Source organism: Paenibacillus sp. DP01 (genome assembly GCF_044784315.1).
Taxonomy (GTDB): Bacteria; Bacillota; Bacilli; order Paenibacillales; family Paenibacillaceae; genus Paenibacillus; species Paenibacillus polymyxa.
In genome coordinates this window covers 447,501-505,171 of sequence record NZ_CP173059.1, presented here as the reverse complement: position 1 = coordinate 505,171, position 57,671 = coordinate 447,501, and the positions used below count along the sequence as shown (strand labels likewise).

The window sequence follows — 57,671 nt, the reverse complement described above, 5'->3', positions numbered from 1 at the left end:
TAAAAAACGATCCTGACCTAGTCAAAGCGTTCATGGACGCTACTGCACAAGGCTATGAATACACTATCGCCCATCCAGAAGAAGCGGCGAATATCTTAACTAAAGCTGTGCCAGAGCTGGACAAAAAACTGGTACTTGCTAGCCAAAAATGGCTAAGCCCGCGTTATCAGGACGATGCCACGCAATGGGGTTTACAAAAAGCAGAGGTATGGCAAAACTACTCGGATTGGATGTATGAACGCAAGCTGCTCAGCAAACCTTTGGAAGTCGATAAGGCCTTCACAAACGACTTCTTGCCCAAGCGTTGATCATTTTGTTAAAACGCTAAATTACCAACTATATAAGACTGAACTAGAGAAGTGAACGAAGCGCAAATACGCGCTTTGTGTGTAAAAATGCCACACAACCTATCAAAAAACTAAAGTGCTTTTAAGGCGATTGGCAGCGTAGCGATTCATTTGAATCTGGAGAAGCGAAGCGTTCGCCTTTGCGGTGGGATTCTTACCTTTTAAATTTAATTCAAAGAATCCCGCGGCAACAGCGATCGTAAGATCAAATGAAACGCGAAGCGGTCTCCCCGCCTTAAACCAATTTATTTTCCTAATAACTTAAACAATAAAGGACAGGTGAAATTCACATGGCTAATACACTGCTCAGCATTCAAGTAATCCCTAAAACACCTAATAACGAAGACTCTTACCCCTATGTAGACAAGGCGATTGAGGTCATCCAGCGTTCCGGTGTCAAACATCAGGTGAATCCATTGGATACGACCATGGAGGGCGAGCTCGACGAGTTGCTGAAAGTGGTTAAAGAAATGCACGAGGCTTTGACGGAAGCTGGAAGTCCCAGCGTCATTTCACAGATCAAAATTGCACATAACCCACAGGGTATCAGCATGAACAAGCTGACCGAGAAGTATCGCCCATGAATCCGAAAGGCAAGAACGCATCCTGGTGGAAAAGCGTATGGCCGCCCCTTGTGGCGGTCCTCTTCTTTTTAGCGGCTTGGCAGGGAGCGGTTTCCTATTTACATATTGAATCCTGGCTGCTGCCAGCTCCATCCCTAATCGTACAAGAGGGTATGGCGCAGTCGGCGTTGCTTGGTGCCCATACATGGGCTACGATTCGCCTGACGCTTGCGGGGTTTGCTATAGGGACAGCAACGGGACTGCTGATCGCCATCGTTCTTCATACGATTCCTTTTCTCAAATCTGCTTTGTACCCGCTCCTGATCCTTAGCCAAAACATTCCGATTATCGCCCTCGGTCCGTTGCTCATGGTATGGTTCGGTTTTGGCGTGCTGCCCAAGCTTATGGTCATTACATTAGTATGCTTTTTTCCCGTGGCTGTAGCAGCCATGGACGGGCTGACACGGACAGACCGTATGATGATGAACTACATGCGGATGTCGGGTGCAAGCCGCAGGGCTATTTTTATGAAGCTGGAGCTGCCACACTCCCTGCCACAAGTCTTCTCTGGCATTAAAATCGCTGCTACCTACAGTGTGATGGGCGCGATTATTGCCGAATGGATTGGGGCCAGTGAAGGAATTGGATATTATATGTTGCTGCAAAAATCTGCCTATCGTACGGATCTCATTTTTGCCGCTATCGGGATTATTGTTACACTCAGCTTACTGATGTTTGTCGTTATTCTACTACTGGAGAAATGGTTGGTGCGCTGGAAGCCTGATCAAGAATAGCCTCCACATATTGCATTAAAGCATTAATGAAAGGACGTGGCACATATGAGTCTGCATCCGACGGACTTGACATCACCACCTGTGGCTGATGAACAGCAACAAGCCGGAGAACCGCAGGTAATGACACCTGCTCCTCCTGCTTTGGAATTGGACGGGATCAGCCTCGCCTTCCGGGAAAAGCGAAGCTCACTGCCTGTACTACAGGATGTATCCCTTACCGTTAAGCCAGGCGAATTTGTCTCCCTCATTGGTCCGTCAGGCAGTGGCAAAAGTACGCTGTTTCACATCATCGGCGGGCTGCTCAAGCCGCAGCAGGGACGTATTCGTATGCATGGACAGGACGTGACTGGTGAACGCGGTCATATTAGCTATATGCCGCAGCAGCCCGCCCTTTTCCCCTGGCGCACCACGCTGGACAACATACTACTCGGGCAGGAAAACGCACCGCGAAAGGATGATGCAGTAGCAGAGTCCCGATACGTCAGCGAACGTGAACGGCGCAAAGAAGCCTTGCAATGGCTTGAGCAGGTTGGGCTGGGCAAGTTCGCGAAGGCGTATCCGCATACGCTATCTGGTGGCATGCAGCAACGTGCGGCCTTTCTCCGCGCCCTGCTTAGCCCGCAGGAATTAATGCTGCTGGATGAGCCGTTCAGCGCACTCGATGCGCTGACACGTGCAGACATGCAGCAATGGTTATTGCGGATGTGGGAGAAGAACCGCCGCTCTGTGCTGTTCATTACCCACAGCATTGAAGAAGCGCTGTTGCTCTCCGACCGCATTTATGTGCTGTCGGCGCGACCTGCTTCAGTGATGCATGTCGTAGACGTTCCTTTTCCTCGCCCGCGTAGGGAAGAAATCACCCTCGATCCACGCTTTATGGAATGGAAGCGGACAATGACTGGCTGGATGCGTGAGGAAAAGCACAAACTGGACGGCGATATGGACACCGCTGAAAGTGTCCGTAAAAACACCTCTGCCGGCGGGGTAAACCATTATGAATGATTGGAATGTGCACCCTGCATTGAGATTGAACGTCGCAGCAACTGTTCCCTTAATCGACGCACACATTCATGTAGACAGTTACCCACCTGAACAACAGGAGCTATTGCTCGCTTCGCTTGTCGACAACCATGTAGAAGCCATCGTAGCTGTGTCCATGCATCTCGCCTCCAGTCAAGCCAACTTGCGCCTGGCTGAGCGTTGGCCCAGGCTAGTACGTCCAGCCTTCGGCTTTCATCCAGAACAGGCTCTGCCATCACAAGCCGAGCTTGACCTGTTGTTCCACTGGATGGACGAACATGTACAGCAGATGGTCGCGGTGGGTGAAGTCGGCTTGCCCTATTACAATCGGCTGGAAGCCTCACGCAACGGAGATGCTTTTTACCTCGCTCCCTACATAGTGCTACTGGAGCGTTTTATCCAGTTTGCAAGCAAGCATAGCAAGCCCATCGTGCTGCACGCCGTTTATGAAGATGCAGACATGGCCTGCGACCTGTTGGAACGTCACGGCGTTACGCAGGCGCATTTCCACTGGTTCAAGGGCTCTGCCGCCACGACCGAACGTATGGCCCGTAATGGCTATTATGTGTCCTTCACACCGGATCTCCTGTACGAAGAAGAAATCCGCAGTTTGGCAAGGCAGTATCCGTCTAATCAGGTCATGGCAGAGACAGACGGCCCATGGCCATTCGAGGGCCCTTTTACCGGACAGCAGACACATCCACGGATGACTGCCGAGGTCATTCGCGAGTATAGCAAGCTGACCGGTCAAGATGAAGCTACTGTCCGTCAATTGTTTTATGATAATACGAGCCGCTTCTACTCCCTGTCTAATTCATAAAGGCATATCAGCTATTTACTAAAAGGCTCACAACCATAACTTGTAGTCAAAGCAAAGAACCTCCTTATATACGCGAAACTTTATCATGCGTAATTAAGGAGGTTCTTGTAATTTTACATACACGTGTTGCTCAAATGCGGCTCATCCATTGCAACGTTTTTTGACGTTGCTCCACTTTATTGCTTCAAGAAACCCTTCTGTTCCAAAAATGGCTTCAACTGCAAACGCGCTGGCTCGGTCAATCTCGTCGCCATTTGCTCAGACCAAGGTGTAGAGCGTTGACCGCCCGTACGTTCCTTCAGATATTCAGCTGATGTATGGTCGTATACCTCTACAGCTTTCATCGTCTGATTTTTATCGTAACCATTCATATGCAAAACACCGGACAGTGGAAGTCGTGGACGCAAGCCCGTTTCCTGATCCGGTACACCAATGCACATACCGAACACTGGATATACCAGCTCTGGTAACCCTAACAACTCGGATACCTCTGCTATTTTAGTACGAATGCCCCCGATGTAAACGATGCCCAAGCCGAGTGATTCAGCGGCCACCGCTGCATTTTGTGCAGCTAACGCGGCATCAATGGTTGCAACCGTATAATTTTCGACGGACCCTTCGTAGGAAGGCTGGCCTGGCTGATGATGAATCGTCACCTGCTTCAAACGATACAGGTCTGCGCACCACACCAGAAATGTAGGGCATTGCTCAACATAAGCCTGCCCTCCTGCCAACTCGGCCAGTTTTGTTTTTAAGGAAGGCTCGGTAACGGCAATAACGGTATATGCCTGCACATTGCTGGACGAGGATGCCATTTGGCCAGCTGCCACAATAGCTGCGAGCTGCTCGTCGGTAATGGGGTCTGACTTGAATTTTCGCACAGACCGGTGGTTCATCAACAAGGAAATCGTATCATTCATGACGGCTTCACTCCTAATCCATAATATAAGCTCTTTATCTGCTTCAAGCTGTGAGTACACGAAAAGGTTCTTGCATACTTGCATGGCACTCCTACAAATATTATGAAACTTTCGCCAATGATAAGCAACCTGACGCGATGAAGAGGGATTGCATGAATTAAATAAATGAAATACACAACAAAAAAGCAAGTACGCACAAAGCTAAAATTGTGCGTACTTGCTCTAATTACAAAATGATCTCGCTACAAATATCCAGCAGTATGCGTCTGCCTAATACATCAAAACATTTACAGCTTCACGCGCTGGAGACGCAGCGCATTCAGCACGACCGAAACAGAGCTGAATGCCATGGCCGCTCCCGCCAACCATGGAGCAAGAAAGCCCAAAGCAGCAATCGGAATGCCGATCACGTTATAACCGAGCGCCCAGAACAGATTTTGCCGTATGTTTGTCATGGTCCGCCGGCTCATTTCGATCGCGTCCGGAATGCTATTTAGGTTACCACGCATGAGCGTAATATCGGCAGCCTCCATGGCCACATCCGTACCCGTACCCATTGCCATCCCTATATGAGCTGTAGCCAGCGCCGGCGCATCGTTAATACCGTCCCCGACCATGGCTACGATCTTGCCCTGTTCCTGAAGTCGTTTTACCTCTTCGGCCTTTCCTTCAGGCAACACTTCCGCCAGCACCCGTTCAATTCCCGCCTGGGCGGCAACGGCCCGCGCCGTCCTTTCATTGTCACCCGTAATCATGATGACTTCAATGTTCATCGCCCGCAGACGGGCAACAGCTTCTCGTGACGTTTCTTTAATTGTATCCGCGACGGCCACTAATCCGGCATAGGAACCATCCACAGCGACAAGCATCGCCGTTTTCCCTGCGCCTTCCAGTTCATTCATTTGCTGCTCGGTTGAGTCATCAATCGCGATGCCTTCCCTGCTCATTAACCGGCGTGTGCCCACCAATACCTGCTTGCCTTCCACAGAGGCCTTTACACCATAACCCGGAATGTTTTCAAAATCCGTCGGGCTCACTAGCTCAATACCTCGATCAGCAATCCCTTTTACAATAGCTTCTGCCAGCGGATGCTCCGAGCTTTTTTCTGCCGCACCGAGCAGTCGCAGCAAATCCGTTTCAGCCAGGCTGCTTGCGCCAACCATAACATCCGTTAGCTCTGGCTTGCCGTTCGTAACCGTACCTGTCTTATCCAAAATCACTGCGTTGACGGAACGGGTCATTTCCAAATGCTCGCCGCCCTTGAACAAAATACCGTACTCAGCGGCACGTCCCGATCCTGCCATAATGGACGTTGGGGTAGCCAATCCGAGCGCACAAGGACAAGCAATGACGAGAACTGCAATCATTTTCTCCAATGATCCTGCAAAATCAGACGGTGTCACAAGGAAAAACCAGACGAGAAACGTCATCACGGCAATAGCAACTACGATGGGAACAAAGATACCCGAGATTTGATCCGCAATCCGCTGAATCGGGGCCTTGGAGTTTTGCGCATCTTCCACGACCTTAATAATACGGGCCAACGCCGTATCACCACCCACACGCTCAGCCTGGATACGAAGTACTCCGTTTTTATTGAGCGTGGCTCCTGTGACTGGGGAACCCTCTCCTTTTTCAACCGGAAGACTCTCGCCACTTAACATGGATTCATCCACTGCCGAACGCCCATCCACGACTACACCATCGACGGGAATTTTCTCCCCTGGACGCACAATAAAGATATCCTTCACACGCACTTGTTCAATCGGTATATCTAGCTCTTGTCCATCACGTACCACACGTGCCGTTGTCGCCTGTAGGTTCATCAAGCTCTTGATCGCCTCAGACGAACGTCCTTTGGCTACCGCTTCGAACCATTTACCGACTAGAATAAGCGTAATGAGTACCGCGCTTGTCTCGTAATACAGCTCTGGCATGGTCATGACAGGCATTCCCGCCATTCCCTCCATGACATCAGACGGACGCAGGGTAAGGTACAAGCTGTAAAAATAAGCCGCAGACGTACCCAGTGCAACTAACACATCCATATTCGAACTGCCGTTGCGAAGCGCTTTATACGCGCCCACATAAAACTGCCATCCAATGATGAACTGAATGGGTGTTGTCAGTACAAGTTGAAACCATGGATTCAAGAACAGTTCCGGTACATAAATCCATGAGGTAAAGGAAAAATGAGCCACCATCGCCCACAATAACGGAAGCGACAGCACTGCCGATATTATCCACTTCCATTTTTTACGTTGGATATCCTTACTGCGAACATCCGCAATATTGTCCTCAGCACTCTGTGGGATCGCTCCGTAGCCCAGCTGTTCAATCTTTCTTACCAGATCACTAACCGTAGTACTCCCAGCAGAATATTCCACATGAGCTGTTTCCATCGCCAAATTAACCGTAGCACCTGTTACGCCTGGTATTCGGTTTAATCCTTTTTCAATTCGAGCTGCACAGGCTGCGCAAGTCATGCCCGTCACATTCAAATTGGCTTCTTCACTCACAGTTCCAAAACCAAGAGAAGCAATTTTATCGCGGAATTCAGGGATTTCCACCTGCTTGGGGTCATAGGATATAGACGCCTGCTCCAATGCCAAATTCACATTAGCCTGCGCCACTCCGTCTATTCGGTTTAAACCTTTTTCAATACGGCTTGCGCAGGCTGCGCAGGACATCCCCGTAATATGAAGCGTTGTATGCTTATCACCGTCGGTCGCACGGTTTTCCATGGTAGTCCTCCTTCTACATACCCCAGTGGGGTATATTGTGTTCAAAAAGAAAAAGCTCCTTACAAGGAAGCTTCTTCTTCGAACAAATCTGTTCACGCATCATACAGCATCTTAATCTTAAACAACATCATAGCCTTGGTCTTCAATGGCTGTTTTCAGCGCTTCAACACTCAGCTTGGATTCGTCATATTCTACACTTACTTGTTTCGTTTCGAGGCTGACCTTGCCGGTAGCGCCTACTTTTTCCAAAGCTCCTTCTACGGCTTTCACGCAATGATTGCAGCTCATGCCTTCTACGTTCAATGTAACTTGTGCCATTTTCGTTTCCTCCTCAAGGGTACGTCCATACCCATAATGTGTATATCTGCTACTTTTAACGGATTAGCTTCTTAACCGTAATTAGTAGCTCATCAATCACTTCTTGCTCTCCTGCCTGCATGCGCTCAATGACACAGCTTTTCATATGCCCTTCCAGCAGTAGCTTGCCGACACCATTCAGGGCCGACTGAACAGCCGCAATCTGGTTCAACACATCGTCACAGTAAGTGTCCTTCTCAATCAAGCCCTTAATCCCGCGTACCTGCCCTTCAATACGGTTTAACCGGGATACAAGGCTGTTCTTGAATTCCGCCGAATGATGACTTTTTCTAACTGTCTTCTCCCCATCTGTTCCACAATGAGTCCCGTGGACTTCAGTGTGGGAAACAGGTTGCTCCTCAGCCATACATCAGCCTCCTGTGTGGTGTAATGCACTCATGCATTTAATATAATCCCATCATAATATACCCCCGAGGGGTATGTCAACATTCCTGAAAAATGTCACCATTTTGCCTTGTTTCACACTTTTGAGCGTGCTTCCTTGGCAAGTACAACAAAGCTTAACAGCGCACCCAGCTCAGCTATAGCAATAACAACCGCCATCGGTACGGGGGTTGTTCCACTACCCAAGCCTACCAACGGTGAAGCGATGGAGCCCAGCAATAGAGGCAGCAAGCCAAGCATGGCGGACGCACTGCCTGCGGAACGCTGCTGACTCTGCATGGCCAGTGAAGTCGTCGTTGTACTCACAATACCTACGCAGGATACGACAAAAAACATCGGAATTAATACAGCTAACAATTGGCCACCGGTTAAAGCTACGGTAAGCAAGCTGATCCCGGCTACAGCCGCAATTATCAGACCTGACAAGAGCAATTGTCGTTCGCTAAATCGACCCACGAGTCTACCCGTCAACTGGGAAAACAGTACAATCCCCAAACCATTCACCGCAAAAATGATGCTATACGTCTGGGGAGAAACCCCGAAAATATCCTGAAGCACGAAAGGCGAGCCAGCGATGTACGCGAACATAGCCCCTGTAATCAGTGCCTGCGAGAGGGCATAACCCATAAAGCGCCGATCTGCAAATAGATGACCGAGTGTTCCCAGCGTCTGCTTCAAGCCACCGGATGAACGACGGTTCGTTGGCAACGTTTCTGGAAGACCCAATACAACGGCAATTAGCATGGCCACACCAACTACACACAGCACCATGAAAACACCGCGCCAGGAAACAAAATTCAAAATGACACCGCCCAGCACAGGTGCAGCAATGGGAGCCACACCATTCACCAGCATGAGCAGTGAGAAAAAGCGTGTCAATTCTTTGCCCGAGTACAGATCACGGGCCACTGCTCTGGAAATCACGATCCCCGCCGATCCCGTAAGCCCTTGAATAAAGCGAAGCGCAATGAGCACAGCGATATTTGGAGCAAACACACATAACAGCGATGCCGCGGCGTACAGAATAAGCGAAATCACCAGCGGTCCTCTGCGACCCCTCACATCGCTAAGCGGACCAGCAACGATCTGACCAACGGCCAGTCCCAACAGACAGGCTGTCAAACTAAGCTGCGCTAGCGAAGTAGTCGTATGCAAATTGTCGGCTAATGTAGGCAGTGACGGCAAATACATATCTATGGACAATGGTCCGAAGGCACTTAATGCACCCAGAACAAAGGCAATCCATAATATTCGTGATTTGGTCATATCTGCGGCAACCATTACCGTATTGGATAACCGATTCATGATAATAATCATCCTTTTCACTAAAATATAAATAATGACTTCAATATATTATGATATCATTCATTTCGTCTGGCTTCGAATAATTACACGCTAATCCGCGATTTTTTTTCAAAATTGCTATAAATCAGGCAGGAATTTACCAATTTCAGGTCGAATTACACGGTAACCAAAACAAAAAAATTGTAGAATCTGGAGAATGATAATGGTCTATGATGGAGTGCTGCTGGGTCTCATTGTAGGCCTGTTTAGAGGAGGCTGGCGGCAAGGTCTGATCCGTTTCAGTCATATTCGCCTTATAGCCGGTTGGATGTTCCCCCTGCTGCTGGTGGTTCAATTCATTATTTTTTATGCTCAGGAAAAGTGGGCTTGGCTGGCAGCCATTAATGGGTATCTATTTATGGGAGTCTACGTGGTCGGATTGGTATTTCTCTGGTTGAACAGACATCATAAGGGATTCAAGCTTATTTTAATCGGCGTGTTGATGAATTTTATCGTTATGGCAGTGAATGGCGGCAGGATGCCGGTCTCGCTGAGCGCTTCTGAAGTACTGGGTCCCTATTATACTGATATGCTTAAATCCGGCAGTGTCATCTCGAAACATTACATGATGGAAGCGAGCACACGTTTATCATTGCTTGGTGACATCATTCCCCTTTCCAAGCCCTATCCCCGCACGCAGGTGATTAGTATTGGAGATGTCGTCATGAACTTCGGGATGTTCCTGTTTATCCAAAATGTGATGGTCGTAAAAAGAAATAAGGATAATCAACAAGAAACCAACCCCCACCATGCCTAGTTCAGAGCTTATTCCAAGGAAGGGAGGGAACCGTATGAAAAACTTGAAATACTCCCGTGTGATTATCAATGCTATTATCGTTGCTTCTGTCGTAATCGCTTTGACTTCCGGTTACAAAATTGGAGGCTAGTCACCGATAAAGAAAAAAAGGAAGCACAGGCTCAACAAAACAGGCTGGATTCCGGCCTGTTTTTTCATGTGAAATTTTCGATTACAAAATTGTAAATTATCCCATTCACCCCTGGTAGCTTTGACATCAAGATACGACAAGGCAGGAGAAAAAATGATGAGTATATTAAAAAAGCTGCAAGAACGGGTTACCACGACGGGAATATACGTATTTTTCATGTGTATGGTAGGCCTGATCGTTCTCTTGTATACGAACCATTGGTCCTTTTTGCACTATTCGACGACAGAGTGGGTCACGATCTATTCCCTGTTGGGAGCAGTTCTGATTCTGGAGCATTTTACATTCCAGTTGCCACCAGCCAGTAACAAGCAGTCCATGGATTCCTCCGTGTACCTCGCTTGTATTTTTGTGCATGGCACTGAAATTGCCATTTTGATTTTGCTGTTCAATGTGATCATTGCTGCGTTTCGGCATACAGAACTGTCCTGGTGGAAACATGCCGTCAATTTTTCCATTTACGCACTTTCCATTTTCCTGTCGTCAACCGTGTTCGAACTAAGCGGCGGAACGCAGGGAGCCTTGAACGAGGACCATTTTGCTTCCTACCTGCTCGCATTGATCTGCTACTTTACGGTAAACACAATCACCTTGGGCATCTACTTCTATATCGCATATAAAGGGTCGTTCAATGAGCTCAAACAGGCTTTTTTGGCAGAATCCCTGCTTGTATACTTATGTACACTCATCCTGTCTTTGGTCTTGACCACGCTGATTTATTACAACGGCATTTTAGGACTTTTGCTGTTCTTGGGGCTAAGCATGCTCTTATCCCACGCGTTCAAGCAAATGTTCACGATGTATCGTGAGATTGAAGAAAAAGCCAACACGGATCGCAGAACAGGGCTGTACAATCACAGCTACTTTGAAAATACACTTGAAGCTGAACTAAATACATCCAGATCGCAGAATACTCCCCTAAGTCTGGCGCTGATTGATATTGATGATTTCAAAAAATACAATGATCACTTCGGTCATCTCAAGGGCGATCAGCTACTGGGGTTTCTCGGTGAGTTTCTCAAAAAGGAAACGTTCGGTACTCATATTACCGTATCCCGCTATGGTGGAGAAGAATTCACTTTGCTTATGCCCGATCATACTGCTGAACAAGCTTATGAAAAGGTCAATGCTATCCGAAAAAAACTGAATGATTCCCGTTACGAGGGAGTTGAAATTTTCCCACACGGGTGTCTGTCCTTCTCCGCAGGCATTGCACAAAGCCGCATTGACATCTACGACAAATCACAGCTGGTCGATCTAGCGGATAAAGCACTGTACTATGCCAAGAAACAGGGCAAAAATATCGTTCATACACACGGCAGTCTAAATGAAGTGGAACGCGAGGTCGATCTCGGACAGGATATTCGTGATCTGGAGCAGCAGCTTAATCTATTCTTGTACAAGGATATTAACACCTTCAAGCATTCCAAACGGGTATTCAGATATGCAGCGGACATGAGCGATGTGCTTCAGCTCGGTCCGAAGGATAAGCGACGTTTTTTACTGGGAGCCCTCATTCACGACATTGGCAAACTGGAAATACCCTGGAATATTCTTAATAAAAAAGAGAAGCTGTCTAGCGAGGAATGGCGGATGGTACAAGCTCATGTCATGTGGGGCAAACGTATTGTCGAAGCCAATGAACGATTCATAGATTTAGTTCCTTTTGTGGAGCTGCATCATGAACGTTATGACGGGGGAGGCTATCCGTTTGGCTTTAAGGGCGAGCAAATCCCAAGGCTGTGTCGGATGCTGACGATCATCGACTCTTTTGACGCGATGACAACAGAACGTCCCTATCAACCGACCAAAACATTCGAGGAGGCCATCGAAGAATTGCGTACTTGTTCGGGGAGCCAATTCGATCCCGATCTAACGGCTATTTTTATTCAATATATTCAACATAAGCAACCTGCTTTCACGCAGTCTATAGAAGCAGGCATCTAATGTCTCATACACTATTCCACTTTATCCCTACTGTGAAAGAAATCCAGGCGATTTCTTTCACAGTAGGGACTTTTCATAAGAGCGGCATTTTGCATCATACTCATTATTTCAAATTTCATATAAATGTCATAATTCGCTCCATCTATTCACGCTATATGCACTATGATTAAGATAGGAATTGGTTTGTCCGTATAAAATGCTACAAATGAGGATATCCTCGCTTCAAGTAATCGAGAGAAGGTGACTTCACAGGCATGTTGTACCTGTCCAGACCAGCCCGTGTGGCTTGTCTTTTATTGCTGTGTCTCCCTCTTCTGTTCCTGTTTCCTCACTCATCGTGGGCTCATGCATTTGTCGTTGAATCCAGCCCGACCGAAAATCAGGTTTTGGACAAGTCCCCTTCTCAGGTGACTATCACTTTCAACGAAGATTTGCAGTCTGCCTTCATGTCCATCAAAGTGACTGATGAAACAGGCAAGCGGGTCGACACAGGAAAAGCACAGCTCAATCCAGAGCACCAATCCACCATGGAGATCCAATTGATTCCAGGGGTGAAGAATGGAATTTACACCATCACTTGGAGAGCTTTGTCCGCAGATGGACACCCAGTCAATGGAGTGATTCCATTTCAAGTAGGTAGCGGTTCCAATGCGTATACCGATCAAGCTACCCCTTCTGAAAGCTCTGGGACATCACGAATCGACTTAATTGCTGTCCGTTGGCTCCTTTACATAGGGTTATCGCTGCTGTTTGGAGCGATTTGTTTCCGACTGTTCCTCTTACCGAGCATAAACCGAGCCAAGAATCGCAGTGAACAGCAGACGCTTAGTCATCGACCCTCTGACACATTACCCCGTTGGACTAAGCTGCTCTGGAGCGGCTACGGCATAACGTCTGCTGTCATTTTAATTAGCCTACCGCTTCAGGCGTCTTGGGATGCCGGAGTTTCCATCGGGGAGGGCTTCTCACTCCCTATTCTGGGAGAAGCTCTTCAATTTACGGGAGCAGGGCAAATCTGGTTTATCCAGATGATTCTCGTGCTGCTTCTAAGCGTAACGCTAATTTATGCGATCGATCCCAGCATTTCTGATCGCCAGCGCCGTGTTTGGGGCTACAGCTCCGTTTTACTCACGCTGAGCCTCATACTGTCCAAGGCCTTTGTCGGGCATCCGGCAGCAGCCACCCACCCGGCTCCAGCCATTGTGGCAGATTTCGTCCATCTTGCAGCGTCAGCTTTTTGGATCGGATCACTTGCCGTCATGGTGGTGTGCCTGCCTGTTGCCGGATTGGAGCTCCCTGTATCCGTGCAGGCAACTCTGCGACAAACGGTCCTGCGCCGCTTCGCTGGCTGGGGCATGGCTATGGTGGCGGCGCTACTCGCCACTGGTATCTATGGAGCGGTGCTGTACATTCCAGCTCCCTCCATGCTGCTGAACACATCCTATGGACTCGTTCTGCTTGGTAAAGCAGCGCTACTGCTAGTGATGCTGGTCTTCGCAGCCAGCCAGTTTCGCAGCGCTCGGCAAGCGGCGGCGAGCAAGCGAGCCGCCGGAGGATTGCGTACCGAGCTGTCCGTCGGTCTGCTCGTGATGCTACTGGCAGCGGTGCTCACTCACCTGTCACCTGACCAGGAACCTGCTGTACCGTTTGAGGAGACTCGCACTACTGGCGAATACAGCGTTACACTGGCAGTCAGCCCTAATGCTGTGGGCAGCAATGAATTTAAGGTATCCGTTCAGGATAGCAAGGGGGCTGCCGTTTCAGGAATCCAGCAGGTCACATTAACGCTTATCCCAGCTAATCCTGACCAAGATCAACAGGAATTTGTCTTGCCCGTGAAGCAGCAACAGCCTTTCCGCAGTCAGGAATTGATAACCTCCGAAGGAACATGGGCGGTAAAAGTACATGCTCTGACAGCATCACTCGATGCGGTTGATGCTGAATTCACTCTGCAAGTAGACGGTAAAAAATAATTATTTTATTCTTAAAAGGAGCGAAATAAATATGAATACAACGATTCAAACAGCAAAATTCAGGTTTTCCAGGTTAGCAACTTCCATGGGTTTAATTGCGGCTGGTGCCTTGCTTTTTGCAGGTATGGCCAGTGCGCATGTGACGGTCAAGCCTTCCGTTTCACAACCTAATGCGTGGGAAACGTACACGTTGAAAGTGCCTGTGGAAAAAAACATTCCAACCACTAAAGTCGCCTTAAAAATTCCTAAAGAGGTCGTTTTCAAACAATACGAGCCTGTACCGGAATGGAAGGTAGCCACCGAAAAAGACAGCTCCGGCAAAATAACTACCGTCACCTGGACGTCCGAAAAAGACGGAATCCAAGCGGGTCAGTACCAACGGTTCAGCTTTGTAGCACAAAATGCAGATCAGAATACTGCAGCAGCCTGGGACGCCTTCCAATATTACAGTGACGGAAGTATTGTGGAATGGACAGGCGATGAAGGAAGTAACAATCCTCATTCCATTACTACAATCACGGCGGATGCCACACCGGAAACTCCTGCTCCTGCCGCAGACAGCGGACATGATTCGGCAGGCACCGCAGAGGGTCATGCAAGCACAGATACGGCTAAAGATAGCAGCAGCACCGCACCTACCTCGGACAATGCTGCTGAGGCTGCCCCTGCTGCTTCTGCTCCAGCAAGCTCTGCTACACAAACCACAGCACTTGTCCTCTCGATCATTGCAGTCGTTCTTGGTGCCGTAGCTGTCGGCATTGCACTCAAACGCCGCAAATAATCTGGGTTACAATAAAATATAAAACTGTTTTAAAAAGAAAAAGCTGACACCGTTTTAAAAGGTGTCAGCTTTTTTTATATGAAAAATAACGATGTTCTTCTTATACTATTCAGCTTAAATACATACTCAGATTTATCTCATCCTATCATTTCACATTCACCTATCTATCATTTTTTTGGTAAAATGGTAGAAACCTCACGATTCTAACATGATAGCATTGCAATCTATTGAGCATAGGAGATCATAGGATGAAAATCGTAAATAAGGCTCTATTATCTAGCGTTATCCTTCTGAGTACCGCAGCGGGCATCTATAGCCCCATGGCACAAGCGGAGGCGAGTAAGATCAGCATCATGCTGGACGGATATCCATTGCCGTTCCCTGTACAGCCTGCCATGATGAACGGCACGACGATGGTTCCCTTTCGCGCTATTTCTGAGGCTCTGGGCATTACAGTGAAATGGGATCAAGCCAGCCAAAGCATCACCGCTACCAAAACGCAAGGCAGTGCAACCAAGCAGGTAGTTCTCAAAATGGGGAGCCGCAATGCCACAGTAGATGGACAAACGGTTCAACTAACAGCAGCACCGCAAACCGTACGCGGCAGCACGATGATTCCGCTGGGCTTTTTCGGGCAACAGTTTGGAGCCACAGTGAACTGGAATCAGGGAACACGGACGGTCTCTATTACATCGCCACGTGAAGCTATGTATACTGTAGGCTTCTATGCGCTGTCTTCCTTTGACCAAAAATCCAAAATACCGAATTTTAATGCCGTTGCCTTCGGCTGGAGCCGAATTGATACAAACGGACAGTTCACGACGACCGGCAAAGAATATAAATGGCCTCAAGCTGCTGGAGCTGTAACGCCTGAGTCTATTCTACAGGAGGCAGATAGCCAGGGGACTTCCCCTTACCTGATGGTTTATTCTGTCGACGGTAATCATGAGCTAACCAAAGTTTTGGAAAATGCGCAGCTTCAAGAACAGACCATTTCCCAAATCGTCAGCACTGCCACCGATAAGCAGTTCAAGGGCATTACGTTAGATCTTGAAGGGTTAGGCTGGAGCGGTGATAAGGCCAAAGCTCGTTCTGATTACAACGCTTTTATTAAAAAGTTATCGGCCAAAGCGCATCAAGCGGGACTCAAGCTCACCGTCGTTCTGCATCCGCTGAATAGCTCTTACACTGGTTATGATTACAAGACGCTGGGTAATCTGGCGGACGATCTGATCATCATGGCCTATGATTACGGACAAAAATCTACGCCTGAGCCATTGGATAAAGTGGACGAAGCCATAAAACTGGCGTTGAAGGAAACCTCGCGGGATAAGCTCATTTTGGGAATTTCAATGGGTAGCGAAAAAGACAGCACCGTTAACGCCAAGATCGGTTTAGCCAAACGTTATGACCTCAAAGGAATCGCTATCTGGCGTCTGGGCATCATCGGAGAAACAGCCTGGGCACAGATGAACGAAGCCATCGAGTTTAAATAATATTATATTTTATAAAGATATCCCGTCCTTATTCCGCCCGCTAATGATTCTCATGCGTCTGCTATGAAATCATCGGTGGGCTTTTTTCATGTCTATTTTAGCAAAATGCTTGCCTGACTTGGAAGTTGTCGCCACAGGCTCGCAACCCTGTTCTCCGTAGAAGACACCCCAGTCTCTCATAAAATCCAGCAACGGTCTTAACGTATCTCCCAACGGGGTAAGCGAGTACTCCACACGCGGTGGGTTCTCGTTATAAATTTCACGGTGCACAATGCCATCACGCTCCAATTCGCGCAACTGCAAGGTTAGCATCCGCTGTGTAATATTAGGGAGGGTCCGTCGAATTTCATTATAGCGCCGTGGTCCTGTGGTCAAATGATACAAGATGACCCCCTTCCATTTGCCGCCTATAATCCCAACAGTTGTCGCGACAGGACACCCAAAATTAACGCTAACTGTATGTTCCATCTCCTGTGCCATGTATTCCCCTTCTTTCTACAGGTTGTAGACTAATAGCCCCAGACCTACAAGGTACAAATATGTGCGTACTTGTTCCCGCAATAAACTTTCTATATGATGACTATATATTCGATATCAACTCTCATTATAGTAGCAGAAAACCAATGGAGCACCAACTAAACCCAAATCTAAAGGAGTACATTTCATGTCCAATACATCAGCTAAAAAACAGGAAATTCTGGATGCCTTTCTATTCAGACATGCCACGAAAGAATTCGACCCTAATCGCATCATACCGGAGGAGGATTTTCAATTCATTCTCGAAACTGGACGACTTTCCCCAAGCTCCGTAGGATTTGAACCTTGGCAGTTTGTAGTCGTACAAAACCAGGCATTGAGAGAAAAACTGGCTGCGGTTTCCAGTGGTGGTCAAAAGCAGATCCCAGCGGCCAGCCATGTCGTTTTGATTTTGGCACGTAAGGATGTCCGTTATGATTCACCTTACGTGGAGTACATGTATAAAGAGGTGAAGGGTATGTCTGACGAAGACTTTGCCTCCCTACCAGGCCGCTATAAGATTTTCCAAGGTGAAAACCAACGCCTGCTGGAAAACGAACGCACGTTATTCGACTGGGCCTCCAAGCAAACTTATATTGCCTTAGGTAATATGATGACAGCGGCAGCTCAGATCGGCATTGATTCCTGCCCGATTGAAGGCTTTAACTATGATCAGGTGCATGCCATTTTGGAGGAAGAAGGCCTGCTGGAGGACGGGCTGCTGGATATTTCAGTCATCGCTGCCTTCGGTTATCGTGCTCATGAACCCAAGCGGGAAAAATCCAGACAACCACTGGAGAAAGTTACACGTTGGGTCCTGTAACCTGCGACTCATACCCTTCCAAACCTAGGACATTAAAGCATCTAAAAAGCGGGCTTGCGGCGCTTCATCTGAATGATGAACACACCGTAGCCCGCTTTTTTAGATCACTTCAATCTCTATTAAAATTCCTTTGGAAGCCAGGTTATCCAGGCACTCCTTCATATATTCGTCATCATGCTCCACATATGCGTCCGCGCCTGCCAGTTCCTCGCCTAGCTCCGCTTCCCAAGGTTCACACTGCTTACCACGATACAATGGCTGTTCCCATAGTGGATCAACATTGTATCCTCTGCTTTTCATTTCGTCCATAATGAGCTTATGATAGCGTACCAGCAGCATGGGGTGATAGTCGAACACATAATTCACTGTGGCGTGTGGCTTTCCCCACCCGTTCCCCCGCAGGGCACAACACTCACGATGTTGTCCCAACAGTTGGGGACGAGGCAGCTTGCCAATCAATTGTTCATGCCAAAGCCTCATGCTTCCACAACCTTATCTGTAGCTTTTTCTGTATTATTGGATTAGCATACGGATACCTGTCAGTACAATACCGATCAGGAAGCCTGTTACTGCGCCGTTAATACGTATCCACTGCAAATCCTGTCCCAGTTTGTCCTCCATCAGTGCAATCAGGGATTTGTTATCCATTTTGTCTACATTTTCGCGCACCAGGTTACCAATCCGGCTATGATTGGCTTCCACGAGACTAGTAATTCCTTCCACGATTCGTGCATTAATTTTGTCCAGCAATTCGGTATTCCCTCTTAAATCAGCCAGCATCCGATCCAGTAACGGTAAAATGTAGGTCGGCACATAGTCTTCGTCTTCCATATAGTTCAATAAGCGGGTACGAAGCTCTTCCATTTTACCGAGCACGGACGCTTCGCCTTCCCAAGCTTCAATCAGGCTATCCTTCCAGCCGTTCAGCCCTTCCTGAACCGTCTCCTTCGTTGCCAATCGGGTCACCTGTGTTCTCAGACCGTCGATCACTGCCAGACGGCGCGGATGCTCTTCCCTTTGCAGCTCTGCTACCTGATCCAGCAGGAAATGACGAATCATTTCACCCATGCGCTCTTCGTTCAGATAGCCGAGGAAGGCGTTCAAGGCAAATTGCATCAGCCCGCTCACCTGCAAACCACTGACAGCCTGCATCCCTAAGGTGCCAAGTGTATAGCCTGTTTCCGGTCGCAAAAGCCAGGATTCCGCCTGCTCCAGCGTGTAATCCAGTGCGCGAATATCATAGCCCTTCTCACTGGATTGGCGGGCAAGCGCCTCCAGTAGTGGTCCGGCATCGATGTCCGTCACCTGTCGCTTGATCTCAGCCACGATAATCGGAGCCAATTCCGCGAGCGGGAGTGACTGGACGAGTCGCTTGGCGAGCACATCTATCGACGCTGCCGCTTCTGGTGTACGCAATCCTTTTTCCACACCGCCCAGCATCAGCTCCGCCAAACGAATGTCCGCGATTTTAGAAGCAATGCTGTCTTTGTTCAGCAAGTTATTTTCCACCGTATTCACCAATGCATTCGTGAGCTTGTCCCTATTTTTAGGGAGAAGCGCCGTATGTGGTATCGGGATGCCTAGCGGATGACGGAACAATGCTGTGACAGCGAACCAGTCCGCCAGTCCCCCTACAAGTCCTGCCTCAAAGGCTCCGGCTAACAAACGAGCCCAGCCATATTGCTGGAAGGGCACGGTGGCTGCAAAGCCTGCCCCTAGAATAACGAGCGACCAAGCCGCTGCGGTTTTCGTATTTTTGGGTTTTTCCATCCTGTAATCCTCCAAACTGACTATCGATAAGTTAAGCAACTATACATATATTACCCATCATATCATTGCCTGTGTAATTTCCAAAGTTGAGAGCACTTATAATTCAACACATAAGGACATTTTTTGCGTAATTTTTTATGCATATATCTCTCTTTTTTACATTCATGTTCGTGAACCAAATCACAACACTGGGTCCAAAATCTCATTTTCAATAATAAGCCTTACGAACCATTTTATCAGAACCAAGTCCTAAATTTCGTAAACCGAAAGGAGAAGTGAATGGAAAAGTTGAATGGGCATGTAAGATATTTTTTTCAACACTATCCTATATTTGACCCCGGAAAGGATTTGAATCCATGATGACCACAGAATTCTTTCAACAATATTCGACCTTTTATACGGATAACCAGGTTGAATATCCATAAGAAGCGAGGCTTCTATAAAGCTCACACACAAATTTTGATATATAGACATATTTAATGTGATAAAATAAACTTTTATTAAATAGTAAATCATGTTTAATCAGCCATTATATATTGGTACATCAAACCAAGATAAGCTAGATAAAATTGCTTTTTTGTAAAGGAATTGAATATGACAACAGACCAAAAAAACATCGAGGGCCTCTGGAACGGCGAACCTGTCGTAATTGTGCGCACTCCCTCCGCTTTTGCCAAGCAATCCCTTTTATATATTCAGGAATTAGGCTATTTCCAAAAAACCTCTGATTTTACAATAGAAAGGAAAGAACTCACCTCCTTTTTGCTTGTTTTTACGCTGTCTGGTAAGGGAGAATTACTGTACCGGGACAAGAAATATATTTTAAAGCCTCATGATTTGTTTTTTATTAATTGCGATGAATATTTACAATATAGCACCTCCGGTGATGAAGCCTGGGAGTTTATCAGCTTATACCTGTACGGCAACCTGATCGAACATTTTTACGAACAATTTGCCAAGCATAATAAACCGGTAATATCCCTGCACAATCCATATGTTATATTGGACAAGCTGCATGCTCTAATCTGCGGGCAGTCTGATCGAAGCCTTTCCGGCGAGCTGCTGACGTCCAGACTCATTGGTGAAATACTGACGTATATTTTGCAGCATCCTTATGATCATCGGTATGTAAATGCTGGAACGCTCAGCGAAGTACGTCAGGTGCAGCAGTATTTGGACCAGTCCTACTGTGAGCGAATTACGCTGGACTCGCTGGCAGACATGTTCAACCTAAACAAATTTAATCTTGCTAAAAATTTCAAAAAACAGATTGGATTTTCTCCAATTGATTATCTCATTAATGTCCGGATCACAGCCGCTCAGGGATGGCTTAAAACCAGTGACATATCCATTGTGGATATCGCAAGGTACGTTGGGATTCCCAATACGAGCCATTTTATCAACCTATTCAAGGAACATGTAGGGGAAACACCTCATTCCTTCCGTAAAAAATGGGGAAACCGCTCCAAATTGTAAATAGGAGGTCTCCTGTACTCCGTTTGATAGACGATAGACGCACAAGCTATTCAAGCTAATGGCAAAGCTGTCGAAAGACAGTGACGCAAAACTATAGGGCCTTCCTACTCGGATGGCAGCCAGTTACCAGGTGAACGAGCTTTTTATTATGCCTTTTTACATAGCTCCATCACAAAATTGCTATACCTCTCTCGAAGAAAAAACCTTGATCACTATGATCAAGGTTTTTTTCTGTTGGGGTAGTCATGTCAACCTAGCATGCTGAATATACTAATTTCGAACTAGGAGGAGGGAAGGAAAACAATATAACACAACATAACCGCCGAAGCTTGCCATATTACGATGAATAGGAGAATCACTTGGAGCATGGGAACCAAAATAAATGTCATGATTATTGCCTTATTGCTCATTGTCCAAAGCTTTTTCAGCACCACACTGGCTTACGCAGATCCTCCTGCCCCTGAACTGCCGCACAGTGCTGTATCCGATCCTACAACCGTTACGGATGCTGTATATGCGGTCCCAAACCCTGAACCCCCTAAGGAGGTTCCGCCAAACACTGTCCCTTCCGTGCAAGGAGCAGCTCATTCAAAGTCTCAAAAGGAAGCAGCTCCCCAGAGTATACTAACGAAGTTGATTCTAACGGACGAAGCCGGACGTGTCATTGATGCGGTATATAATCCAGGTAGTACGTTCGACATTGGATCAGCCATCCAACTTGGCTATGAATGGGAGCTTCCTGATGATGCTTATAAAGCAGGGGATACCTTCACCTTTCACTTACCAGAACAGTTTGTCATCTACACTGATATCTCATCTCCGCTAGTGACTACAGACGGGACCGTGGGGTTCTTTACAGTAGATCGTCAGGGTAAGGTCATCATGACCTTTAACCAATATGTAGAGAACCATTCCCATGTCAGCGGCAAACTGCAAATTAAAACCGAATTCACAAAAGAAACGGTGAAAGGCAGCACAGAAGTCATCATTGCGATTCCAATTAAGGGCGGGGTTCAAACGGTCATCGTAAATGTGAAACCCCAGTCAGGGCCAACTTTAAGCAAGCAAGGAAAAATAAATGGCACCCACCAGATCGACTGGGCCATTGATGTGAACAAACAGCTAAACACCGTTAAACACGCCCTCATTACCGATCCAACTCCTTCAGGACTGGAACTCGTGAGAGGCTCTATCCGACTCTATCATCTGCAAGTCAATATCGATGGCACGACCGTTGTCAAAGACCTAGTGAATGCGAGTAAATACGCCATTGAATCGGATCAAGCCGGGACCGGATTTGCAATTCGTTTTCAAGATGCTAGCATTAGCACTGCCTATCAGATCCAATACTCCACCCGCATTACTGGCAACGAAACTCGCTTTTCCAACACAGCGACGCTTTCAGGGGATGCGATAGATAACGTTGCTGCCACCGCTACGGTTCAGGTGGAGCGTGGTGAATTTTTGTCCAAAAAAGTTGAAAAGTATGATCATGCCACACAAACACTCTCGTGGGCCATAAGATATAACTTTGGCGAGACAAAAATCCCCGAAGCCAAAGCCCTTTTAATTGATCATTTCAACAAAACTCAAAAATTGCTGCCCGGTTCTTTGAAAGTATTTAAGGGAAATACACTGGAGGAGCTTCCATCGTGGGCGTACACCGTCATCCCGGTTGACTATCCCGACCGTAACGGCTTCAAACTTCAATTCAACTTCGACGTAGATTCAGCCTATACCATCCGATATCAGACCCAGGCTAGAGGCCGCGTCTATGAAGATGAAAAAATTACAAACATCATCACCACAGATGGAACCCAGAAGATCATATCGACGGAAATCACAAGCGGAGTTATGACTAAAATGTATGACACGCCCAATTACAACACGAAAGTCATACCTTGGGTGATCACCATTAATACAGACTCATACACCATGAAAAATATTGTCATTAAGGATGTGTTCCCTAATGGGGGCCTCGCCTTGTTGCCCGACACCCTGAAAATTCAAAGTGTTGACGGTACAACGGAACTACTCGCGCCCATGGATTATGAGCTAGTTCCACGATCAGCGGACTATAAAGAAGGGTTTACACTTATTTTTCATAAAACGATTCAGAAAGCTTATACGATCAAATATTCAACTCTCTACAACAATGATTGGAAAACAGATACGACGAAGCCCGAATTTCGCAACAAATCCTTTATAGATTATCAGTATGAAAATGGTGAAACATCGTCGCATGAGGTGGAATGCCCGATCTGGCCGGACTTTATGACACAACGGAACGGGGCCAAGCAAGGAAGCTATGATGCGAGCTCCAAACTCATTACCTGGGATATTAAAGCCAACTATAATCGCAAGATCCTGAATCATGCGGAAGTGAGAGATGTCTTATTGCAAGGTCAGAGGTTACTGCCTGGCTCCGTAAAAGTATACGATATGACCTTGCTGGGATGGTGGGATGGCGTACAAAAAGGGGCTGAAATCCCGGCAGATCAATATACAATTATTCCTCCCACTAAACAAAATAGTAATGAATTGCGTATCCAGTTCAAGAAGCCGATACAGACTCCGTACTGGATTACCTTTCAAACTTCATTGGAAGGAGAATTGATTGAAAAGGAAATTCATAATCGCGCTCTTCTACTGGATGGACAAAAAACCGTCTCCGATTGGGCAGCCCAAGTTACGGTACCTCATGGCGGGGAATATGTGTCTAAGGCCGGCGCACAAAATGGAAATAAGATCGACTGGAGCATTCGTATCAATGAAGGACAATCACATGTGTCCAACGCTAAAATAGTCGATCAGCCTAGCAACAACCAAATCTTAATTGAAGATTCCTTTCATTTATACTCTGCAATCATGGCTGCCAATGGAAATACCACCAAGGGCACCGAATTAATCAAAAACCGAGATTACTGGCTTCACATCAAGACAGACACTCAGGGCCAGCAAACTTTTGAGCTTACTTTTGCCAAGGATATTTCCACTGCTTTTATTCTTGAATATCAATCGTTCATTCATGCTGAGGATAAAGCTAAGGTGAGCAACAAGGTTGCTTTTGCAGGAGATCGTTTGACGACAGAACTGCGGGAAACCAGTCAGGAAATCATCGTACGAACGTCTTCCGGCTCCGGTTCTGGTGGGGGCGTAACCGAAACCCTTGAGCTGACCAAGGTAGATCAGGATGCTCCCAACAGGGTACTGCCTGGCGCCCGGTTTGCGCTCTATGATAAGGGACAAAAAAGAGCACCGCTTATACAAACGACCAATGCGGAAGGCAAAATCATCTTTTCCTCCTTGCTTCATGACGATTACATTTTGGAAGAATTGGCAGCACCGGAGGGGTATGAAATAACAGAGGGTAAACTTGAGATCAGAATAGACGCACCACTCCAACAAAGCTCTGGCATAAAGAAGGTTGTGATCACCAATCGTAAAGAAAAGAAAAACGAACCCGAAACACCTGTAGACCCAGGCACACCTACCCACCCAGAGCCGTCTCCCCCAGCGGGAGGCTCCGGAAAAAAACATGATAAAGATCCCGAGGTGCCCGTGACACCATCTATAACCGTTCCTCCGTCACTGCCAAGGCCTTCGGAGGACATTGTCCCTCCACGGGAGGAACCCGCACCCACACCGCCGCCAGCAGCCCGGGAGGAACCCAAAGCACTGCCTGAACCACCAGCCGTCATGCCTCATCAAGATCCGTCTCCTCCAGTGGAGCCGAACGACGAGCCCAAACCTAAAATCCGTCTCCATGATCCGGAGAAAGAGCCGGAGGAGCCACCTGCAGTGCATCAGTTGCCCCAAACAGGTGAAAGTAGCCCTGTTCCGTTTTATTTGGCAGGCATTGCCATGATTATAAGCGGCGTATTTTTGAAATTTAGACGGACAAACCAAAAATAAATGCAATCTACCTGCCCTGATCTTCCGTCTCATTCCCGGTTGGAATGAGACGGAAATGGGGCATTTTTTTCAAAGTATGTATCATCCGTACATTGCTTAGGGGAGATGAGGTTGCTGAATCTGCGTAAACTTTCCTATCTGTTTATTGGGTTGGGCTTACTCTTTATTTTGTTTCCTAAAGCGACCGAATGGAATGAGGAACGAGAACAACACAAGCTGTTACAAGCAGCGGAGTTATCACTAGAAAAAAGCAATTCGGTATTGCCTTCTAGTCTTGCAGACAGCTATGCTCGCTTGTCCACTCGGGTAGCGGAAGCTCCGGTTAGTGAGGTACGGCAACATACCTTTCCATCCCCCGCTCCCAATGCCAGCGTTAATGAACAAACTCCTATAGCCACTATTAGCATAAGTCGTATTGCTTTAAAGCTCCCTGTGTTGGAAGGCGCGACGAGGAAAAATATGAAATATGCGGCAGTACATATGCCGGAAACGGGAAAGCTGGGACAAGTGGGGAATGCTGCTATTGCTGCTCATCGAGCCCGTACTCCTGGACGTTTATTTAATCGTCTTCATGAACTGAAGATTGGAGATAAAATTGTTGTTAACGCTCAAGGTAGCCAGTATATGTATAAAGTTTACAGCATAAAGGTAGTCGATCCAATGGACGTGTCTGTTCTGAAAAGCTTCAAAAACCATAAGCTGCTCACGCTAATTACATGCGACCCTCTCGTGAATCCCACCCATCGTCTCATTGTTCAAGCCAAGTTAAGCACCTAAACCTAGCTAAATCGCCCATTCCTATGGATAAAATAAATCAGGCGGGCTATTCCTGCTCGTTTACAGAAATACACCCGCCATAGTTCACATCATGCTTCAGTTGAATTCTTGGCAATCAGCTTGAAATCATCAAAGTGGAATCCTGGTGCAACAACACAGGTTACCAGCACAGGCTCATCCCCCAGCGGACGTGCCGTTTGCCATACTGTTCCTGGTACGAGTGCTTGTGGATGTTGTCCTGCCTCCACATCTGCACCAACGATAATGACCGTTTCTTCGCCAGGTTCTTCTCCGCTTCCACCCAATTTTAGCTCTATAGGACTTCCGCTATGGTATAGCCACAGCTCATCAGAATGGACCACATGCCACTCGGAGAACTCACCCGGATGCAGCAAGAAATACGTAGACGAAGCTGCAAAGCGCGGACCGGAATACACATCCGGCAGTACAGGCTTCGGAATTTGAAAATTGGCCTTCCACATCTCTTTGTACCAGCCGCCTTCTGGATGGGGCTCCATGCCCAATGCCGTGACTAGCGGTGAAATAGCTTTCGTCATTGTCTATCCTTCCTTTACCCTAAATTCCTTCTCCCCTACTGTAAAACATAGCGCTGCTTTTGTCACGTTTCTCCCTCTGCATGTCGAAGGTCAACAAACTATGTCAGATTTAATAACATTAAATTTGTGGATTCATACTCGTTTTCATCATATAAATAACAGTAAACTAGTAAAAATACATTCAAAAACATATTTCACGTAAAGTTTATTGACATAAAATCTTGTTTTTTATTGTAAGCTTATAGTATCATGAGAGAAATTTTGAAATTCTAATAGAGCTTAATCATGTCAGTCGTCTACTAAGCGATGTATTCAAGTCAAAAAAGGGGTGAGCTCTCTGATCCATTTTCGCAATGTCAACAAGCATTACGGTCACTTTCATGTACTTAAAGACATCAATCTTCAGATTAAGGAGGGCGAGGTCGTTGTCATCATCGGTCCCTCCGGCTCAGGTAAAAGCACCCTGCTTCGCTGCATCAATCGTCTGGAAACGATATCCGATGGGGAGCTAATCGTTAACGATGTCCCTGTGCATGACAAAAAGATTGATATTAACGCCTTCCGTCGCAATATCGGGATGGTATTCCAACATTTCAATCTGTATCCCCACAAAAAGGTGATTGAGAACATTGTACTGGCACCGATGAAGGTACTGGGCATCCCGAAAGAAGAAGCTATTCAAACAGCCCTCACCTATCTGAAGCGTGTCGGAATCGAGGAAAAGGCACAGAGCTACCCCGCCCAATTGTCCGGTGGACAGCAGCAGCGGGTGGCAATCGCCCGTGGACTCGCCATGAATCCGAAAATTATGCTGTTTGACGAGCCTACTTCAGCCCTGGACCCCGAAACCATCGGAGAGGTGCTGGATGTCATGCGCTCGCTTGCCCATCAGGGCATCACGATGGTCATCGTCACTCATGAAATGGGCTTTGCCCGTGAAGTGGCAGACCGCGTGATTTTTATGGACAAAGGACAGATCCTGGAAGACAGCCAACCTGCTGAGTTTTTTCAGAATCCGGGTGAAGAACGGGCTCGCCTGTTCCTGAGCCGTCTGATTCATCATTAAACAGACTATTAATGGAATAAAAATCGAAAGGGGATCATCTTGATGAGAAAAAGATTTCAGTGGAGTACTTTGGTGCTGGTTGCATTATCCTGTCTGCTCGTCTTGGCAGGCTGTGGAGGCAAGCAAGAAGCAACAACGCCAGGAAATGAGGCAGCAGCTTCCAACGGGCTGGAAGCCATCAAACAGCGTGGCAAGCTGGTCATTGGGGTGAAGTACGATACCAAGTTGTTCGGACTAAAAGACCCGGCTAGCGGGAAGGTCGAGGGCTTTGATATCGACATCGCCAAGGCTGTAGCCAAGCATATTTTTGGTGATGAAACCAAGCTTGAGCTCAAGGAAGTCACGTCCAAAACACGAATCACCTTACTGCAAAATGGGGACATCGACGCTATTATCGCCACGATGACCATTTCGGATGAACGCAAAAAACAGGTCGATTTCAGCGATGTCTACTTTAATGCAGGGCAATCCCTGCTTGTGAAAAAGGGAAGCCCGATCACAGGTCTGGAGTCCCTGACTCCCGATACCAAGGTGCTCGCTGTTAAAGGCTCTACCTCCGCAAAAAATATCCGCGAAAAAGCGCCTAAAGCAACGATTTTAGAGTTTGAAAACTATCAGGATGCCTTCAACGCCCTCAAGGCAGGTAAAGGGCAAGCGCTGACGACCGATAACTCTATTCTGCTTGGCATGCAGCAGCAAGATCCGAATTATACCCTAGTAGGCGGGAACTTCACAGAGGAACCTTACGGTATCGCAGTGAAGAAGGGACAAACCGAACTGCTGCAAGCCATTAATGATACGATCAAGGAACTGAAAAGCAATGGTGAATACGATAAGCTGCATGAGCAATGGCTTGGGGTTAAACCCGAATAATGATCTTGTGAAGGAGCCGCGATTGCGTGCTCCTTCCTTTCTTAGCTCTGGATAAGGAGGTATACCCGTAGATGCTTACTTTTGATATCAACGTACTTCTCGATCATGGCGACCGTTTTAGAGAGGGCTTGCTTCATACCGTTCAAGCTAGTGTTATTGCCTTGATCGGAAGCTTTATTCTGGGCGCTATCATTGCCATCTTCCGAATTGCACCTTTTAAATGGCTAAACTGGATCGGTACTGTCTATGTAGAGGTCATCCGCAATATTCCATTGCTGATTGTCGTACTGTTTTTTTATCTCGGTCTTCCCACTTTGGGCATCCCCTTGGATGGCTTTGTATCTGGAACGCTTGGATTGACTGTGTACACAGCCTCTTTCATTGCAGAAGCTATACGTGCCGGCATTCAATCTGTACCCAAAGGACAATTTGAAGCGGCAATATCCTCCGGGTTGAATTACAACCAGACGATGATCAGCATTATTTTACCGCAAGCCATCAAAATTGTACTGCCTGCAATCGGCAACCAATTCATCAATCTGGTCAAAAACTCTTCCGTGCTGGCCATTGTGGCCGGACTGGATCTCATGTATTACTCGGATCTCATTAACTCGGATACCTTCCTGCCCATCACAGTCTATGCGATCACGGCGCTGCTGTATCTTGTATTGACGGTTCCGCTCAGCTTTCTCGTGTTATTTATGGAGCGACGCTTGTCCAAAACATCCTAAGGAGGGAAGCCCGTATGGATTTCGGTGGATTGTTTGCATGGCCTAATGTGCGTTTTATACTGGAGGGCTTCCTGCTCACGCTGGAAGTCGCCATTTACTCTATCATATTCAGCTTCGCTCTTGGTATCGTATTCGGCATTCTGCGCTATACCCGCTTACCTGTGCTCTCACAGGTTGCAGCCTTTATCATTGATCTGATTCGCAATCTGCCCTTATTGCTCATTATTTTCTTCATCGGCATGGTTTTGCCATCCATCGGATTTTCAATTTCCCTCAAGTGGGCAGCCATTACAGGACTGTCAATCTTCGAGGGAGCCATGATCGCCGAGATTGTGCGCAGTGGTCTGAATTCGGTCCATAAAGGACAGGTGGAAGCCGCACGTTCCTCCGGTCTAAGCTATTCTCAAACCTTATGGCATATCATTCTGCCCCAAGCGCTTCGTCGCATGGTGCCCCCGATTGTCAGCCAGTTCATTTCCCTATTTAAGGATACGTCACTGGCTGTCATTATCAGTTTGCCGGAGCTGACGCATAACATTCAGATCGTCGGTGGGCAAAATCAATCCTTTGTCATTCCAGCTCTGCTGTTCGCTGCTTTCCTGTACTTTGCCGTTAATTACAGTATGTCACTGATTGCACGCAGGTTGGAGGTTCGTACACATTAAGGCTTGTGATACTCATCACGGTTGCCATTAGTTGGAGCGCTCTGTCAGCACAGCTTGTATCTTATCTATCAATCGTTTCACTGCTTCTCCCTGGTAACGGTCAGCTCGATAAATCAACTCTAGCTGTCCTTGAGGCGCACCACGCAAAATAGGCACCGTGCAAAAATGCGAACGATCCAGTTCGGCCGCAAGAGACTTCGTCTGTAAGGTTACGGCAAGTTCCTCCTGCACCCAGCGCAGGATTGAAGCTATAGAATTGGTTTCCAAGACGGTTGCAAAGGGATACCCGCGATCACGAAAGCATTTCTCAATCAGCTTCCTGCCGGGATGGCATTCTGGCTGCATCGCCCAGGGTACATGCCTCAATTCGTCCAGCATAATGGAAGAACGGTTGGAAAATGCATGGTTTACCGGGACAATAAGACAGTAGTTCTCTGTGCGGAGCGGAAGCTGGACAAGCCTTTCATCTGTACCCGAGTGTAGGGTGATGCCAACGTCCACACGGTTATCCAGCAGCTGTTCTGTTACATCAAAGGATGGGCAGATGTGCAAGCTGATTTTAGGAAATGACCGATGAAAATGGGCAAGCATCTTTTGCAAAGGTTCCTCCAGCTCAGGTAATGCGATACCAATCCGTAAACTTCCGCGTTGCTCGGTACGCAGCTCCTCAATGGATGCCTTTGCTTGCTGTAATCCCTTGAGCGCATGGGCACTGTGTTGTAGCAGCAGTTTACCGGCATCTGTCATTTTAATTTTCTTGCCTGCGCGGTCAAAGAGCGTCATGCCCAGTTCCTCCTCCAGCGCCTTAATTTGCAAGCTAAGTGTGGGTTGAGAGATACCGATCTTTTCCGAAGCCTTCGTAAAATGCAGTTCCTCGCATACGGCTATGAAGTATTGAAGCTGACGTATTTCCGTCTTCCTTCTCTCCCTTCGAAAATCCAAGAATGTTTGCATGAACAGGTCAAAAGAAGCGCGAGATCGGATCATTCCGGTTCGCGCTTCTTCGCAGGTTATTGCGCTTTTTTTAGATTATTGACCTACTTCTGCTTTTTCCGAAGTCAACGTAATATTCGCAAACGCGTCTGCATCGTACTCCTTACCACGGGTAATATCGTAATTGGCTACCCGATTATTCACTGCCTCCAGCGAATAACGGAATAACGTCGGTACAATGGGCGCCTCCTCGCTCATATACGCCTGCCACTGGTTGTATATATCTTTACGATAATTGTCGTCAAAGGCTTTCACAGACACCCCTTCCTGCAACAGCTTATCATTCTCTTCACTGGTAAAGCGCGAGTAGTTAAAGCTGGCTCCGCGTCCATACAGCCCACTAGGGTCTACATCTGTACCCGTACTCCATGCGCCGCCAAAAATATCAATGCCAGGGTCATCCTTCTGCACACGGTCATAGAAAGAATTGAACTCAAGCAGACGACCGTCCACCAGCTCGACATGAAGCCCGACATCCTTCCAATTTTGCAAATAAAACTTCGCCAGCGATTCAGCTGTCGCATCCCCGCTCATTGCTGCATAATGGAGCACCAGTTCCTTACCTTTAGGGTCCTCACGGTATCCATCTCCATTGGTATCCACATATCCTGCCTCGTCCAGCAGCTTTTTCGCCTTGTCTGGATCATACGCAATGCCCTTCGCATTCACATCATGGTATCCCTTGAAGGCGGGCGGGATCAGGGATGTCGCAGGAGTCCGAAGCCCATGATAGAGCTGCTTGCCAACCTGCTCATTATTCAGCGCGTAGCCAAGGGCCTGACGTAATGACTTGTTCGCCAGCTTGGCGTTCGGGTCCATGATATTCAGACTCTTGGCCTGATCGAATTTGCCCAGCTTAAAGCCTACATAGCTATAAGACAATTCCTCCTGACCGAGAAACTGTACATTTTTCGGATTACTGGCCTCATTGTAACGGGTGGTCGGATAGCTGGCCCAGTCGATTTCTCCACTTTTCAACGCCTCGGTAATGACATTCGGATTCACCACCTTCAGATGAAGGCCATCCAACTTGGGCGCACCGCGGAAATAATCTTCATTTTTGACGAATTCTACAGATTCACCTGTGACCATAGATTTAATTTTGAATGGCCCATAGCCAATCGGATGTTTACGGACAGGATCAGATCCGGCCATGTCCTTCACAGGAATGTTCTGAAATACCTTCTTCTCCAGTGGTGTGGACCAGAGTCCCGACTTTACCGAAGGATTAGGTTCCTTAAAATGAATGGTAACCTCTTTCTCATTCAGCACCTTGATGCCAGAAATGTTTTTGGCCTTGCCGGCGTGATAATCTTCCATCCCTACAATGTTGGTCATAAAACTATCATAACGCGGACCTTCGTAGTCTTTGTTACCGATCACTTCATAGGAAAAGGCATAGTCCTCTGCCGTTACGGGATTACCATCTGTCCAGTTCAGTTTGGGATCAATTTTGACAGTCACCGCCTTATTGTCTGCGGAAAAGGAAATCGTCGCCGCTCCTTTATCGTCAATATTCAGATTGGAATCAATCGAAAACATGGAAGGGTAGAAAAACTGGAAGACTTCAAAATCCGGATTTCCATCATAAAATACAGGATTCAGAATACCTTCAAAAGGGGTGTCGGACACGAGTGCATAATTGATGATGCCGCCCTTAATCGGGGGTTTATCGTTCTTGACCGCCTTTGCCAGCGCAGTCGTATTCACCTGCTTGTTGTCGGACCCTGACCCACCTGTACCGTCAGACGATTTTACTCCACTCGAAGTGGAAGGCGAGCCGCTGCATGCGACCAAAGAAAGCACCAAAATGGCAGATAGAACAGGCAAAATTCCTTTTTTCCAGCTTTTAATCATTGTAAACCCCTCCTTGTCGTTGTCCTTATCCTTGAACTTCGGTTTAACCCAATCGTTGTCTGGCATCCGTGGCACGTTTGAGCGCCTGACCGATAAAATTAATCGCCAGCATCAGCACTAATATAAGCAGTGAGGCAGGCAACCACATCCACCAGCTGTTCTGCAATACATCCGGGTCATTGGCATAACTCACTAGTGTACCCAAGCTTGGAGTTGATTCTGGCAAGCCAAAGCCGAGATAGGACAGCCCGGTCTCAATCCCGATATTTCCTGCAAGACTGAGCGTTAGATTAACAATCACAACAGAGCTGAGATTGGGCAGCACACCCAACCAGATGATCTTCCAATTGGGTGTGCCAAGGGTTTTGGAAGCCTGCACGTAGTCCAGCTCCCGCTCCGACAGTACCTTGGCCCGGATCAGGCGCGCTTTTCCAATCCACAAAAAGGCAGTCATAATGAAAATAAAGGACCCTATGCCACTTTTGGGCACAATGCTGACAAATACGATAACCAGCATCAAGAATGGAAGCACTAGGATAAAATCAATGATTCGCATGATGATGTTATCGACCATTCCTCCATAAAACCCAGCCAGTAAGCCCAGCGTCAAGCCAATGGCGGCGGATAACAAAGTAATCGTAAAGCCAATGGTAAAGGAATTGCGGGCCCCAATGACCAACTGGCCGAATATATCCCTGCCCGCTCGGTCCGTACCCAGCCAGTGCACTGAGCCGGGAGCTTCGCGGATCGCGCCCAAATCGACCGTCGTGACTACATCCTGATTGACAAACAGGACAGAGGCATATATAAAAATCAAGAACAGAGCCACAAATCCAATGGAAATCAAGGCCATTTTGTCACGTACCAGCTCACGACGCAGTACAGACCAACTGGATGGTGATTTACGAATGATTTCCGGCGAGAAGACCTCCTCCACCTGCATAGACACCATAACCCCTCCTTTTCTCTAGACTTGTTCGCTATTCAATTCGAATGCGTGGATCGACCTTGCTCAGGATGACATCAGATAAAAGGGTTCCTAATAGTGCCAAGAAGCCGGAGATCATGACCAGCGCGTTCACGACTGAAAAGTCCCGTTGGGTGATAGACTGAAGAAACAACTGGCCCAATCCCGGATAACCAAAAATAGATTCCAGGAAAATGTTGCCGGCAATCACACCCGTCAGGTCGTAGCCCAAAAAAGCAGCAATGGGTAATAAAGAGTTCTTGAAAATATGACGGGAATAGATCTTTCCTTCGGGTACCCCCTTGGAACGTGCTGTTTTCACAAAATCCTTCAGACGTGTGTCAATGACCTCATTGCGCAAATATTGAATTGTAGCCGTCGTACTGAGCAATGCGCCTGTAACCGCCGGTAGTATGAGATGATACGATTTATTCACGTAATATGACCATGTCCCCGGTTCAACACCTACATCCACACTGCCGCTGGTTGGAAACCAGCCAAGTCTGAATCCAAACACGTACAGCAGCAGCAACGCGAGTATAAACAGAGGTGTTGCAAAGCTGAGATAGGTATACCCCACCACGGTTTTATCCAGCAGACTATGCTGATACCGACCACTGAGTACTCCCAGCGGAATGGCGATCAGATACGTCAGAACCAGAATCACTACACCCAGAAAGAACGTGTTCCCCAAACGACTGCCAATCAAATCGGTAACGCTAATTTTATGTACATAAGATTTACCCAGATCCCCATGAGCAAGCTGGACAAGCCAGTTCCCATATTGCACCCACACCGGGTCATTGAGTCCCAGTTTTTGCCGCTGTTCTTCCAGTGCAGCCGGATTCAGATTGGGTGTTGAAGTGATGAGCCCTGTCAGGGCATCCCCTGGCATAGCCTTAGCTAGGAAAAATATAAGCACACTCAGTGCAAAAAGTTGAGGGATCATAACCAGCAGCCGGCGCATTGTAAACTTCCACATATTCTGTACCTCCCTTAAGGTAGCGCGACTTGATGGGATGGACTTACTGATTTTAGTGCAAACGGCTTTCCACTCGCATCTAAATGTTTGGGCAGCTCTGACTTGTAAGAGGATAAAAGCTTCTGCCTTTTTCGAGCATTTTCTAGCCGCTTCGCAGGATCAATACTGGGAATGGTGGCAATAAGCCGCTGGGTATACAAATGCTGTGGACGCTCATAAATGTCCTGCTCGCTTCCCTGTTCCACTAAGCGACCTCGGTACATGATGCCGATTTGGTCACACATATGGCGGATAATACCCAGGTCATGACTAATGAACAAATACGTCAATTTGAACTCTCGCTGCACATCCTTCATAAAATTAAGCACCTGTGCCTGCACAGAAACATCTAGCGCCGATACCGGTTCATCAGCAATAATCAGTTTTGGATTTAATGTCAGCGCACGCGCAATCCCGATTCGTTGCCGCTGGCCTCCGGAAAATTCATGCGGATATTTGTAGGCCGCATCAGCGTTCAAGCCGACCTTTTCCAGCAGCATCTGCACTTTTCGACGCTCTTCCTCATTACTCAGCCTTTCAAAGTTCCGCAGCGGTTCAGCAATGACATCCAATACGCGCTTGCGCGGGTTAAGCGAAGAATAGGGGTCCTGAAAAATCATCTGAATGTCTCTACGCAGCGGATGGCGGTTATTCCGACTCAAAGCCGCAAGGTCCTTTCCATTAAAAAGAATCTGTCCGCTCGTCAGCTTATTCAGGCCGATAATCGTCCTGCCTGTCGTCGTTTTTCCGCAGCCGGATTCTCCCACTAGCCCATATGTTTGGCCTGCCTCTATGCTGATCGACACGCCATCCACTGCTTTTACCTGATCAACAACACGCTGGAAAAAACCACCGCGCACCGGATAATGAACCTTCAAATCATTTAGCTCCAGTAGTGCCATGAGCAGCCTCTCCCTTTGTTTCGTCTTCAAAATGAAAATGCTGGTAACATGTACAGCGGACCCAATGGCCGGGAGAAATTTCTTTTAATCGGGGATGGTCTTCATGCATTCTCTGCTGAATCCAGGGAATACGCGAAGCAAAGCGACAGCTATTGCGAGGAATATCTTGCAATGAGGGAACAATGCCACCAATGACATGCAGCGATTCTCCCTTGGTATGCGATCCCGGCATGGAGGCTAGCAAGGAACGCGTATACGGATGCTGTGGATGCCGGAATAATTCAAAAACATCAGCGCTTTCCACGGTTTCTCCGGCATACATGACCACCACACGGTCAGCTACTTCGGCCACAACGCCAAGATCGTGCGTAATCAGAATAATTCCGCTTCCAGTCTCCTGTTGAAGCTGTTTGAGCAAGTCAAGAATTTGCGATTGAATGGTTACATCGAGCGCAGTCGTCGGCTCATCTGCAATAATAAGTGAGGGTCGGCAAGCTATGGCAATCGCGATCATCACACGCTGGCGCATCCCTCCTGAAAGTTCATGTGGATACTGTTCATACACACGTACGGGGTTGGGTATATCCACGCTTTCCAGTAGCTCCAGTACACGTTCCCTTTTTTGCTTCGTAGATAGGGACGTATGATAATCGAGATTTTCCTCGATCTGCTTGCCAATGCTCATTAACGGGTTCAGTGCTGTCAGCGGGTCCTGAAAGATCATGCCAATGCCCGCTCCGCGGATTTTATTCATTTGCCCTGAGGAGAGACGGATCAGATCCGTGCCTTTAAAAAGAACCTTTCCTTCGACACGTGTCCGCTCCATGTCATGCAATTGTGGGATGGAAAGCGCCAGCGCGCTTTTGCCACAACCGGATTCTCCGACTACAGCCAGCACTTCATTGGGGTTGACCGTCAGATCCAGATGATCGACTGCCGGGTGGTATTGATCGTTGATACGAAAAGATACGGATAATCCTTTAATCTCCAACACAGGCTCGATATTCAATGCGCGCGTTTCCTCCATTCTCCATGGTCTTGTCCTGCTTATTCTCACCATGTTTGATGTTAAAACCTTCCACAAACATTACATACCGTTTTTGTCGGAATAATTTGAATACATCCTATCACCAGTATATGGATATATCAATTAAGATTATGCTATCAACATCATTTAAAAAATCAATGATCCAGCCGTAGCGCGACCTTCCTGGCACAAAATGTAATAAAATAACCAACCACAGGTTAATTTTCATCACAAAAAAGCCGTTTGATCCCCTACAGAGGACCAAACGGCTAACTAGCACCCAACCACTCACACTGAATTATTTTTTGCGTTTATTATGAAGCCGCTCCATAGGAGCCCGGCTTGAACGTTCTTGGATCGTACCATTTGTAGCCTGCTGCTGGAGCAGACCAAGGCTCCGGTTGCGGTTCTGTGGAAGCCGCAGGCTCTTCAAACGGCAGCAGCTTCGTCGGTTGATCCAGCGTTAAACCTGCCACATCGGATAATTTCGTGTAGTCCTGCTTCCACGCAAGCCATTGAACCGTTTGCACTAGGAAGGTGGCATCGTCTACTTCCTTAAAACCATCATATGTCTTTTTCGACTGTCCGTTTTCCTCACGTGCATATTTCGGAGTAGCATCTTCTACAGGGGAAGAATCACCGATAAATGCTGCCTTGCCTTGACCCACCTTGGAGATCGCAGCATAAGGACCTTCCGCACGGCCTCCGCCGTTATAGACTCCTTGGTCTACTGCATTGCCCCATTTTTTTGTACCTGTCGGGATATAGGCAATTCCTTTGGCTTTGGTAGGATCAATAATAGCCAGCGTAGATCCCGCATGCATGGCAATCGAGCGTACACCCTTGGTAATGCCGAAGGATTGATCTGCGGCTACGATGTCCGTAGCATTTACATCGCCAAGCGCATTATAACGGAAACGAACACCAAAGTTGGTCGCCAGCCAATCGGAGCTTGTTAATCCTTGCATCGCCGGCGATGCAGCTTCTTCTGCAGTCATGCCTTTGGCCGGATTAGTATAGGCTCCACGACGGTAGCCATTCATAACCTCGGAGGAATCCCAACGGTTTTTGTTACGGTCGGCATTATAATGGTCGGAGATGAAGAAGACACTTCCCCCGTTATTCACATATTGCAGCAGGGCAGCCTGCTCGAATGCCTTAAAGGCCACATTCGCTTCACCGATGATGAACACATCATATTGGCGCAGCTTATCATAGGTTATGGCCTGTTCTCCATAAGTAAAAGGAATAGGGCGGTTCAATTGATCCACAGTAAAGCCTACATTACGCAATCCATTGGCAAAGTCGGAGAAGGCGCCTTCAATGACCCAATCTGCTGCACCAGCCGTCTGTGCGTGCGTATTATCGAACAGCACCTTTTTGCCTTTTCCATCCGGCAGTGTAGTACCGGGTTGACCCGGGTTGCCAGGCTCAGGTTCGCCAGGACCTGGTTCCCCCGGCTCGCTTCCACTCACCAGTTCCACAGCGCTTGGACTTTTTACTCCACCAAAATTATTGTAGGCACCAAGCGTACCTGTCACGCGAATTTTGCTGCCGACCAGTTCAGGATGACCTGTTAACCCAAATTGCCCTCTGTACGCAGATGTCAGCTGCACATCCAATAGATTAGATGTGCTACGTTCATTGGCCTGGTCAGCAATCAGTACGTTAAAATCATTCGCAAACGGAGCAGAAAAATTAGCTGTTTTCGATCCGGTAGCATGTCCGACGATGTAGCCTTCCACCGTCACTGTACCTCCACTGCCTTGGCGCTGAAGTGCTTCGTCTACTGTCAATGCTCCCTCTGCCTTGACCTGACCGAATGGAACGAGGATCCCAATCAACAGCGATACGATCGCTGCTAGATGCAGCACCCCTTTCAAGCGTGAACCTGTGAACCGCAAGCCTTTTACCATACGTCAATATCCCTCCTATAATTCCATAAATGTACTTGTCCTCTATCAGATTAGCTGTCAATCTTCTAATTCCTTCCTGATTTCATCCATAAATATGTAAATTTTAATCTTTTTTATCGGAAACTCGCCTGTTTATGTAAAAATTGAAACCTGCGATTGACACCGAGCACGGCATACATTACGCTAATAAAGATATGTAGAACGGTATACGCGAATGAAGATGACGGGAGAGTCTGTCCAGGGGCTTACACGCTGGCGGCACCGAAGGAGCAAGACGTCAGCACCCGGCTGGCGGATAATCTCTCAGGTCCATGTATCGTCATCTGACGCAACTCTGGAGAGAGCGCAAGCCACCCAAGGGGTAAGGCGGTAAGGACACCGCACGAAACTCTCAGGTAACGAGGACAGAGATAAGGGAAACTTCCTTATCCTGTCCTTTTTTGCGCTCACATTGTACGTCAGCATTAGGAACCGTCATAGCTGCGCACAAACGCGGAAATACCATATACTATGGTACTAGAACATACAGGGGGCCACACCATGCGTTTCAAAGATGTATTTTCCATTATCGGTCCGGCCATGACCGGACCTTCCAGTTCACACACTGCAGGCGCGGTGCGGCTTGCACGCGTTGCCCGTCACTGGCTCGGGATGCAGCCGGACCGTGCCCGCATGACACTGTACGGCTCCTTCGCCGACACCTACAAAGGACACGGTACAGACCTAGCACTCATCGCAGGCCTGCTCAATTACGATACAGACGACCACCGAATTCCAGATGCCGAGCAATGGGCGGAGCAGGCTGGAATGGCCGTGGAGTTTGCCGTCAGCGGACTACCCGCGCCCCATCCAAATACCGTCCGTTTTGAACTGTGGAAGGGTGAGAATCAGCGCACACTGCTGGGCTCCTCCATCGGCGGCGGCAGCATCCATGTCCAGCAGCTCAACGAATTCCGAGTCAACCTGACCGGGGAGCTGGCTACGTTGGTGCTTCTTCACTCGGATAAGCCCGGCACATTAGGTGCGGTGACTTCAGCACTCGGCGCTGCCGACATTAACATTGCCTATATGCATGTGGATCGCAAAGGCCGAGATGGTGAAGCACTTACCGCCATCGAAACGGACAGTCCTCCTACGGCTGAACTGATCGCAAAACTACGATCCTTACCACATATGTACGAAATTAAAATGATTAATTTGAAAAAAGGAGCTGAATCTGATGCGATTTAGCCATCTGCATGAAATCAGCGCCATATGCGCGGAGGAATCCACCACGATTGGCCGCCTGATGATTCAAGAGCAGGTACAAGAGACGAATACAACGGAAGAAAAGATCTTCCGCCAAATGTCTGATTATTATGAAGTCATGAAGGAGGCCGTTCATCGTGGTCAGACACAAGACACCGTATCCCGCAGTGGATTAACGGGCGGTGACGGCAAGCGTCTGGCCGAGTATCTGCGGGCAGGGGAAACCTGCTCCGGCGACGCCTCCGCACTCGCCATGGCTTATGCGCTCTCCGTGTCGGAGGTTAATGCGTCCATGGGGCGTATTGTGGCTACGCCCACTGCTGGCTCTTGTGGAGTCATCCCCGGTGTGTTCATTAGTGCGCAGGAGCGATTCGGCTGGGATGATGAGCATATGGTGCACGGCTTGTTCGCAGCCGGAGCCATTGGCTACGTCATCGCCAACAATTCCTTCATTTCCGGCGCGGAGGGAGGCTGTCAGGCTGAGATTGGCTCAGCCATCGGGATGGCCGCTGGAGCTATGGTCGAGCTACGCGGCGGCACACCTGAGCAGGCCGTTCACGCCGTAGGCCTAGCGCTCAAGAACACGCTCGGTCTGATTTGCGACCCCGTCGCCGGACTCGTCGAGATTCCGTGCATCGTGCGCAACGGGCTGGGAGCCGTGACCGCACTTGCCGCAGCGGATATGGCTTTGGCGGGTGTACGCAGCGCCATTCCGTCTGACGAAGTCATTGACGTGATGCTTGAAGTCGGCAGCGCAATGCCATCAAAGCACCGCGAGACCGCCAAAGGCGGCTTGGCCCAGACACCCACTGGCAAGCGTTTGACCGAATCACTGACACGCAACACATCAACCAAGAAGAATAAATCGTAGCTTCTAAGCTTTAAAAAATAAAAGAGCAAGCATATCGTCTCTAGACGTATGCTTGCTCTTTTTCTTTTCATTTTAACAGATTACTGAACGGTTACCTGTACCTTCGTCATTTTACCTGCATATTTCACTGTAATTACAGCTTTGCCCTTGCCCTGTGCCTTAATGTTGCCGTCTTTGACGGTCGCAACAATAATTCTGGACGAGGACCAGACAGCAGGTTTGGAAACATCCTTCTCCGACTCATCCTTATACGTGGCTGTAGCCGTAACTTTGGCCAGCTGCCCTGCCTTCAAAGTCAAGGCGACTTCGTCCGTTTGCAGGTATTTAAGCGTATCAACATCAACAGGTACGCTGATCACCTTACCGCCAAACTTCGCCTGAATGTTAGCCTTACCGTAGCTGACCGCGGTAACCTGACCCTTTTTGACGGTGGCTACCTTATAGTTGGACGTTTTCCATTCAGCTTGGGTTGTAACATCCTTTTCTTTGCCATCACTGGATTTAACTACAATCGCAATCGTTTTTTGATCCCCGGATTTTAGTGATAACGCAATGGCATCCGCTTCAATCTTTTGCGCTACGTCCACTTCTACCGTAAACGTAATGGTTTGCTTGCCATATGAAGCAGTGACCGTTGCCTTACCGCTTGCATTCGCTTTAATCAAACCTTCGCTAACTTCAACTACTTTTACATTACTAGTAGTCCAAGTGGCGTCCTTGGTTACGTCTGTTTTTGTGCCACCACTCTTAACGCCTGTTATTTTCAGCTGCTTTGTTTCCTGAGCACCAAGCGCAATTACACGCGAGTCTGTTTCCAGACGGTCCACAAGACCCACTTGTACGTTTATTGTCAGTTTTTTGCCGTTATAGGTCGCTGTAATAACCGCTTTACCGGCTGCTTTACCCGTAATCGTTCCTTTGGACACAGAAGCAATATCTTCCGCGCTTGAAGCCCACTCCGCATCCTGTGTCACGTCTTCCTTGCGTCCATCCGCATAAGTAGCCGTCAGAGTTGCAGTATAGTCCTCATTAATATCAATCGTTGCCGTTTTGGAAGACAAAGACAGATCACCAGGCACATTTACGGATACTGTAGCTGTAGCTGTTTTGCCGCCATAAGAAGCTGTGATCGTAGCCTCACCTGTTTTATAACCTGTGACTTCCCCCGCGCTGACAAAAGCGATATCTTCATTGCTGGATTTCCACTCTGCCTTACTTGTGATATCTTCTTCCGTACCTGTTACGTACGTTGCAGTCAGCTTGAGCTTTTTGGATTCCTTGGCGTTCAAGCTCAGCTTGTCCTCGCTCAAATCCAGAAATCTAGAGGTTTCGACATCTGTCTTGATCGAAACTGTCTTATCTCCATACTTAGCAGACACTGTAGCTGAACCCGCTCCAATGGCCATAATCGTTCCTTTATTCACCGTTGCAACTTTTTCATCGCTTGATGCCCAAGTAGCTTTATCTGTGATATCCGTTACTGTTCCATCCGGGTAGACAGCAGATACCTGAATTTTTTTAGATTCATCCAAACGGAGAAAAATATTGGTTTCGCTGGCTTTCAGCTTATTCGTCTGATCTACATCCACCGCAATCGTAGCGGACATCGTGCCATATTTACCTGTGATCGTCGCCTTACCCGCGCTATAGCCGGTAATAGTGCCTTTCAGTACATCTGCCACAGCTGCATTGCTGGAGCTCCACTCAGCAGACTCTGTCACGTCCTGTACCGATCCATCCGGGAACGTTGCTGTCAATTTAACCTTCTCTGTATCCTTCAACAAAAGAGAAACCTCTGATGAACTGACATCGAGACGTTTAACCTGCTCTACCTGTACAGCAATCGTTACAGTCTGTTGACCATAAACAGCCTTAATATTAGCTGTACCTGCTCCCTGAGCAGTAACCAATCCGTTGACTACAGTCGCTACCTTTTGGTTATCCGAGGTCCAGGTCGCATCACCTGAAACCTGAGCTGTCGTATTATCACTATAAGTCGCTGTCAAATCAATCTGTCCTGTGCCGCTCGAACGTAAGTTCAGGCTTTGTACATTGGATGTCAGCGCCTTAACCTTTTTCGTAACATGTACCTGAACCGATTGTACCTTCTCTTTATAGGTCGCTACCACGGTCGCTTCCCCTTCAGCTTTGGCTGAAACCGTACCGTTATACACTGTAGCGATAGCTGTATTATCACTTTTCCAATCCGTGCTTACGGTTACATTCGAGGTCGTCCCATCGCTAAAAACAGCCGTAGCCGTCAGCGCAGCCGTATCTCCCTGCTGCAAAGTTACCTCGTTAGAGGAAAGGACAATCTTGGAAAGCACTGCATCTGCTGCAGATGCAAACCCTGCATATGATGTAAAACTTGAAATCAGGATGACCAACGCCAGAAATCCGGACCATCTATTCTTCAAAATCTAATTCCCTCCCATTTCAATGCTAAAAATTGAGGATTTCGCAAAATCCCTACACCTACGTTTTATGTCGTCATATGGAAAAGAATAGTTTAGACTTTAAAGAAAATTTGGTCCTTATTAACTAGAATCGGTATTACCGAAGATCAAATCGTTAAATATACCCTTACTTTTACAAACAGCTATAAGCTGCTGCACGTATTCTCAAATGGTGATACTCTTCCATATTGGGATCAAGCTGATGCATATAAACGACGGAGAACTGTTCGCTCGGATCTATAGAAACCCATGTGCCTGCCATTCCCGTCCAGCCAAATTCCCCAATCGAGCTGTTTGCATGACCAGCCGCTTTATCCATTAACGTACGCACGCCCAGTCCATAGCCATAACCTGTATGGTATGAATTGGTGAAGTCCGATAGTTGGGCTGTACTCAGATGATTTGTGCGCATTAAATCAATGGTTTTTCTCCCCAATAGCCTCACACCGTCTACCATGCCGCCATTTGACAACATTTGTGAAAATGTCAGGTATTCTTTGACTGTCGAATATAAGCCTGCGCCTCCACCTTCATATATAGCATCTGGCTGATGATGTTCATCCAAGAAACCTTCAATTTTTTCAAGTTTTCCGGCGTCTGTCCGTTGATACATGGAGGCCATCCGCGATTTAATATCTCCACGATAACGGTAACCTGTATTGTTCATTCCAAGTGGATCAAAGATTTCATCCTTCAAAAATTGTCCTAATGATTTACCTGAAATAACTTCAATTAGACCTGCAACAAGATCATGCCCATATCCGTATAACCATCGTGTTCCCGGTTCAAATGCAAGCGGAACTTCAGAAAGCGCTTTAATTTCTGTACGCAGGTCATATTTCCCTTGCTTGTCCTTTAATGCTGTAATGACCTTGTGCATAGCTTTTCCTGTTTCTGAAAACTCGGAAGCATAAGGAAGCCCCGCACTCATATTGAATATATGCTTAATTAAAATAGGATTATCCGCCTTGTCAACGTAGGTGTATCCGTTAGGAGCAGTTTTGAATACATACGAATCGCGATACTCAGGTAAATATTCACACAAAGGCTCATTCAATAAAAATTGTCCGCGTTCGTACAGCATAAGGGCAGCCGCACATACAACAACCTTTGTCATGGAAAACAAGCGATACACGGTATCTTCAGTAATCGGTTTCCGAGTTTCCACATCAGCATATCCATGATATCCTTCATACAACACTTGGCCATTTTGTGCAATGGCACAACCACACCCTGCCGGTCCATTCGCTAAGAATTGTTGCAATAGCTGATCTACCTTGTCAAAACGAGACATTTTCATCCCTCCTATTTTCCTTCAAAAGAAACAAGCTTCCCCTCACGCTCTAATTCCTGTTCCAACAAGCTCAACCTGACTCCTTGTAAGCGCTTATTCCCTTGCATCTATTTTAACGGTAAACTTGGTAATTACAAAGATGATTTGTCATCATCAGATAGCTTTATACCAACAACTCTGCCACCGTCTCTTTCCAGCGATTGATCACCGATTCCGGCTCCTTCAGGCGAATTGTGACACCTGTCAAGATATCCGCATATTGGGCCGAATCCTCTCTAGCTGCGAAAACCCGTGCCGCAAATCGCTCACGCACATGCTTGGCTTCACGCAAAGCGGGCAGATGTTCCAGAGACAATCGCACATAATGAGCCTTCCCCCCGGTGAACACCGCAAGTGTCGCCTTCCCCGTACGGATCATGTTGCCCGTCGTGGTCGTACCGGGCCACAGTGCCAGACGCAGATTTTTCTCGTCCAGCGCTACAATCTCACCCACACTAATCATCGCTATGTGCGGCCACTGATCTTCCGTAACCGTCAACAGCATCATTGCTTCCTGTTGCTTGTGCTCCAACTCCTTGCCGTTCAGCAGCGTGAACAGTTCCTTACCGATCCTTGGCGTCTGCATGAAGTATAATCCCCTTTACATTTGGCCTATAACTTCAAAATACCATAATTTACGGCTACTTACGAACGACCCTATATCCGCTCTGGAATAGGAGGAACATGAGCAGCATCCGGAATATCTTGGGGGTTTACCTTGAACGCCGATTTATACTTTGCTGGATCAGTAATGCTATCCGGTTCTGAGGTTCGCCATGTGAACAGGCATACAGGGCATAACAAAACCTCCCAGGCACCTTTAACCGGCGAATGGGAAACGACTTCTGAACGATTAGACTCACAACGGGGACAAATATGCATCTGTCAGCACTCCTTTAATTTTTCTTTGTTTTTAAAAATATTTAGCGAAGCATTTGGCTCAACTTTTTCTCCCATTCCGCTACACCCAGCGGGGAATCGAGCGGCTGCGAGTAATGGCCTCTAATATCCGGTGCTACAGGTGTCGTCGCATCCAGTATCATTTTGTGCGTCATACCTGCCGGATCAGAGCCGGGGTCAAGCGGTAAAATAGACAAGCCAGGAACAATGACAGCATCATGCTTTGGATGAAGCTTGGTGGATAAAGCCCACATGACTTGCGGCAGATTGAACGGATCGACCTCCTCGTCCACCACAATCACCAGCTTGCAATACCCCAATCCATGCGGAGTCGTTAACGCACGCATTCCCACAGCCTTCGCAAAGCCGCCATACCGGGTTTTCGTGGAAATAATAGCGACCAGCCCATGCGTATACATGGCATTAACAGCTACGATTTCATTAGGAAAAGCATCCTTAAGCTGCTGAAACAACGGTACACTTGTATTCACACCGATCATATAATCCGTTTCCGTCCAAGGCATCCCGATGTACAGATGCTCAAAGATAGGCTGTTCGCGGTGATATACACGATTAATCTGAATGACTGGCATCGCGCGACCGCCGGAATAGTGACCTGTGAATTCACCGAATGGACCTTCATACTCACGTTCACCTGCTAACACTTCGCCTTCCAAAATGACCTCGGCTCCCCAAGGCAGATCCAGATCTGCATCCTTCGCTTTGACCACACGATAAGGCTCGCCCTGAATGGCGCCCGCCATCTCATATTCGGATTGATCGTACAGCAGCGGCGTAGAAGCAGCCGTTGTAATCACAGGCTCACATCCGAGGGCAATAGCCACCTTCAGATTTTCGCCACGCTCCTCAGCCTGACGGATATGGATCGCAATATCATGCTGTGGTACAGGCTGGATGCCCAAACGGTTCTTGCCTTTCACCTGCATCCGGTATAAGCCGACATTTTGCTTACCGTAGGTGTCCGGGTCATCCAGATCGCGTGAAATTAGAATTGCTTTATCCAAATAAAACCCTCCGTCCCCCTGATTCAAACGAAACAACGGCAAAATATCAAACAAATTAATATTCTCCGTAATTTCGACTTCATGAAAAGGAGCGGCTTCTTCCCGCTTCACGGGCACCGGAAATTGTTCATAGCGTCTGGCAAATTCAAAAAACTGCTCCTTGAGCGGCGTATTTTTGGGCATTCCCATCATGAGGGCATGATTGGGCCAGGAGCCCATCACATTCATTGCAATACGAGCATCCGTATATCCATAGATGTTGTTGAAAAAGAGAGCAGGCGTCTTATCTCCAAGATTGTTTAATGCTCTGTTAGCTGCTGCGAGGTCCGGCTCCGGCTTTACCTCATCGCTGATCGTGAGTAATTGTCCCTCCTTTTCCAAGGTGTGTAGAAAATCGCGAAAGTCTTTATAAGCCATCATTCATTCTCCTTCGTCTTTCGATTTCTCAATTCTGGTGCAGCCTGGAGTCATTCTGCTTCATCCCATCCCAGCGTTTGGCTGCGGTTGTGACAATACCGAACTGATCCAATGCGCGAAAAACAATATGATCCACTAATTCCTCGATACTTGCAGGATGATTATAAAAGGCAGGCATCGGCGGCAGGATCATCACGCCCATACGTGACAGCTCCAGCATATTTTCCAGATGGATACTGCTTAATGGTGTTTCTCTGGTCATGAGCAGCAGCTTCTTTCGCTCCTTCAGTATCACATCCGCTGATCGGGTAAGCAGGTTGTCCGCCATACCGATACGAATAGAGGCGAGAGTCTTCATACTGCAAGGAGCGACGACCATACCATCTACCCGGAAGGAGCCGCTAGAAATACGTGCGGCCTGATCCTTATACGAGTAGACTGCATCCGCCATTGCCTCCACATCCTTCACCGTGTAGCCTGTCTCATAGGGAATGTTGGCAATAGCCCACGGGGATAGCACCAGATGGCTTTGGACTCCAGCCTCCCGTAATTTTTGCAATATACGGATACCAAAGATTGACCCTGTCGCTCCCGATATTCCTACAATGATTTTCTTCATATGTCTCCTCCTTCCATCCCATCGTTTTATGTTCACCCATGCATTACTGTCAAAAATTATACGCCCGTTCCCTGCACACGAAAAATATATATAATATATGTAATGCATACTTTAAAAGTATTCAAATCGAAGCGTTGTTTAGAAATGAGGAGGAATCCCCAATGGACTTGAAGCATCTGCATTACTTTTGCGTCATCGTGGAGGAAGGGCAAATCACCAAGGCCGCCAGAACGCTCAACATGGCCCAGCCTCCACTGAGTCAACAACTCAAAAATATGGAGGACGAGCTTGGTGTAAAGCTGATTTACCGTGAAGGAAAGAAGTGGGAAGTTACCGAGGCCGGATATACACTGTATACACGCGCCAAAAGATTATTGGCTGAAATGGAGGACACCTGTAGAGAAATTGGGGAGTTTGAAAACAGAGTAATCGGCACACTTGCCATAGGCACGTCATCCGCCTGTATGTCTCTGATTACTGAACAACTCAGTCACTTTCATCAGGTTTATCCAGAGGTATACGTTAAAATAGGACACGGAGACACACATCATCTGGAAGAGCTGCTGCATCAAAATAAAGTCGATCTGGCCCTGCTGCTGCTTCCGGTAGACGACAAATCGTACCATACGATTGAACTGGAGGGCGTTTCTTTTGTTGCGGTTCTTCCGTGTGAATGGGCAGATCGCCATCCCAGTGGGGAAATTACATTACAGGAAGCTGCCAGCTATGACCTCTTGTTGGGACGCCGAACAGAAGGATACGGACTATACGAAACCGTCATCCGCAAATTTCAGGAACACCATCTTATTCCGCGCGTCGTATTGGACTGTCCAGAAATATCGACCATTCTCTCGCTCGTTTCCACAGGCATGGGAATTACCATTATTCCAGACGCTGGCTTGGGACAAGAATACGGGGACAGATTTCGCACACTCTCCATTAAGGAGCCATTCCCTTTCACACAGCCTGCCGTCGTATGGCGCAAGGATCGTTATTTATCCAATGCAGCTCGCAAATTTGTTGAACTGCTACAAGCTGGAGACACGAAAAAGACTGTTCCCGAGTAGATGCTCTACCGCTCTACTCCTGAAACAGTCTGATGCTGTATGAACTTCCTTCATTCGGTCGTTGATACCAACTTATTTAACTCCTTGATGCCGATACTCGGTCGGAGTCATTCCACATTTGCGCCGAAATACCTGTGTAAAATGCCTCATATCTTGATATCCAATCCGCTCGGAAATATCAGCCAGCCGTAGATGAGGATCATTTAGCAGCCGCTTTGCCTCTTCCATACGCAATGAAATAACGTAATCCTTATAGCCTTGTCCCGTCTTTTGCTTGAATAACTGGCTGAAATACACCGGATTTAAAAATACGATTGAGGCCACTTTTTCCAGTGACAGCTCCTCTGTAAAGTGTGCCCGAATATATTGCAATGCTACATCAACCGTATGCATACCCTTGCGGAGGCATTCTCCTGTATCCGCTGCTGCGGCTGCAATCTCCTCTGGTGTTCGTCTTAGTCGCGCTACCTCTTCAGGTATGGATGAGAAATTGTGGTGAACACCTGAACGTGTAATTTGCAGAGGCACCCTGACATAACGCTTCAAATGGGATTCAAGCAACGTCTCTAGCCGTGCAGCCTCTGCTTCATCCCTTAACCTTGCAATCCCCAGCAGACTATGGCGGTCTAGACTAACGACAAAGCCACTGCCTCCAGCCTCAATGAGCTCGGACAGTACATTTTCAATCATAAAATGCTCCAAATGCGTCTGCTTGTGGTCAGGTTCCATGCGAACCATAAAAAGATGGAATTCTGGATAATTTTCGACGAAGGGCTGTATATCCAGCTTACCTGTATCCAATCCGAGTGCATAACGCTGGAAAACAGCTTCACGCAAATAAACCATATTGGATTTAAGAAGCCTGCCCTCGTTTGCCTGTTGCGAGGCCACAAGGGCTTCGGCTGCTAACACTTCAATGCATTCCAGTAGCTTCTTTTTACCGATCGGCTTTAACAGGTAGTCTTTGGCACCCAGCTTTACTGCTCTTTGCGCATATTGGAAGTCGGAATGGGCCGAAATGACAACCCACTGCAGATGAGGATGCTTTCGCTTGGAAATACGCATGAATTCCAGACCATCCATACCGGGCATCAGGATATCAGTTAACACAATATCTACAGGATGCTCCGCCAGAATGCCTGCTGCTTCCTCGGTGGAAGCAGCGAGATGAATGCCGCAGGTTGGTAGTGCTTGGCCAATAGTACGCCGAATCCCCTGTCGAATCATATTCTCATCGTCAGCTATCAGAATATTCATGTTTCTCCTCCTTCTGTGGCAGAGGCACACTTACAGTGACTGTCGTTCCGGCCCCTGGTGCGCTGGAGATCCGTAGGCCGTACTCTTCTCCGAACATGTGCCGTAGCCGTAAATTTAGGTTTTGCAGGCCGATGCCTCCCGCCTGCCCGCTGCCCGCCTGTTTGCCGGGTTCTGCCAAAGCGACCTGGACCACCCCCCATCGTTCATATTCCATCCCTACACCGTTGTCGATGATGTGCAGGCTCAATACACCGCCATACTCCTCCGCTCTGACGAGCAGTGTGCCACCTGTATCTGCATGAAGAGGCTCCAGCCCATGTTTCACCGCATTTTCAATCAACGGCTGTAAGGTCATTTTAGGTAAACGGATATCCAGCCATCGTTCTTCAATGTGGACGTCAACAGATACCCTGCCCTCCAGCCGAGCCTGGATAATGGTGAGGTAGTGACCGACCTGCTCTACTTCTTCCCGAAGGCTCACATCAGCTCCCTCTTCCCAGTGACTGCTGTAACGGAACATATGGGATAAGGAGAGAACCACCTCACCGAGCTGATCCTGCCCCTTTTCATCCAGCATCCAATAGATCATATCCAGCGTATTGTATAGAAAATGTGGATTAACCTGCGTCTGCAGAGCGTGTAGCTCCGCATTTTTCTCGCTGACCGATGATATACGCACCAACTCAATCAGTTCTGCAATCTGCCTTACCATATGGTTGAAAGAGGTAGCCAACTGGTTGATTTCTTCATAGGATTCGATGTTTACCGTGTGGCGGAAATTGCCTGTCTCTACCCGTTTCATTTCCCGAATAACTCGTTTGAGCGGAAGGGAGATGCCCCTGGAGACGATAGACGCAATTAGCGCCGATACCATAATGAGTATAGGTGCCACGATAAATAAGTACCTTTGAGTTTGAGCCAGTTCCACATTCAGATCCTCGCTGGGTGTCACACTAATCACCGACCAATCGGCAAACGGAAGTTTGGAAGCGATTACAACTTTCTCATTATTCCGATCTACAATTACATCCTCCTCCGGGACCTGTGGCTCTAGATTTCGCGAATCTGGTGGTGGATCAGAAGAAGTAGCCGATACAATTCGATTTTCATGGCCCAACAGATAGACCTGACTATTAGTGCTCAGCCGTAAATTGTGGAGAGCGGACAATATTGAACGCGGTTCAGCCTCAAATAGAACAATACCAATCGGCTTGTGTTCATCCAGATCATAGAGCTGCCGTCCAAATGCAAACACAGGCCTGGTTTCCACTTGGTCGATGACAGAGTGAGGATAAACACCCAGCCATGCAATTTTGCCTGCCGACCTTCGAATTTCCCTGTACCATTCCGTATGCTCGTAATGAGTATCAATGACATTCATATAATTCCCATAATTGTATACCTTGCCTGTGTCTGTGATGACATGAATGCCGATTAGATCCTCGCGCGAATAGTAGATGGCTCCAAGGATATTCGTAATCGTACGTTCGTTGATGTAATTGACAGCAGGTAAATCACTATGATCTGTCGTCAGCAGACGAACCAAATCCATATTGTTGCTGATCGACTTGGAGAGACTGTTATAGCTGTCGAGCAGCAATTCGAACAGACCTGCCGTCTGAGATACATTTTTACGCGCAAGCTCACTGATCTTATCATGGAACTGCACCGTAGTACGGTTGTAAAATAATAGACTGACCGCCAGCACAATGCTGGACATGCTCAATAGGAACAGAACAAACAAGCGGTATTGAATGGATTGAAAACGGCGCATCATACCTCTGTGCGCTCCTTTCGCATCGGCCGCCTATCCTTTAACCGCTCCTGCAACCATGCCCTTGGTGATTTTTTCGGACAGGACAAAATAAATAATAATGACTGGTAAGGCCCCCATGACTAAAAAAGCACCAATGTTGCCATAATTCACAGAATACTGGCTGACGAACGTATATACGCCGAAAGGGAGCGTTTTTAGCTTTTCGGACGAGATAAAGGTGGCAGCCATAATGTATTCATTCCAAATATTAATGAAGGTTAAAATACACACTGTCATGATAGGCGGAATCGAGATGGGTAAGATTACACTGCGGAAGATACGATAGATGCTCGCTCCGTCAATGTAGGCGGATTCTTCAATTTCGTGGGGAATGGACCGCATAAAGCCGGATAGGATGAAGACCGCAATCGGTGTCTGAAAAGCAATGTAGGGTAAAATCAGCGAGAAATACGTATTCAGAATATGGACGTTTTTAAACATCACCATCAGCGGTAGCAGTGTAGCTTGCATGGGGATCATCATCCCGACCAAAAACAATGTCAGCATAACAGCCCCGAAACGCCAGCGAAAACGTGTAATTGCATAAGCAGTCATCGAGCTTAATACAATGACAAAAATCATTGTAACCCCGGTCACCAGCACACTGTTTCCTAAATAACGCAAGTAGCTCCCTGATTCATAGGCTTCCTGGTAGTTGTGCCACTGGGGCACTTGAGGGAGTGCAAAGAAGCTTGAACTTAATATCTCTTCATTCGTCTTCAACGAATAGGTCAGCAGCCAAAAGAGTGGATACAGCTGGGTGACCACTAAGACGGCCAACAGGGAGAAAACCCCCATTTTTTTCAAGGCGTTCAACAGTCCCATCCCCTTTAGCTTACCTTATTTTCGATTCGTTTGAAAACAAAATTTATCACAACTGTAAATGACAAGCATATTACTACGAGAAACGAAGCCAATGCACTGCCATACCCGTATTTCATAGATAAAAAGGACATATTGTACATATACGTGGATACTGTATCCGTCGCATGGGCTGGTCCTCCACCCGTCATCACCCAGATCAAATCAAACGATTGCAAGGACCCGATAAAGGCTAATACAATAGATATTTTGAAAATAGGCACAATGAGTGGCAACGTAATGTAACGGTCTGCTTTGAATCCTTCTGCCCCATCAATTTTAGCTGCTTCATACAGCTCATTGGGTATGTTTTGTACCCCAGTAAACTGGATAAGCAAATGGTAGCCAAAATATTGCCACAACGATACAAAATATAGAGCATACATTGCTATCTGCGGTTCTGTCAGCCAAGAGCGTGTCCAGCTTTCCAGTCCGACCGCCATCAATATACCGTTCAGCATCCCACCCATCGAGGCCGGATTATAGATCGTTTTCCACAACTGGCCAATAATAACCACCGATAGAATGACCGGCAAAAAATACATCGTTACCAATGTATTTGCCCTACGCACATAGCGATTGAGTAAAATGGCCAGCAGTAGACAAAGCGGGATTTCCAGCATAGAAAATACAGCGAACATCATCGTTCGCTTCACGGACGGCCAGAACACTGGATCGGCTGTGAAAATACGCTTAAAATTAGTCAGCCCCACAAACTTCGCCTCTGCAATCCCGTTCCAATCCAGCAACCCGCAATACACAGATACCAAAATCGGAACAAATACCATACAGGTATACAGCAACAGGCAGGGCAGCACGAAAACGGCAATCGTGCGTGCCGGCACCTTCAGTACATTCATGCTCTAATCTCCTTTGTGTTGATTCGAAGCATCTTTCTGGGAAATGCTTAGCCATATGTGATTCCGAATCAGGGAAGGGAACTTTCGCTCCCTCCCCTCAAGTCTGCTACTCCAGGATTTCGCAAAATTCGATTCCAGTCGCTCCAAAGTGCAATATCTAGACGAACTAGGCCATTTCGATCTATACATTCTTCATTGGAAGTCACCTATTGGATGTTTGCAAAATTCTCAATTATTTATTCGCTTCAAAAGTGTTCTGATGTTCCTTCGCAACTTGCGCAGAGTCTTCTTGTTGTACAAACAGGTTTTGAATGCTACTTAGATGCGCCTGTGCAATAGCCGGATTCATCGTATTATCAAAAGCAAGGTCCCCTCCTTTTACATTTTTGAACAGCTCATTGAGACTAATGGCTAACTCGGAATAACCCGCTTCCTTCAGATCGCCTTTCATTTTCTGACCGCTGCCAATTGCATTCTTCAGATCAAACTGAATCTTGGGCATCTCTGTAATAAAATAGTGCAGAAAGTCCTTCGTCTCCTGTAAATGTTCACTATTCGCAGATACCGCAAACGCGCTACCCGGCGCAATGACATACTCATTCACATTCCCTTTGCCATTCACCGTAGGAAATTGAAACGCTCCGACCTTACCCGCTACTGGGGAGGCATCAATAGAACCTGTTTCCCAGGTGCCCATAATATACATCGCAGCTTTCCCTGTTTTAAAAATATTACCGCCTGCATTATAGTCAATAGATGTAGCTCCATCCGGGAAAGCCCCGGCCTGCACTAATTCCTGAAATGCATCCACAGCTTCCACAAAAGCCGGGTCGTTAAACGTCTTTTTGCCATCCAGCACATCATTGAGGAAGTTTGGTCCTTCATTTGTACGCAACAGAATATTCATAAAAAGGAGGGAACCGGTCCATGAATCCTTTTCCCCAATAGCAATTGGAGTAATTCCCTTTGCCTTCAGTGTCTTCACCGTTGTTATCAGCTCATCAAAGGTGGTCGGCAACTTTTGAATTCCCGCCTGCTCGAACAGTTCTTTATTGTAAAAGACCACTTCTATATTGTTACCATCCGGAAAAGCGTAAAGCTTATCATCGAAGCTATAGTAGTTAAGAAGGCCATCCTGAAACGTATCTTTTAACCCCTCTTTATCAGCTACATCATTTAATGGTGCCAGTAGCCCGGCATCTACGAATGGCTTCATCTGTGCAGCCGGATTTACAATCGTAATATCCGGTACTTCCTTCGCTGCTGCTTGTGTTTTCAGCTTGAGCTTTTGCTGATCTGTATTTAGCGAATCCAACTCAATTTTGACATGAGGATGATTCTGCTCGTATTGACTTACAATCTGCTTTATCATTTTGTATGAAGGGGTGCTCGGATCAGGATTGATGTTTTGAAAGGTAATCGTCACATCCTTCGTTACATTGCCTCCACCCTTTTCCCCTGAATTTCCCGGACTTGCGCTCTGTCCGTTATTACAAGCTGCCAGCGTCAATGCCAAGGCGCCCGCCGCCACAACGGCAAACGCTTTCATTTTTACTCTGCTCATGTTCCTTTTCCTCCTCTGGTTGAAGCATTGCGCAATTTATCCTCCTAGTCGGTGGACACTCAATGCCCGCTTGTTCTTTTCATTATGTTACATAGAAAAGACGTGAACAATGCGTGAACTTAAGGAGAAGGGTTTGTTTTTTTAAGCCCTCATTTGCGTGCTTCAAAATTCATTCATATCATAACTTGCAATTTATCTAGAAGACAGGCATAATATGAATAAGATCTTTATTTGATAATGATTATCATTATTAAAGGATAAATACACATAGACTTTAAAGGAGGCAGGACCGCAGTGAAAGAAGCTTTTAGTAAAACCTCCCTGCATATCGATGATTATTTGGATCTTCTCAATCTTGCCGTACAAGTCGGAGATACAAAGTGGCAAAAGGAAATTACCCGTAAACTTCAAGCCTTAAGTGTCCTCCAGACAGAAGAGGTTGAAATAGATTAACATCGCACAGTGCTGGATCTCAGTTGAAACACACGTCAAGCAGCCCTATACAAGGAACAACCAGAATATATTAGTGCTTTTAACCAAAGGCATGGCATGAGCCTTTCATGTGGACGATAAATAAATCGGTTATACAAAAAGAGCACAACCATTAAGGCTGTGCTCTTTTTTCTGTGCTTGGCAACGTCCTACTCTCCCAGGACCCTGCGGTCCAAGTACCATCGGCGCTGGAGGGCTTAACGGTCGTGTTCGGGATGGGTACGTGTGGAACCCCTCCGCTATCGCCACCAAACATGAATTTGCTCCGCAAATTCTTCCGTAAGCTTATTCGGTTCATCACAGATTGTGTGAATGAATCGCCATACGCTTGTCGTATGTACTCCTACATACTTTCAAGGTTACACCCTGAAAACTGGATCCGAAACTTCCTTGCGTCTTATCTTAGGATAAGCCCTCGACCGATTAGTATTGGTCAGCTCCATGCATTACTGCACTTCCACCCCCAACCTATCTACCTCGTCGTCTTCAAGGGGTCTTACTAATTGGGAAATCTCATCTTGAGGGGGGCTTCACGCTTAGATGCTTTCAGCGCTTATCCCTTCCGTACATAGCTACCCAGCGGTGCTCCTGGCGGAACAACTGGTACACCAGCGGTACGTCCATCCCGGTCCTCTCGTACTAAGGACAGCTCCTCTCAAATTTCCTACGCCCACGACAGATAGGGACCGAACTGTCTCACGACGTTCTGAACCCAGCTCGCGTACCGCTTTAATGGGCGAACAGCCCAACCCTTGGGACCTACTTCAGCCCCAGGATGCGATGAGCCGACATCGAGGTGCCAAACCTCCCCGTCGATGTGGACTCTTGGGGGAGATAAGCCTGTTATCCCCAGGGTAGCTTTTATCCGTTGAGCGATGGCCCTTCCATGCGGTACCACCGGATCACTAAGCCCGACTTTCGTCCCTGCTCGACTTGTAGGTCTCGCAGTCAAGCTCCCTTCTGCCTTTGCACTCTTCGAATGATTTCCAACCATTCTGAGGGAACCTTGGGGCGCCTCCGTTACTCTTTAGGAGGCGACCGCCCCAGTCAAACTGCCCACCTGACACTGTCCTCGTACCGGATCACGGTACCAAGTTAGAACCTAGATACGATCAGGGTGGTATCCCAAGGATGCCTCCTCTCAAGCTGGCGCTCAAGATTCAACGGCTCCCACCTATCCTGTACAGATCGTACCCAAATTCAATATCAAGCTGCAGTAAAGCTCCATGGGGTCTTTCCGTCTTGTCGCGGGTAACCTGCATCTTCACAGGTATTAAAATTTCACCGGATCTCTCGTTGAGACAGCGCCCAAGTCGTTACGCCATTCGTGCGGGTCAGAATTTACCTGACAAGGAATTTCGCTACCTTAGGACCGTTATAGTTACGGCCGCCGTTTACTGGGGCTTCGGTTCATAGCTTCGCCCGAAGGCTTACCACTCCCCTTAACCTTCCAGCACCGGGCAGGCGTCAGCCCGTATACTTCGCCTTGCGGCTTCGCACAGACCTGTGTTTTTGCTAAACAGTCGCTTGGGCCTTTTCACTGCGGCCCCCTCGGGCTATTCACCCTACCGAGGCACCCCTTCTCCCGAAGTTACGGGGTCATTTTGCCGAGTTCCTTAACGAGAGTTCTTCCGCGCGCCTTAGAATTCTCTTCTCGCCTACCTGTGTCGGTTTGCGGTACGGGCACCTTCTCCTGGCTAGAGGCTTTTCTTGGCAGTCTGAGATCATGACCTTCGCTACTATAATTTTCGCTCCCCATCACAGCCCAGCCTTACGATGTGCGGATTTGCCTACACACCAGCCTCACTGCTTAGACGGACATCCATCAGTCCGCGTCACTACCCTACTGCGTCACCCCATCGCTCATCACGGATTACGGTGGTACAGGAATTTCTACCTGTTGTCCTTCGACTACGCCTATCGGCCTCGCCTTAGGTCCCGACTTACCCTGAGCGGACGAACCTTCCTCAGGAACCCTTAGGCTTTCGGCGGATCTGATTCTCACAGATCTTTTCGTTACTCATACCGGCATTCTCACTTGAATGCAGTCCAGCGCTCCTTCCGGTACACCTTCAACCCGCATTCAACGCTCCCCTACCCCTGATGCAAAGCATCAAGCCATAGCTTCGGTGGTGTGTTTAGCCCCGTTACATTTTCGGCGCAGAGTCACTCGACCAGTGAGCTATTACGCACTCTTTCAATGGTGGCTGCTTCTAAGCCAACATCCTGGTTGTCTGTGCAACTCCACATCCTTTCCCACTTAACACACACTTGGGGACCTTAGCTGATGGTCTGGGCTGTTTCCCTTTCGACAATGGATCTTAGCACTCACTGTCTGACTCCCGGAACTAAATCTATGGCATTCGGAGTTTGACTGAGCTTGGTAACCCTTGCGGGCCCCGCACCCAATCAGTGCTCTACCTCCACGATTCTTCTTTCCGAGGCTAGCCCTAAAGCTATTTCGGGGAGAACCAGCTATCTCCGGGTTCGATTGGAATTTCTCCGCTACCCCCACCTCATCCCCGCATTTTTCAACATGCGTGGGTTCGGGCCTCCAGTGCGTGTTACCGCACCTTCA

49 protein-coding genes, 2 rRNA genes and 2 riboswitches (2 of these 53 cut by a window edge) are annotated in these 57,671 nt (G+C 47.6%); of the genes, 22 read left to right on the top strand and 29 right to left on the bottom strand.

Translation table 11 applies throughout. The annotated features are described in order from the left end of the window. The 5 genes from ACH59B_RS02240 to ACH59B_RS02220 form a co-directional block, all read left to right on the top strand. Positions 1-308, top strand: partial view of an ABC transporter substrate-binding protein gene (locus ACH59B_RS02240; protein WP_123796678.1) — the 3' end only. The gene continues 736 nt to the left of window position 1, outside the view; 308 of the gene's 1,044 nt are visible here — the last part of the coding sequence; its start codon lies beyond the left edge, outside the window; its stop codon occupies positions 306-308. A gap of 329 nt (positions 309-637) precedes the next feature. Continuing rightward, positions 638-931 (top strand): MTH1187 family thiamine-binding protein, encoded by a 294-nt coding sequence (locus ACH59B_RS02235; protein ID WP_016818835.1) that lies wholly within the window; start codon positions 638-640, stop codon positions 929-931. Continuing rightward, positions 928-1,704: an ABC transporter permease gene (locus ACH59B_RS02230; protein ID WP_044787782.1), complete on the top strand. Its 777-nt coding sequence runs from the start codon at positions 928-930 to the stop codon at positions 1,702-1,704. The genes ACH59B_RS02235 and ACH59B_RS02230 overlap by 4 nt, the downstream gene beginning before the upstream one ends. Positions 1,705-1,749: 45 nt before the next feature. Then, complete coding sequence (locus ACH59B_RS02225; protein ID WP_123796677.1) at positions 1,750-2,706, top strand: ABC transporter ATP-binding protein; 957 nt, start codon at positions 1,750-1,752, stop codon at positions 2,704-2,706. After that, positions 2,699-3,544 carry a TatD family hydrolase gene (locus ACH59B_RS02220; protein WP_123796676.1) on the top strand — a complete coding sequence of 282 codons (846 nt, stop codon included), beginning with the start codon at positions 2,699-2,701 and terminating at the stop codon, positions 3,542-3,544. The genes ACH59B_RS02225 and ACH59B_RS02220 overlap by 8 nt, the downstream gene beginning before the upstream one ends. A gap of 176 nt (positions 3,545-3,720) precedes the next feature. Here the strand turns inward: ACH59B_RS02220 and nfsA are convergent, their stop codons facing one another. The 5 genes from nfsA to ACH59B_RS02195 form a co-directional block, all read right to left on the bottom strand. Further along, positions 3,721-4,464: an oxygen-insensitive NADPH nitroreductase gene (gene nfsA / locus ACH59B_RS02215; protein WP_013369076.1), complete on the bottom strand. Its 744-nt coding sequence runs from the start codon at positions 4,462-4,464 to the stop codon at positions 3,721-3,723. A gap of 287 nt (positions 4,465-4,751) precedes the next feature. Continuing rightward, positions 4,752-7,208, bottom strand: a complete 2,457-nt coding sequence (locus tag ACH59B_RS02210; RefSeq protein WP_285694078.1) for a heavy metal translocating P-type ATPase — start codon at positions 7,206-7,208, stop codon at positions 4,752-4,754. A 117-nt stretch (positions 7,209-7,325) separates the two neighbouring features. Continuing rightward, a complete protein-coding gene (locus ACH59B_RS02205) occupies positions 7,326-7,526 on the bottom strand; it encodes a copper ion binding protein (protein ID WP_017427195.1) in 201 nt (66 codons plus the stop codon). Between the two features lie 55 nt (positions 7,527-7,581). Further along, a complete protein-coding gene (locus ACH59B_RS02200) occupies positions 7,582-7,932 on the bottom strand; it encodes a metal-sensitive transcriptional regulator (protein WP_017427194.1) in 351 nt (116 codons plus the stop codon). 113 nt (positions 7,933-8,045) lie between these two features. Next, positions 8,046-9,275, bottom strand: coding sequence for a multidrug effflux MFS transporter (locus ACH59B_RS02195; RefSeq protein ID WP_285694074.1), 1,230 nt, complete (start codon positions 9,273-9,275; stop codon positions 8,046-8,048). Positions 9,276-9,477: 202 nt separating this feature from the next. Here ACH59B_RS02195 and ACH59B_RS02190 point away from each other — a divergent pair, with 202 nt between their 5' ends. The 5 genes from ACH59B_RS02190 (at position 9,478) to ACH59B_RS02170 (ending at position 16,455) form a co-directional block, all read left to right on the top strand. Further along, on the top strand, positions 9,478-10,071 hold the full coding sequence (locus ACH59B_RS02190; RefSeq protein WP_404303232.1) for a DUF5317 domain-containing protein: 594 nt from the start codon (positions 9,478-9,480) through the stop codon (positions 10,069-10,071). A 283-nt stretch (positions 10,072-10,354) separates the two neighbouring features. Continuing rightward, on the top strand, positions 10,355-12,205 hold the full coding sequence (locus ACH59B_RS02185; protein WP_039268785.1) for a diguanylate cyclase: 1,851 nt from the start codon (positions 10,355-10,357) through the stop codon (positions 12,203-12,205). Between the two features lie 254 nt (positions 12,206-12,459). Further along, a complete protein-coding gene (locus ACH59B_RS02180) occupies positions 12,460-14,178 on the top strand; it encodes a copper resistance CopC/CopD family protein (RefSeq protein WP_404303229.1) in 1,719 nt (572 codons plus the stop codon). A 31-nt stretch (positions 14,179-14,209) separates the two neighbouring features. Further along, entirely contained in the window at positions 14,210-14,959 is a 750-nt protein-coding gene (locus ACH59B_RS02175) for a YcnI family protein (protein ID WP_404303227.1), read from the top strand. A gap of 248 nt (positions 14,960-15,207) precedes the next feature. Next, positions 15,208-16,455 (top strand): stalk domain-containing protein, encoded by a 1,248-nt coding sequence (locus ACH59B_RS02170; protein WP_249507117.1) that lies wholly within the window; start codon positions 15,208-15,210, stop codon positions 16,453-16,455. Positions 16,456-16,524: 69 nt separating this feature from the next. Here the strand turns inward: ACH59B_RS02170 and ACH59B_RS02165 are convergent, their stop codons facing one another. Next, the gene (locus ACH59B_RS02165) at positions 16,525-16,935 is read right to left on the bottom strand and encodes a helix-turn-helix domain-containing protein (RefSeq protein ID WP_016818850.1); all 411 of its coding nucleotides are present in this window, start codon (positions 16,933-16,935) and stop codon (positions 16,525-16,527) included. Between the two features lie 184 nt (positions 16,936-17,119). Here ACH59B_RS02165 and ACH59B_RS02160 point away from each other — a divergent pair, with 184 nt between their 5' ends. Next, the gene (locus tag ACH59B_RS02160; RefSeq protein ID WP_016818851.1) at positions 17,120-17,794 is read left to right on the top strand and encodes an NAD(P)H-dependent oxidoreductase; all 675 of its coding nucleotides are present in this window, start codon (positions 17,120-17,122) and stop codon (positions 17,792-17,794) included. A gap of 99 nt (positions 17,795-17,893) precedes the next feature. Here the strand turns inward: ACH59B_RS02160 and ACH59B_RS02155 are convergent, their stop codons facing one another. Together ACH59B_RS02155 and ACH59B_RS02150 are read right to left on the bottom strand one after the other, a co-directional pair. Then, complete coding sequence (locus ACH59B_RS02155) at positions 17,894-18,274, bottom strand: TIGR02328 family protein (RefSeq protein ID WP_016818852.1); 381 nt, start codon at positions 18,272-18,274, stop codon at positions 17,894-17,896. A gap of 33 nt (positions 18,275-18,307) precedes the next feature. Continuing rightward, positions 18,308-19,564, bottom strand: coding sequence for a DUF445 domain-containing protein (locus ACH59B_RS02150; protein ID WP_151256065.1), 1,257 nt, complete (start codon positions 19,562-19,564; stop codon positions 18,308-18,310). A gap of 594 nt (positions 19,565-20,158) precedes the next feature. Between ACH59B_RS02150 and ACH59B_RS02145 the strand changes: the two genes are divergently transcribed. From ACH59B_RS02145 to ACH59B_RS02135, 3 genes are all read left to right on the top strand, one after another. Then, positions 20,159-21,040 carry an AraC family transcriptional regulator gene (locus ACH59B_RS02145; RefSeq protein ID WP_038978276.1) on the top strand — a complete coding sequence of 294 codons (882 nt, stop codon included), beginning with the start codon at positions 20,159-20,161 and terminating at the stop codon, positions 21,038-21,040. Between the two features lie 50 nt (positions 21,041-21,090). Further along, a riboswitch (cyclic di-GMP riboswitch) is annotated at positions 21,091-21,171 on the top strand. Between the two features lie 235 nt (positions 21,172-21,406). Further along, the gene (locus ACH59B_RS02140; protein WP_126666964.1) at positions 21,407-24,955 is read left to right on the top strand and encodes an LPXTG cell wall anchor domain-containing protein; all 3,549 of its coding nucleotides are present in this window, start codon (positions 21,407-21,409) and stop codon (positions 24,953-24,955) included. Positions 24,956-25,066: 111 nt separating this feature from the next. Next, complete coding sequence (locus ACH59B_RS02135) at positions 25,067-25,732, top strand: class D sortase (RefSeq protein WP_025363819.1); 666 nt, start codon at positions 25,067-25,069, stop codon at positions 25,730-25,732. 89 nt (positions 25,733-25,821) lie between these two features. Here the strand turns inward: ACH59B_RS02135 and ACH59B_RS02130 are convergent, their stop codons facing one another. Continuing rightward, a complete protein-coding gene (locus ACH59B_RS02130; RefSeq protein WP_016818857.1) occupies positions 25,822-26,289 on the bottom strand; it encodes a cupin domain-containing protein in 468 nt (155 codons plus the stop codon). 328 nt (positions 26,290-26,617) lie between these two features. Here ACH59B_RS02130 and ACH59B_RS02125 point away from each other — a divergent pair, with 328 nt between their 5' ends. From ACH59B_RS02125 to ACH59B_RS02110, 4 genes are all read left to right on the top strand, one after another. Then, positions 26,618-27,355, top strand: coding sequence for an amino acid ABC transporter ATP-binding protein (locus ACH59B_RS02125; RefSeq protein ID WP_017427181.1), 738 nt, complete (start codon positions 26,618-26,620; stop codon positions 27,353-27,355). Positions 27,356-27,397: 42 nt separating this feature from the next. Beyond that, positions 27,398-28,228, top strand: coding sequence for a transporter substrate-binding domain-containing protein (locus tag ACH59B_RS02120; RefSeq protein ID WP_045245238.1), 831 nt, complete (start codon positions 27,398-27,400; stop codon positions 28,226-28,228). Positions 28,229-28,299: 71 nt separating this feature from the next. Further along, positions 28,300-28,959 carry an amino acid ABC transporter permease gene (locus ACH59B_RS02115; RefSeq protein WP_017427180.1) on the top strand — a complete coding sequence of 220 codons (660 nt, stop codon included), beginning with the start codon at positions 28,300-28,302 and terminating at the stop codon, positions 28,957-28,959. 14 nt (positions 28,960-28,973) lie between these two features. Next, positions 28,974-29,624: an amino acid ABC transporter permease gene (locus ACH59B_RS02110; protein WP_017427179.1), complete on the top strand. Its 651-nt coding sequence runs from the start codon at positions 28,974-28,976 to the stop codon at positions 29,622-29,624. A gap of 27 nt (positions 29,625-29,651) precedes the next feature. Here ACH59B_RS02110 and ACH59B_RS02105 read toward each other — a convergent pair whose 3' ends face one another. The 7 genes from ACH59B_RS02105 to ACH59B_RS02075 form a co-directional block, all read right to left on the bottom strand. Next, positions 29,652-30,611: a LysR family transcriptional regulator gene (locus tag ACH59B_RS02105; protein WP_017427178.1), complete on the bottom strand. Its 960-nt coding sequence runs from the start codon at positions 30,609-30,611 to the stop codon at positions 29,652-29,654. A 42-nt stretch (positions 30,612-30,653) separates the two neighbouring features. Then, entirely contained in the window at positions 30,654-32,474 is a 1,821-nt protein-coding gene (gene opp4A, locus ACH59B_RS02100; protein ID WP_045245237.1) for an oligopeptide ABC transporter substrate-binding protein, read from the bottom strand. Between the two features lie 43 nt (positions 32,475-32,517). After that, positions 32,518-33,417: an ABC transporter permease subunit gene (locus tag ACH59B_RS02095; RefSeq protein ID WP_017427176.1), complete on the bottom strand. Its 900-nt coding sequence runs from the start codon at positions 33,415-33,417 to the stop codon at positions 32,518-32,520. A 37-nt stretch (positions 33,418-33,454) separates the two neighbouring features. Continuing rightward, on the bottom strand, positions 33,455-34,423 hold the full coding sequence (opp4B, locus tag ACH59B_RS02090) for an oligopeptide ABC transporter permease (RefSeq protein ID WP_017427175.1): 969 nt from the start codon (positions 34,421-34,423) through the stop codon (positions 33,455-33,457). 14 nt (positions 34,424-34,437) lie between these two features. Then, positions 34,438-35,364 (bottom strand): ABC transporter ATP-binding protein, encoded by a 927-nt coding sequence (locus ACH59B_RS02085; protein ID WP_016818866.1) that lies wholly within the window; start codon positions 35,362-35,364, stop codon positions 34,438-34,440. Next, positions 35,342-36,373 (bottom strand): ABC transporter ATP-binding protein, encoded by a 1,032-nt coding sequence (locus ACH59B_RS02080; protein ID WP_080942710.1) that lies wholly within the window; start codon positions 36,371-36,373, stop codon positions 35,342-35,344. The genes ACH59B_RS02085 and ACH59B_RS02080 overlap by 23 nt, the downstream gene beginning before the upstream one ends. A gap of 332 nt (positions 36,374-36,705) precedes the next feature. Next, positions 36,706-38,307: a DUF6359 domain-containing protein gene (locus ACH59B_RS02075; protein ID WP_404303219.1), complete on the bottom strand. Its 1,602-nt coding sequence runs from the start codon at positions 38,305-38,307 to the stop codon at positions 36,706-36,708. Positions 38,308-38,521: 214 nt separating this feature from the next. Then, a riboswitch (glycine riboswitch) is annotated at positions 38,522-38,636 on the top strand. A gap of 211 nt (positions 38,637-38,847) precedes the next feature. Here ACH59B_RS02075 and sdaAB point away from each other — a divergent pair. Both sdaAB and sdaAA read left to right on the top strand, forming a co-directional pair. Further along, entirely contained in the window at positions 38,848-39,537 is a 690-nt protein-coding gene (gene sdaAB / locus ACH59B_RS02070) for an L-serine ammonia-lyase, iron-sulfur-dependent subunit beta (RefSeq protein ID WP_257127071.1), read from the top strand. Beyond that, positions 39,527-40,426, top strand: coding sequence for an L-serine ammonia-lyase, iron-sulfur-dependent, subunit alpha (sdaAA, locus tag ACH59B_RS02065; RefSeq protein WP_404303217.1), 900 nt, complete (start codon positions 39,527-39,529; stop codon positions 40,424-40,426). The genes sdaAB and sdaAA overlap by 11 nt, the downstream gene beginning before the upstream one ends. A gap of 80 nt (positions 40,427-40,506) precedes the next feature. Here the strand turns inward: sdaAA and ACH59B_RS02060 are convergent, their stop codons facing one another. The 6 genes from ACH59B_RS02060 to ACH59B_RS02035 form a co-directional block, all read right to left on the bottom strand. Further along, positions 40,507-42,843, bottom strand: coding sequence for an Ig-like domain-containing protein (locus ACH59B_RS02060; RefSeq protein WP_016818871.1), 2,337 nt, complete (start codon positions 42,841-42,843; stop codon positions 40,507-40,509). Between the two features lie 172 nt (positions 42,844-43,015). Further along, on the bottom strand, positions 43,016-44,176 hold the full coding sequence (locus ACH59B_RS02055) for a serine hydrolase (RefSeq protein WP_016818872.1): 1,161 nt from the start codon (positions 44,174-44,176) through the stop codon (positions 43,016-43,018). A 163-nt stretch (positions 44,177-44,339) separates the two neighbouring features. Further along, entirely contained in the window at positions 44,340-44,801 is a 462-nt protein-coding gene (locus ACH59B_RS02050; RefSeq protein WP_016818873.1) for a hypothetical protein, read from the bottom strand. 71 nt (positions 44,802-44,872) lie between these two features. After that, on the bottom strand, positions 44,873-45,097 hold the full coding sequence (locus ACH59B_RS02045; RefSeq protein WP_016818874.1) for a non-oxidative hydroxyarylic acid decarboxylases subunit D: 225 nt from the start codon (positions 45,095-45,097) through the stop codon (positions 44,873-44,875). Positions 45,098-45,138: 41 nt separating this feature from the next. Next, complete coding sequence (locus tag ACH59B_RS02040; protein WP_029514307.1) at positions 45,139-46,557, bottom strand: non-oxidative hydroxyarylic acid decarboxylases subunit C; 1,419 nt, start codon at positions 46,555-46,557, stop codon at positions 45,139-45,141. Positions 46,558-46,585: 28 nt separating this feature from the next. Continuing rightward, positions 46,586-47,176 (bottom strand): UbiX family flavin prenyltransferase, encoded by a 591-nt coding sequence (locus ACH59B_RS02035; protein WP_016818876.1) that lies wholly within the window; start codon positions 47,174-47,176, stop codon positions 46,586-46,588. Between the two features lie 161 nt (positions 47,177-47,337). On the opposite strand from ACH59B_RS02035, the gene ACH59B_RS02030 reads away from it, so the two are divergent. Next, positions 47,338-48,243: a LysR family transcriptional regulator gene (locus tag ACH59B_RS02030; protein ID WP_404303213.1), complete on the top strand. Its 906-nt coding sequence runs from the start codon at positions 47,338-47,340 to the stop codon at positions 48,241-48,243. A 72-nt stretch (positions 48,244-48,315) separates the two neighbouring features. Here ACH59B_RS02030 and ACH59B_RS02025 read toward each other — a convergent pair whose 3' ends face one another. The 5 genes from ACH59B_RS02025 to ACH59B_RS02005 form a co-directional block, all read right to left on the bottom strand. After that, positions 48,316-49,500 carry a response regulator gene (locus tag ACH59B_RS02025; protein WP_019685899.1) on the bottom strand — a complete coding sequence of 395 codons (1,185 nt, stop codon included), beginning with the start codon at positions 49,498-49,500 and terminating at the stop codon, positions 48,316-48,318. Further along, positions 49,481-51,277 (bottom strand): sensor histidine kinase, encoded by a 1,797-nt coding sequence (locus ACH59B_RS02020; protein ID WP_164965601.1) that lies wholly within the window; start codon positions 51,275-51,277, stop codon positions 49,481-49,483. Before ACH59B_RS02020 ends, ACH59B_RS02025 begins: the two co-directional genes overlap by 20 nt. 30 nt (positions 51,278-51,307) lie before the next feature. Further along, positions 51,308-52,141 (bottom strand): carbohydrate ABC transporter permease, encoded by an 834-nt coding sequence (locus tag ACH59B_RS02015; protein WP_394373515.1) that lies wholly within the window; start codon positions 52,139-52,141, stop codon positions 51,308-51,310. A gap of 5 nt (positions 52,142-52,146) precedes the next feature. After that, positions 52,147-53,037, bottom strand: a complete 891-nt coding sequence (locus tag ACH59B_RS02010) for a carbohydrate ABC transporter permease (protein ID WP_016818881.1) — start codon at positions 53,035-53,037, stop codon at positions 52,147-52,149. 232 nt (positions 53,038-53,269) lie between these two features. Further along, on the bottom strand, positions 53,270-54,601 hold the full coding sequence (locus ACH59B_RS02005) for an extracellular solute-binding protein (protein WP_016818882.1): 1,332 nt from the start codon (positions 54,599-54,601) through the stop codon (positions 53,270-53,272). Between the two features lie 294 nt (positions 54,602-54,895). Here ACH59B_RS02005 and ACH59B_RS02000 point away from each other — a divergent pair, with 294 nt between their 5' ends. Next, positions 54,896-55,054: a hypothetical protein gene (locus tag ACH59B_RS02000; protein WP_016818883.1), complete on the top strand. Its 159-nt coding sequence runs from the start codon at positions 54,896-54,898 to the stop codon at positions 55,052-55,054. Between the two features lie 175 nt (positions 55,055-55,229). On the opposite strand, the gene rrf is transcribed toward ACH59B_RS02000, so the two are convergent. Beyond that, positions 55,230-55,346, bottom strand: a 5S ribosomal RNA gene (gene rrf, locus ACH59B_RS01995). A 150-nt stretch (positions 55,347-55,496) separates the two neighbouring features. Further along, positions 55,497-57,671, bottom strand: a 23S ribosomal RNA gene (locus tag ACH59B_RS01990) (it continues 751 nt past the right edge of the window).

Coding starts and splice junctions, on each gene's coding strand:
- ACH59B_RS02235 (WP_016818835.1), top strand. CDS start 638: ATGGCTAATACACTGCTCAGCATTCAAGTAATCCCTAAAACACCTAAT.
- ACH59B_RS02155 (WP_016818852.1), bottom strand. CDS start 18,274: ATGAGGCTTTGGCATGAACAATTGATTGGCAAGCTGCCTCGTCCCCAA.
- ACH59B_RS02180 (WP_404303229.1), top strand. CDS start 12,460: ATGTTGTACCTGTCCAGACCAGCCCGTGTGGCTTGTCTTTTATTGCTG.
- ACH59B_RS02050 (WP_016818873.1), bottom strand. CDS start 44,801: ATGCAGACGCCAAGGATCGGTAAGGAACTGTTCACGCTGCTGAACGGC.
- ACH59B_RS02095 (WP_017427176.1), bottom strand. CDS start 33,417: ATGCAGGTGGAGGAGGTCTTCTCGCCGGAAATCATTCGTAAATCACCA.
- ACH59B_RS02230 (WP_044787782.1), top strand. CDS start 928: ATGAATCCGAAAGGCAAGAACGCATCCTGGTGGAAAAGCGTATGGCCG.
- sdaAA (WP_404303217.1), top strand. CDS start 39,527: ATGCGATTTAGCCATCTGCATGAAATCAGCGCCATATGCGCGGAGGAA.
- ACH59B_RS02220 (WP_123796676.1), top strand. CDS start 2,699: ATGAATGATTGGAATGTGCACCCTGCATTGAGATTGAACGTCGCAGCA.
- ACH59B_RS02175 (WP_404303227.1), top strand. CDS start 14,210: ATGAATACAACGATTCAAACAGCAAAATTCAGGTTTTCCAGGTTAGCA.
- ACH59B_RS02145 (WP_038978276.1), top strand. CDS start 20,159: ATGACAACAGACCAAAAAAACATCGAGGGCCTCTGGAACGGCGAACCT.
- ACH59B_RS02225 (WP_123796677.1), top strand. CDS start 1,750: ATGAGTCTGCATCCGACGGACTTGACATCACCACCTGTGGCTGATGAA.
- ACH59B_RS02120 (WP_045245238.1), top strand. CDS start 27,398: ATGAGAAAAAGATTTCAGTGGAGTACTTTGGTGCTGGTTGCATTATCC.
- ACH59B_RS02035 (WP_016818876.1), bottom strand. CDS start 47,176: ATGAAGAAAATCATTGTAGGAATATCGGGAGCGACAGGGTCAATCTTT.
- ACH59B_RS02130 (WP_016818857.1), bottom strand. CDS start 26,289: ATGACGAAAGCTATTTCACCGCTAGTCACGGCATTGGGCATGGAGCCC.
- ACH59B_RS02040 (WP_029514307.1), bottom strand. CDS start 46,557: ATGGCTTATAAAGACTTTCGCGATTTTCTACACACCTTGGAAAAGGAG.
- ACH59B_RS02200 (WP_017427194.1), bottom strand. CDS start 7,932: ATGGCTGAGGAGCAACCTGTTTCCCACACTGAAGTCCACGGGACTCAT.
- ACH59B_RS02150 (WP_151256065.1), bottom strand. CDS start 19,564: ATGGAAAAACCCAAAAATACGAAAACCGCAGCGGCTTGGTCGCTCGTT.
- ACH59B_RS02170 (WP_249507117.1), top strand. CDS start 15,208: ATGAAAATCGTAAATAAGGCTCTATTATCTAGCGTTATCCTTCTGAGT.
- nfsA (WP_013369076.1), bottom strand. CDS start 4,464: ATGAATGATACGATTTCCTTGTTGATGAACCACCGGTCTGTGCGAAAA.
- ACH59B_RS02190 (WP_404303232.1), top strand. CDS start 9,478: ATGGTCTATGATGGAGTGCTGCTGGGTCTCATTGTAGGCCTGTTTAGA.
- ACH59B_RS02185 (WP_039268785.1), top strand. CDS start 10,355: ATGATGAGTATATTAAAAAAGCTGCAAGAACGGGTTACCACGACGGGA.
- ACH59B_RS02110 (WP_017427179.1), top strand. CDS start 28,974: ATGGATTTCGGTGGATTGTTTGCATGGCCTAATGTGCGTTTTATACTG.
- ACH59B_RS02210 (WP_285694078.1), bottom strand. CDS start 7,208: ATGGAAAACCGTGCGACCGACGGTGATAAGCATACAACGCTTCATATT.
- sdaAB (WP_257127071.1), top strand. CDS start 38,848: ATGCGTTTCAAAGATGTATTTTCCATTATCGGTCCGGCCATGACCGGA.
- ACH59B_RS02045 (WP_016818874.1), bottom strand. CDS start 45,097: ATGCATATTTGTCCCCGTTGTGAGTCTAATCGTTCAGAAGTCGTTTCC.
- ACH59B_RS02075 (WP_404303219.1), bottom strand. CDS start 38,307: ATGGTAAAAGGCTTGCGGTTCACAGGTTCACGCTTGAAAGGGGTGCTG.
- ACH59B_RS02020 (WP_164965601.1), bottom strand. CDS start 51,277: ATGATGCGCCGTTTTCAATCCATTCAATACCGCTTGTTTGTTCTGTTC.
- ACH59B_RS02205 (WP_017427195.1), bottom strand. CDS start 7,526: ATGGCACAAGTTACATTGAACGTAGAAGGCATGAGCTGCAATCATTGC.
- ACH59B_RS02005 (WP_016818882.1), bottom strand. CDS start 54,601: ATGAGCAGAGTAAAAATGAAAGCGTTTGCCGTTGTGGCGGCGGGCGCC.
- ACH59B_RS02015 (WP_394373515.1), bottom strand. CDS start 52,141: ATGGGACTGTTGAACGCCTTGAAAAAAATGGGGGTTTTCTCCCTGTTG.
- ACH59B_RS02160 (WP_016818851.1), top strand. CDS start 17,120: ATGTCCAATACATCAGCTAAAAAACAGGAAATTCTGGATGCCTTTCTA.
- opp4A (WP_045245237.1), bottom strand. CDS start 32,474: ATGATTAAAAGCTGGAAAAAAGGAATTTTGCCTGTTCTATCTGCCATT.
- ACH59B_RS02165 (WP_016818850.1), bottom strand. CDS start 16,935: ATGGCACAGGAGATGGAACATACAGTTAGCGTTAATTTTGGGTGTCCT.
- opp4B (WP_017427175.1), bottom strand. CDS start 34,423: ATGTGGAAGTTTACAATGCGCCGGCTGCTGGTTATGATCCCTCAACTT.
- ACH59B_RS02030 (WP_404303213.1), top strand. CDS start 47,338: ATGGACTTGAAGCATCTGCATTACTTTTGCGTCATCGTGGAGGAAGGG.
- ACH59B_RS02195 (WP_285694074.1), bottom strand. CDS start 9,275: ATGAATCGGTTATCCAATACGGTAATGGTTGCCGCAGATATGACCAAA.
- ACH59B_RS02055 (WP_016818872.1), bottom strand. CDS start 44,176: ATGTCTCGTTTTGACAAGGTAGATCAGCTATTGCAACAATTCTTAGCG.
- ACH59B_RS02140 (WP_126666964.1), top strand. CDS start 21,407: ATGGGAACCAAAATAAATGTCATGATTATTGCCTTATTGCTCATTGTC.
- ACH59B_RS02105 (WP_017427178.1), bottom strand. CDS start 30,611: ATGATCCGATCTCGCGCTTCTTTTGACCTGTTCATGCAAACATTCTTG.
- ACH59B_RS02085 (WP_016818866.1), bottom strand. CDS start 35,364: ATGGCACTACTGGAGCTAAATGATTTGAAGGTTCATTATCCGGTGCGC.
- ACH59B_RS02010 (WP_016818881.1), bottom strand. CDS start 53,037: ATGAATGTACTGAAGGTGCCGGCACGCACGATTGCCGTTTTCGTGCTG.
- ACH59B_RS02115 (WP_017427180.1), top strand. CDS start 28,300: ATGCTTACTTTTGATATCAACGTACTTCTCGATCATGGCGACCGTTTT.
- ACH59B_RS02025 (WP_019685899.1), bottom strand. CDS start 49,500: ATGAATATTCTGATAGCTGACGATGAGAATATGATTCGACAGGGGATT.